The sequence below is a fragment of the Agrobacterium sp. T29 genome (assembly GCF_006970545.1).
GTDB classification, from domain to species: domain Bacteria; phylum Pseudomonadota; class Alphaproteobacteria; order Rhizobiales; family Rhizobiaceae; genus Agrobacterium; species Agrobacterium leguminum.
Genome location: NZ_CP040640.1, coordinates 2,638,004 through 2,694,903, shown reverse-complemented (window position 1 = coordinate 2,694,903; position 56,900 = coordinate 2,638,004). Strand labels below are relative to the sequence as shown.

General features: G+C 58.8%; 55 protein-coding genes and 1 riboswitch (2 of these 56 running past the window's edge). Of the genes, 32 read left to right on the top strand and 23 right to left on the bottom strand.

All coding sequences use genetic code 11. The annotated features are described in order from the left end of the window. From accD to FGF54_RS13435, 7 genes are all read right to left on the bottom strand, one after another. On the bottom strand, window positions 1–14 hold the start of the coding sequence (gene accD, locus FGF54_RS13465) for an acetyl-CoA carboxylase, carboxyltransferase subunit beta (RefSeq protein WP_142779929.1). It extends 883 nt beyond the left edge of the window; the window shows 14 of its 897 coding nt (coding positions 1–14); the start codon lies at window positions 12–14; its stop codon lies off the left edge, out of view. A gap of 27 nt (window positions 15–41) precedes the next feature. Beyond that, window positions 42–881 (bottom strand): tryptophan synthase subunit alpha, encoded by an 840-nt coding sequence (gene trpA / locus FGF54_RS13460; protein ID WP_080853285.1) that lies wholly within the window; start codon window positions 879–881, stop codon window positions 42–44. A gap of 4 nt (window positions 882–885) precedes the next feature. Continuing rightward, entirely contained in the window at window positions 886–2,106 is a 1,221-nt protein-coding gene (gene trpB, locus FGF54_RS13455) for a tryptophan synthase subunit beta (RefSeq protein WP_003521170.1), read from the bottom strand. A gap of 1 nt (window position 2,107) precedes the next feature. Beyond that, window positions 2,108–2,770 carry a phosphoribosylanthranilate isomerase gene (locus FGF54_RS13450; protein WP_003492823.1) on the bottom strand — a complete coding sequence of 221 codons (663 nt, stop codon included), beginning with the start codon at window positions 2,768–2,770 and terminating at the stop codon, window positions 2,108–2,110. 101 nt (window positions 2,771–2,871) lie between these two features. Beyond that, window positions 2,872–3,639, bottom strand: coding sequence for a M48 family metallopeptidase (locus FGF54_RS13445; RefSeq protein WP_142779928.1), 768 nt, complete (start codon window positions 3,637–3,639; stop codon window positions 2,872–2,874). A gap of 68 nt (window positions 3,640–3,707) precedes the next feature. Then, window positions 3,708–4,940: a polyhydroxyalkanoate depolymerase gene (locus FGF54_RS13440; protein WP_142779927.1), complete on the bottom strand. Its 1,233-nt coding sequence runs from the start codon at window positions 4,938–4,940 to the stop codon at window positions 3,708–3,710. 123 nt (window positions 4,941–5,063) lie between these two features. Next, window positions 5,064–5,906 (bottom strand): fumarylacetoacetate hydrolase family protein, encoded by an 843-nt coding sequence (locus tag FGF54_RS13435; protein ID WP_003521165.1) that lies wholly within the window; start codon window positions 5,904–5,906, stop codon window positions 5,064–5,066. Between the two features lie 128 nt (window positions 5,907–6,034). On the opposite strand from FGF54_RS13435, the gene FGF54_RS13430 reads away from it, so the two are divergent. Then, window positions 6,035–6,637: a nitroreductase family protein gene (locus tag FGF54_RS13430; protein ID WP_142779926.1), complete on the top strand. Its 603-nt coding sequence runs from the start codon at window positions 6,035–6,037 to the stop codon at window positions 6,635–6,637. Window positions 6,638–6,735: 98 nt separating this feature from the next. Here FGF54_RS13430 and gyrB read toward each other — a convergent pair whose 3' ends face one another. The 5 genes from gyrB to FGF54_RS13405 all read right to left on the bottom strand — a co-directional run bounded on the left by gyrB (window position 6,736) and on the right by FGF54_RS13405 (window position 12,063). Further along, window positions 6,736–9,171: a DNA topoisomerase (ATP-hydrolyzing) subunit B gene (gene gyrB / locus FGF54_RS13425; protein WP_080815419.1), complete on the bottom strand. Its 2,436-nt coding sequence runs from the start codon at window positions 9,169–9,171 to the stop codon at window positions 6,736–6,738. A 156-nt stretch (window positions 9,172–9,327) separates the two neighbouring features. Then, the gene (locus FGF54_RS13420) at window positions 9,328–9,693 is read right to left on the bottom strand and encodes a helix-turn-helix domain-containing protein (protein ID WP_003521160.1); all 366 of its coding nucleotides are present in this window, start codon (window positions 9,691–9,693) and stop codon (window positions 9,328–9,330) included. Then, window positions 9,690–10,259, bottom strand: a complete 570-nt coding sequence (locus FGF54_RS13415; protein ID WP_142779925.1) for a Smr/MutS family protein — start codon at window positions 10,257–10,259, stop codon at window positions 9,690–9,692. Before FGF54_RS13415 ends, FGF54_RS13420 begins: the two co-directional genes overlap by 4 nt. Beyond that, the gene (locus FGF54_RS13410) at window positions 10,256–11,368 is read right to left on the bottom strand and encodes a murein transglycosylase A (protein WP_142779924.1); all 1,113 of its coding nucleotides are present in this window, start codon (window positions 11,366–11,368) and stop codon (window positions 10,256–10,258) included. The genes FGF54_RS13415 and FGF54_RS13410 overlap by 4 nt, the downstream gene beginning before the upstream one ends. After that, window positions 11,365–12,063, bottom strand: coding sequence for a Tim44/TimA family putative adaptor protein (locus tag FGF54_RS13405; RefSeq protein ID WP_003521156.1), 699 nt, complete (start codon window positions 12,061–12,063; stop codon window positions 11,365–11,367). Before FGF54_RS13405 ends, FGF54_RS13410 begins: the two co-directional genes overlap by 4 nt. 140 nt (window positions 12,064–12,203) lie before the next feature. Here FGF54_RS13405 and FGF54_RS13400 point away from each other — a divergent pair, with 140 nt between their 5' ends. Next, window positions 12,204–12,752 carry an FxsA family protein gene (locus FGF54_RS13400; protein ID WP_020809862.1) on the top strand — a complete coding sequence of 183 codons (549 nt, stop codon included), beginning with the start codon at window positions 12,204–12,206 and terminating at the stop codon, window positions 12,750–12,752. 102 nt (window positions 12,753–12,854) lie between these two features. After that, window positions 12,855–13,337 (top strand): protein-export chaperone SecB, encoded by a 483-nt coding sequence (gene secB, locus FGF54_RS13395; RefSeq protein WP_003521154.1) that lies wholly within the window; start codon window positions 12,855–12,857, stop codon window positions 13,335–13,337. A gap of 102 nt (window positions 13,338–13,439) precedes the next feature. Here the strand turns inward: secB and dnaQ are convergent, their stop codons facing one another. The 5 genes from dnaQ to FGF54_RS13370 are packed head-to-tail and all read right to left on the bottom strand — an operon-like array spanning window position 13,440 to window position 17,044. Next, entirely contained in the window at window positions 13,440–14,138 is a 699-nt protein-coding gene (gene dnaQ, locus FGF54_RS13390; RefSeq protein ID WP_020809861.1) for a DNA polymerase III subunit epsilon, read from the bottom strand. Continuing rightward, the gene (gene coaE / locus FGF54_RS13385; RefSeq protein WP_142779923.1) at window positions 14,131–14,739 is read right to left on the bottom strand and encodes a dephospho-CoA kinase; all 609 of its coding nucleotides are present in this window, start codon (window positions 14,737–14,739) and stop codon (window positions 14,131–14,133) included. Before coaE ends, dnaQ begins: the two co-directional genes overlap by 8 nt. After that, window positions 14,739–15,599: a shikimate dehydrogenase gene (locus tag FGF54_RS13380; protein WP_142779922.1), complete on the bottom strand. Its 861-nt coding sequence runs from the start codon at window positions 15,597–15,599 to the stop codon at window positions 14,739–14,741. Before FGF54_RS13380 ends, coaE begins: the two co-directional genes overlap by 1 nt. Further along, on the bottom strand, window positions 15,592–16,191 hold the full coding sequence (locus FGF54_RS13375) for a Maf-like protein (protein WP_142779921.1): 600 nt from the start codon (window positions 16,189–16,191) through the stop codon (window positions 15,592–15,594). Before FGF54_RS13375 ends, FGF54_RS13380 begins: the two co-directional genes overlap by 8 nt. 31 nt (window positions 16,192–16,222) lie before the next feature. Next, window positions 16,223–17,044 (bottom strand): pyruvate, water dikinase regulatory protein, encoded by an 822-nt coding sequence (locus FGF54_RS13370; RefSeq protein WP_003521149.1) that lies wholly within the window; start codon window positions 17,042–17,044, stop codon window positions 16,223–16,225. 408 nt (window positions 17,045–17,452) lie between these two features. Between FGF54_RS13370 and hemE the strand changes: the two genes are divergently transcribed. The 8 genes from hemE to FGF54_RS13330 all read left to right on the top strand — a co-directional run bounded on the left by hemE (window position 17,453) and on the right by FGF54_RS13330 (window position 26,201). Then, window positions 17,453–18,487, top strand: a complete 1,035-nt coding sequence (hemE, locus tag FGF54_RS13365) for a uroporphyrinogen decarboxylase (RefSeq protein ID WP_142779920.1) — start codon at window positions 17,453–17,455, stop codon at window positions 18,485–18,487. Further along, the gene (gene hemJ / locus FGF54_RS13360) at window positions 18,484–19,029 is read left to right on the top strand and encodes a protoporphyrinogen oxidase HemJ (RefSeq protein WP_168208098.1); all 546 of its coding nucleotides are present in this window, start codon (window positions 18,484–18,486) and stop codon (window positions 19,027–19,029) included. Before hemE ends, hemJ begins: the two co-directional genes overlap by 4 nt. Before the next feature lie 186 nt (window positions 19,030–19,215). Next, window positions 19,216–20,481 carry a transcription termination factor Rho gene (rho, locus tag FGF54_RS13355; protein WP_004444236.1) on the top strand — a complete coding sequence of 422 codons (1,266 nt, stop codon included), beginning with the start codon at window positions 19,216–19,218 and terminating at the stop codon, window positions 20,479–20,481. An 86-nt stretch (window positions 20,482–20,567) separates the two neighbouring features. Beyond that, complete coding sequence (mnmE, locus tag FGF54_RS13350) at window positions 20,568–21,899, top strand: tRNA uridine-5-carboxymethylaminomethyl(34) synthesis GTPase MnmE (protein WP_168208097.1); 1,332 nt, start codon at window positions 20,568–20,570, stop codon at window positions 21,897–21,899. A gap of 63 nt (window positions 21,900–21,962) precedes the next feature. Then, a complete protein-coding gene (gene mnmG, locus FGF54_RS13345; RefSeq protein WP_142779919.1) occupies window positions 21,963–23,846 on the top strand; it encodes a tRNA uridine-5-carboxymethylaminomethyl(34) synthesis enzyme MnmG in 1,884 nt (627 codons plus the stop codon). An 11-nt stretch (window positions 23,847–23,857) separates the two neighbouring features. Further along, window positions 23,858–24,475 (top strand): 16S rRNA (guanine(527)-N(7))-methyltransferase RsmG, encoded by a 618-nt coding sequence (gene rsmG / locus FGF54_RS13340; RefSeq protein WP_142779918.1) that lies wholly within the window; start codon window positions 23,858–23,860, stop codon window positions 24,473–24,475. Window positions 24,476–24,494: 19 nt separating this feature from the next. Then, window positions 24,495–25,289 (top strand): ParA family protein, encoded by a 795-nt coding sequence (locus FGF54_RS13335; protein WP_003521142.1) that lies wholly within the window; start codon window positions 24,495–24,497, stop codon window positions 25,287–25,289. 30 nt (window positions 25,290–25,319) lie between these two features. Further along, window positions 25,320–26,201: a ParB/RepB/Spo0J family partition protein gene (locus FGF54_RS13330; protein ID WP_003505321.1), complete on the top strand. Its 882-nt coding sequence runs from the start codon at window positions 25,320–25,322 to the stop codon at window positions 26,199–26,201. 61 nt (window positions 26,202–26,262) lie between these two features. Here the strand turns inward: FGF54_RS13330 and FGF54_RS13325 are convergent, their stop codons facing one another. Further along, window positions 26,263–26,475, bottom strand: a complete 213-nt coding sequence (locus FGF54_RS13325; protein WP_142779917.1) for a DUF1674 domain-containing protein — start codon at window positions 26,473–26,475, stop codon at window positions 26,263–26,265. Window positions 26,476–26,591: 116 nt separating this feature from the next. Between FGF54_RS13325 and htpX the strand changes: the two genes are divergently transcribed. From htpX to purH, 4 genes are all read left to right on the top strand, one after another. Then, window positions 26,592–27,557 (top strand): zinc metalloprotease HtpX, encoded by a 966-nt coding sequence (gene htpX, locus FGF54_RS13320; protein ID WP_142779916.1) that lies wholly within the window; start codon window positions 26,592–26,594, stop codon window positions 27,555–27,557. After that, a complete protein-coding gene (locus tag FGF54_RS13315; RefSeq protein WP_142779915.1) occupies window positions 27,554–28,939 on the top strand; it encodes an RsmB/NOP family class I SAM-dependent RNA methyltransferase in 1,386 nt (461 codons plus the stop codon). The genes htpX and FGF54_RS13315 overlap by 4 nt, the downstream gene beginning before the upstream one ends. 125 nt (window positions 28,940–29,064) lie before the next feature. Then, window positions 29,065–30,732, top strand: coding sequence for a heparinase II/III family protein (locus FGF54_RS13310; protein WP_168208137.1), 1,668 nt, complete (start codon window positions 29,065–29,067; stop codon window positions 30,730–30,732). 152 nt (window positions 30,733–30,884) lie between these two features. Next, on the top strand, window positions 30,885–32,501 hold the full coding sequence (gene purH / locus FGF54_RS13305) for a bifunctional phosphoribosylaminoimidazolecarboxamide formyltransferase/IMP cyclohydrolase (protein WP_142779914.1): 1,617 nt from the start codon (window positions 30,885–30,887) through the stop codon (window positions 32,499–32,501). Window positions 32,502–32,587: 86 nt separating this feature from the next. Here the strand turns inward: purH and FGF54_RS13300 are convergent, their stop codons facing one another. Both FGF54_RS13300 and FGF54_RS13295 read right to left on the bottom strand, forming a co-directional pair. Next, entirely contained in the window at window positions 32,588–34,120 is a 1,533-nt protein-coding gene (locus FGF54_RS13300; protein WP_003520218.1) for a UxaA family hydrolase, read from the bottom strand. Window positions 34,121–34,162: 42 nt separating this feature from the next. Further along, window positions 34,163–34,855 (bottom strand): FadR/GntR family transcriptional regulator, encoded by a 693-nt coding sequence (locus tag FGF54_RS13295; protein ID WP_020809848.1) that lies wholly within the window; start codon window positions 34,853–34,855, stop codon window positions 34,163–34,165. Window positions 34,856–35,109: 254 nt separating this feature from the next. Here FGF54_RS13295 and FGF54_RS13290 point away from each other — a divergent pair, with 254 nt between their 5' ends. From FGF54_RS13290 to FGF54_RS13250, 9 genes are all read left to right on the top strand, one after another. Beyond that, complete coding sequence (locus tag FGF54_RS13290) at window positions 35,110–36,675, top strand: sugar ABC transporter ATP-binding protein (protein WP_168208096.1); 1,566 nt, start codon at window positions 35,110–35,112, stop codon at window positions 36,673–36,675. Between the two features lie 8 nt (window positions 36,676–36,683). Further along, window positions 36,684–37,706: an ABC transporter permease gene (locus tag FGF54_RS13285; protein ID WP_003520221.1), complete on the top strand. Its 1,023-nt coding sequence runs from the start codon at window positions 36,684–36,686 to the stop codon at window positions 37,704–37,706. Between the two features lie 76 nt (window positions 37,707–37,782). Continuing rightward, a complete protein-coding gene (locus FGF54_RS13280) occupies window positions 37,783–38,724 on the top strand; it encodes an ABC transporter substrate-binding protein (RefSeq protein WP_003520222.1) in 942 nt (313 codons plus the stop codon). A 65-nt stretch (window positions 38,725–38,789) separates the two neighbouring features. After that, the gene (locus FGF54_RS13275) at window positions 38,790–39,803 is read left to right on the top strand and encodes an aldo/keto reductase (protein ID WP_125146792.1); all 1,014 of its coding nucleotides are present in this window, start codon (window positions 38,790–38,792) and stop codon (window positions 39,801–39,803) included. A gap of 4 nt (window positions 39,804–39,807) precedes the next feature. Next, entirely contained in the window at window positions 39,808–40,629 is an 822-nt protein-coding gene (locus FGF54_RS13270; RefSeq protein WP_142779913.1) for an amidohydrolase, read from the top strand. Between the two features lie 3 nt (window positions 40,630–40,632). Further along, window positions 40,633–41,643, top strand: a complete 1,011-nt coding sequence (locus tag FGF54_RS13265) for a zinc-binding alcohol dehydrogenase family protein (protein WP_142779912.1) — start codon at window positions 40,633–40,635, stop codon at window positions 41,641–41,643. Then, complete coding sequence (locus tag FGF54_RS13260) at window positions 41,640–42,773, top strand: mannitol dehydrogenase family protein (protein WP_142779911.1); 1,134 nt, start codon at window positions 41,640–41,642, stop codon at window positions 42,771–42,773. The genes FGF54_RS13265 and FGF54_RS13260 overlap by 4 nt, the downstream gene beginning before the upstream one ends. An 11-nt stretch (window positions 42,774–42,784) precedes the next feature. Further along, complete coding sequence (locus FGF54_RS13255; RefSeq protein ID WP_080856896.1) at window positions 42,785–43,114, top strand: L-rhamnose mutarotase; 330 nt, start codon at window positions 42,785–42,787, stop codon at window positions 43,112–43,114. Between the two features lie 36 nt (window positions 43,115–43,150). Further along, the gene (locus FGF54_RS13250; protein ID WP_142779910.1) at window positions 43,151–44,428 is read left to right on the top strand and encodes an L-fuconate dehydratase; all 1,278 of its coding nucleotides are present in this window, start codon (window positions 43,151–43,153) and stop codon (window positions 44,426–44,428) included. Here the strand turns inward: FGF54_RS13250 and cobD are convergent. Further along, window positions 44,410–45,456 (bottom strand): threonine-phosphate decarboxylase CobD, encoded by a 1,047-nt coding sequence (gene cobD, locus FGF54_RS13245; protein ID WP_142779909.1) that lies wholly within the window; start codon window positions 45,454–45,456, stop codon window positions 44,410–44,412. The genes FGF54_RS13250 and cobD overlap by 19 nt on opposite strands. Between cobD and cbiB the strand changes: the two genes are divergently transcribed. Then, window positions 45,455–46,420 carry an adenosylcobinamide-phosphate synthase CbiB gene (gene cbiB / locus FGF54_RS13240; RefSeq protein ID WP_142779908.1) on the top strand — a complete coding sequence of 322 codons (966 nt, stop codon included), beginning with the start codon at window positions 45,455–45,457 and terminating at the stop codon, window positions 46,418–46,420. The two genes, cobD and cbiB, sit on opposite strands and share 2 nt — an antisense overlap. On the opposite strand, the gene FGF54_RS13235 is transcribed toward cbiB, so the two are convergent. Further along, window positions 46,407–47,864 (bottom strand): cobyric acid synthase, encoded by a 1,458-nt coding sequence (locus FGF54_RS13235; protein WP_142779907.1) that lies wholly within the window; start codon window positions 47,862–47,864, stop codon window positions 46,407–46,409. The genes cbiB and FGF54_RS13235 overlap by 14 nt on opposite strands. Window position 47,865: 1 nt before the next feature. Continuing rightward, window positions 47,866–48,483 (bottom strand): cob(I)yrinic acid a,c-diamide adenosyltransferase, encoded by a 618-nt coding sequence (gene cobO, locus FGF54_RS13230; RefSeq protein ID WP_127756463.1) that lies wholly within the window; start codon window positions 48,481–48,483, stop codon window positions 47,866–47,868. A 134-nt stretch (window positions 48,484–48,617) separates the two neighbouring features. Continuing rightward, window positions 48,618–48,833, top strand: a riboswitch (cobalamin riboswitch). A 119-nt stretch (window positions 48,834–48,952) separates the two neighbouring features. Between cobO and FGF54_RS13225 the strand changes: the two genes are divergently transcribed. The 7 genes in view from FGF54_RS13225 to FGF54_RS13195 are tightly spaced (at most 2 nt apart) and all read left to right on the top strand, a layout consistent with a single transcriptional unit that may run on beyond the window. Next, the gene (locus FGF54_RS13225; protein ID WP_142779906.1) at window positions 48,953–49,378 is read left to right on the top strand and encodes a DUF1636 family protein; all 426 of its coding nucleotides are present in this window, start codon (window positions 48,953–48,955) and stop codon (window positions 49,376–49,378) included. Beyond that, window positions 49,375–50,412, top strand: coding sequence for a cobalamin biosynthesis protein CobW (cobW, locus tag FGF54_RS13220; RefSeq protein WP_059759744.1), 1,038 nt, complete (start codon window positions 49,375–49,377; stop codon window positions 50,410–50,412). The genes FGF54_RS13225 and cobW overlap by 4 nt, the downstream gene beginning before the upstream one ends. Before the next feature lie 2 nt (window positions 50,413–50,414). Further along, a complete protein-coding gene (cobN, locus tag FGF54_RS13215; protein WP_142779905.1) occupies window positions 50,415–53,765 on the top strand; it encodes a cobaltochelatase subunit CobN in 3,351 nt (1,116 codons plus the stop codon). Then, window positions 53,765–55,120 (top strand): precorrin-3B synthase, encoded by a 1,356-nt coding sequence (gene cobG, locus FGF54_RS13210; protein WP_142779904.1) that lies wholly within the window; start codon window positions 53,765–53,767, stop codon window positions 55,118–55,120. Before cobN ends, cobG begins: the two co-directional genes overlap by 1 nt. Further along, entirely contained in the window at window positions 55,117–55,749 is a 633-nt protein-coding gene (locus tag FGF54_RS13205) for a precorrin-8X methylmutase (RefSeq protein WP_142779903.1), read from the top strand. Before cobG ends, FGF54_RS13205 begins: the two co-directional genes overlap by 4 nt. Further along, on the top strand, window positions 55,746–56,513 hold the full coding sequence (locus FGF54_RS13200) for a precorrin-2 C(20)-methyltransferase (RefSeq protein ID WP_142779902.1): 768 nt from the start codon (window positions 55,746–55,748) through the stop codon (window positions 56,511–56,513). The genes FGF54_RS13205 and FGF54_RS13200 overlap by 4 nt, the downstream gene beginning before the upstream one ends. Next, window positions 56,510–56,900, top strand: the 5' portion of a protein-coding gene (locus FGF54_RS13195) for a precorrin-3B C(17)-methyltransferase (protein ID WP_142779901.1). The gene runs 371 nt beyond the window's last position; only the first 391 of its 762 coding nucleotides appear in the window; it begins with the start codon at window positions 56,510–56,512; its stop codon lies off the right edge, out of view. The genes FGF54_RS13200 and FGF54_RS13195 overlap by 4 nt, the downstream gene beginning before the upstream one ends.

The window sequence follows — 56,900 nt, the reverse complement described above, 5'->3', positions numbered from 1 at the left end:
GTGATCCAGTTCAACTGTCTACTCCTGACTGGGCCGCGCGCTTATTCCGCAGCGGCAAGGCGCGATGCACGCACGCCCGTTGAAAGTCCTTTTACCAGCGTCGTAACGGCCGGCACGGTATCGGCGGTCGCCTGCCCGTCCTTGGTCAGGCTGCCCGCAATCTGGTTGACGATGGCCGAACCGACCACAACGCCATCCGCAACGGCACCGATCGCTTTTGCATGATCCGCCGTTTTAACACCGAAACCGACACAGACCGGCAGTTCCGTATGCGCCTTGATACGACCGACAGCGCCCGAGATCAACGAGGGATCGGGAAGTGCTGAACCGGTGATACCGTTCATCGAGACGTAGTAGACGAAACCTGAGGTATTTTTAAGGACGGCAGGCAGGCGCTTGCCATCCGTCGTCGGCGTCGCCAGACGGATGAAGTTGATGCCGCGCGCGAGTGCCGGGATGCAGAGTTCATCGTCCATTTCCGGCGGCAGATCGACAACGATCAGGCCATCGATGCCGGCCGCGATTGCGTCGTCCAGAAATTTTTCGACGCCGTAGATATAGATAGGATTGTAATAACCCATCATCACGATCGGCGTCGCGTCATCTCCCTTGCGGAACTCGCGCGCAAGATCGAGCGTGGTTTTCAGCGTCTGGCCACCTTTCAGCGCGCGCTGGCCGGCCAGCTGAATGGCCGGGCCATCCGCCATCGGGTCGGAAAAGGGCATGCCGAGTTCGATGACATCGGCGCCGGCTTCCGGCAGGGCCTTCATGATACCGAGTGAGGTTTCGAAATCCGGGTCGCCGCCCATGAAATAGGTAATCAGGGCCGGGCGATTTTCAGCGCGCAGATCGGCAAAGCGCTTGTCCATACGTGCAGTCATGATCTTATACATCCATTCCAAGGAACTTGCTGACGGTGTGGACATCCTTGTCGCCTCGACCGGAGAGGTTCATCAGGATGATTTCATCCTTGCCCATCTTCGGCGCGCGCTTGATGACCTCGGCCAGGGCGTGGCTCGGCTCCAGAGCCGGAATGATGCCTTCAAGGCGGGTCAGCATCTGGAAGGCGTCCAGCGCCTCATGGTCCATGATCGGCACATATTCCACGCGGCCGATATCGTTCAGCCAGGAATGTTCAGGGCCGATGCCGGGATAATCGAGGCCCGCGGATATGGAATGGCCTTCCTTGATCTGGCCGTCCTCATCCTGCAGCAGATAAGTGCGGTTGCCATGCAGCACGCCCGGCGAACCGGCAGTGATGGAAGCGCAATGCTCATCACCCGAAAGACCCTTGCCGCCGGCTTCGACGCCGACGATACGGACATTCTTGTCATCGAGGAAAGGATGGAAGATGCCGATAGCGTTCGAACCACCGCCGACAGCCGCGACGACCAGATCCGGCAGGCGGCCTTCCGCCTCCAGCATCTGCGCCTTGGCTTCCTCGCCGATAACGGCCTGGAAATCGCGGACCATTTCCGGATAGGGATGCGGGCCGGCCGCGGTGCCGATCAGATAATAGGTATCCTCGACATTGGTAACCCAGTCGCGCAGGGCCTCGTTCATGGCGTCCTTCAGGGTGCCGTGGCCGGCCGTCACCGGCTTCACTTCGGCGCCAAGGAGCTTCATGCGGAACACATTCGGCGCCTGACGGGCAACGTCCGTCGCGCCCATATAAACGACGCAGGGCAGACCGAAGCGCGCGGCCACAGTAGCAGAGGCAACGCCGTGCTGGCCGGCACCGGTTTCGGCGATGATGCGGGTCTTCCCCATGCGCTTGGCAAGCAGGATCTGGCCGAGGCAATTGTTGATCTTGTGCGAGCCGGTATGGTTCAGCTCTTCGCGCTTGAAATAGATCTTCGCGCCGCCAAGTTCCGCCGTCAGGCGTTCCGCAAAATAAAGCGGGCTCGGACGACCGGTATAGTGTGCGCCGAGATGCTTGAGTTCCGCCTGAAACGCGGGGTCAGTCTTGGCCTTGTCCCATTCCGCCTGCAAATCCAGAATGAGCGGCATCAGCGTTTCGGCAACGAAGCGACCTCCGTAAATGCCGAAACGGCCGTCCTCATCGGGACCAGCGCGAAAAGAATTGGGTGTTGGCGCGTCGTTCACTTCAAGCTCCCTTTGGGCCTTTCGACCAATCATTCACCACATCGAAAAATGCGTCGATCATGGACAGATCCTTGACGCCCGGCGCGCTTTCCACACCGGACGATAAATCTAGTCCGCTTGCCCTGGTCTCCGCCAGCGCCTCGGCGACATTGTCCTTGTTCAATCCCCCGGAAAGCATGTAATCCACACTTCCGTCAAGTGATCGCAGGATGGTCCAGTCGAAGGAGACTCCGTTACCACCCGGCAGCTCGGAACCGGCGGGCGCCTTGGCATCCAGCAAAAAACGGTCGGCTATTCCAATATAAGGGTCGATTTTGGCAAGATCAGCGGCATCGCGAATGGAAATCGCCTTCATGACAGGCAGGCCATATAGCGCCTTGATGTTCAGCAGCCGTTCCGGGCTTTCATTGCCATGCAGCTGGAGGATGTCCGGTTTGACGAGATCGACGATTTCATCGAGATAATCATTGTCGGCATTGACGGTGACGGCAACTACCTTGGCGGCGCCACGGGCACCTTCCGCCAGCCTTCCGGCAATATCGGGCTCGATGTTGCGCGGGCTCTTTTCAAAGAAAATAAAACCGACATGGGACGCACCACGCCTGACGGCGCGCTCCAGCGCTTCCGGTGTCTTCAATCCGCAAATCTTGATATCCGGTTTCATACCCGCGACCTGACATGAAATGCGACAAGAGTCGAGCCAAATCGCATCCATTCCCGATGGAATGTTTCACGTGAATCCAGATGGCGATCCGCGCCACAGGTTCAATCGAAATCGATAGCGTGAAGTTTGGAACCGTGGCGTTTCAGCCAGTCCTTGGCTTCTTCCGTGTGCGGGCAGAGCTTTTCGCATAGTGCCCAGAATTTCGGGCCGTGGTTCATTTCGCTCAGATGCGCGACCTCATGGGCGGCGAGATAGTCGATAACCTTTTCGGGGGCCATGACGATGCGCCATGAGAAGCTCAAGTTTCCATCATGGGAACAGGAGCCCCAGCGGCTGCGCGTATCCTTCATGCTGATGGAGCGCACCGGCCGGCCGGCGGTGCGTGCATGAACAGCCACAAGCCGTTCCAGATCCGCCTTCGCTTCCTTTTTCAGGAATGTCGCTATCCGTCTTCTCAGATGTTCCGGCGCGCCGCTGACCTTCAGAACGGCCACCCCATCGGCGTCTTTCGCGACATGTGTCAACCCTCGCAGGCTGCCACTATGGTCAATGCGGTGGGCTACGCCGCGAATGTCGATGGTCGCACCCGGACGCAAACCGTCGTCGGCGCTGAATTTCACAAGCTTGCCTTCCAGCCAGCCCTGATGCCTCTCCAGAAAATCATCCACCTGGCGGTGATGCAGGCCCATGGGGATCGTCAGCTTCAACGCCCGGCCACCCGGTTCGATGCGCAACGTAATGCGCGTAGCGCGCGGATTTTCCCTGACCGTAATCGGCACCTGCCTGCCCGCCACCGCAACGGTGCGCTGGCTGGGCAGCGCCTTCTTTGGGGCCGGTGATTTCAGGGATTTTCTGAGGAGCGAAAACATGAACTCTTCATAACCGATTCGTCCGTCGCTTGGCCATGCAAATGCGCGGCATGGCCCGCCGTCTACCCTTAAGCTGTCTGGTGTTTACGGATGAAGTCCAGCATGCGCGGCACGATTTCCTTGCGGAAGCGCGAACCGTTGAAGACGCCGTAGTGCCCGACATCCGGCTGCATGTAATGGGCGCGTTTGTCTTCAGGGATGTTCCGGCAGAGATCATGGGCCGCCTTTGTCTGGCCAACGCCGGAAATATCGTCGTTCTCACCTTCCACCGTAAACAATGCGACTTTGCGAATGGCGGCGGGATCGACCGCCCTGCCCCGGTGCAGCATGTTCCCCTTCGGAAGCGCATGGTCGATAAAAACCGTTTCCACCGTCTGCAGATAGAACTCCGCCGTCAGATCCATGACGGCCAGATATTCATCGTAGAATTCGCGGTGCTTTTCAGCGGAATCGCCATCATTCTTGACGAGGTTGAGGTAAAAATCCTTATGCGCTGTCATGTGCTTATCGAGGTTCATCGACATGAAGCCGGAGAGTTGCAGGAAGCCGGGATAGACATTGCGGCCAAAAGCGGGCTGCGGCCATGGCACCTGCATGACGACATTGTCGCGGAACCATTCAATGGGTTTCGCCTTGGCAAGATCATTGACGGCCGTCGGATTGATGCGGGTGTCGATCGGACCGCCCATCAGCGTCATGGATGCCGGCGCGAATTTATCCCCATCAGCCTCCATCAGGGAAACGGCGGCCAGCACCGGCACGGATGGCTGACAGACGGCGACCACATGCGCCCCTGGTCCGATCGCGCGCAGCATCTCGATGACATAGCTGATGTAATCGTCGAGATCGAAGGTGCCCTCACTCACCGGCACGGTGCGGGCGTCGGCCCAATCGGTGATGTAGATATCCGCCGAAGGCAGCAGGGCCTCGACCGTCCCCCGCAACAGGGTGGCGTAATGGCCGGACATCGGCGCCACCAGCAGCACCTTCGGATCGGACTGGCGGGCTGGATCAAGTTCTTTCTTGAAATGAACGAGATTGCAGAACGGACGCGACCAGACGGTCTCTTCGACAACATTGACGGTCTCGCCATCAACAATCGTACTGCAAAGAGCGAATTCCGGTTTTGCGTAACGGCGCGTCATGCGCTCAAAGACCTCAAAACCGGCATCGAGACTTCTCCCGAAAGCCGTGCTGGAAAGCGGGTTGAGCGGATTGTTGCATGCCTGGCGCATCATGTCGGCACCGGCGCGCAGCGGCGCCATGGCCGCATGGTTCATTTCATAGAGGTGGTAGAACACTGATGACGCCTCCCTCGCGATCACGCTCTTTTTTCAACCATAGCAGCTTTTCGCAGGTGCACAAAATCGAAGGCGCCGGCGGTTTCCCGCCAGCGCCTCACTTTCCGTTGAACGCCGTTGCGATCAGATGTCAGCGACGAAAGTCTGCTTCTGGGAACCGAGGCCCTCGATACCGAGTTCCACGACATCACCAGCCTTCAGGTAACGCGGCGGCTTCAGGCCCATGCCGACGCCGGGAGGGGTGCCGGTGGAAATGACATCGCCGGGATGCAGCGACATGAACTGGCTGAGATAGGAGACAACGTGGGCGACGCCATAAACCATGGTCTTGCTGGAACCATCCTGCATGGTCTGGCCGTTCACCTTCAGCCACATGCCGAGATTCTGCGGATCGGCGATTTCATCCTTCGTCACCAGCCAGGGGCCGATGGGGCCAAAGGTGTCGCAGGACTTGCCCTTGGTCCACTGCCCGGCACGCTCCGTCTGAAACGCGCGTTCGGACACATCGTGCGAAACGCAATAACCGGCGACATAGTCGAGAGCATCGGCTTCCGAGACATATTTGGCGGTCTTGCCGATGACGACGCCGAGCTCGACTTCCCAGTCGGTCTTCTCAGAACCGCGCGGAATGGTGACGTTGTCATTCGGACCGACGATGGCCGAGGTCGCCTTCATGAAAATGACCGGTTCCGGCGGTACGGTGGCACCCGTTTCGGCGGCGTGGTCGGAGAAGTTGAGGCCGATGCAGATGAATTTTCCCGTTCCGGCAACGCAGGCGCCGATGCGCTCTTCGTTCAGTACCGGAAGTGTGCCGAGGTCGATCGCGGCGATCTTCTTGAGGCCCTCGGGAGAAATGGCTTCGCCGCCAATGTCTTTGACATGGGCGGACAGATCGCGGACTTTTCCTTCCGCATCGAGGATTGCAGGTTTTTCCTGGCCGGGCTGGCCGACACGCATCAATTTCATGGAACTCTCTCCCGGTTGTCAGACAAGGTGATGCATATATGAACGATGCATTCATACTTGTCACCCCTTGACTGCGCCAAGTTTCGAAAAATACCTTTTCCTTCCCGTCAATCAAAAGGACATGGCCCGTGACGAACAGCAATTCCCGGCAATCCGAATATCCCGTCGATCCCCTCTTCCTCGATCGCTGGTCTCCGCGCGCCTTCGATGGCCACGCCATGCCGCAAGAGCATCTGATGACAATTCTGGATGCCGCGCATTGGGCGCCATCTGCCTCCAATTATCAGCCATGGCGGTTTGTCTATGCCCACAAGGATAGCGAAGACTGGACGCTCTTCGTGGAACTGCTGATGGAGGGAAACCAGCGCTGGGCAAAAAACGCCTCCGTGCTGCTGTTTGTCATTTCCCGCGACTACAACATCTCGCGCGACGGTGAGAAAAAACCATCCGCGACCCATTCCTTCGATGCCGGCGCTGCCTGGTTTTCGCTTGCCATGCAGGCTCACCTGCTCGGTTACCACGCCCATGGCATGGCTGGCATATTGAAGGACAAGATCGTTGAAAAACTAAACATCCCGGAAGGCTACAAGGTGGAGGCCGGGGTCGCCATCGGCACGCTGACCGACAAGTCCGTTCTCCCTGATGATCTGGCGGAACGGGAAGTGCCGAGCAAGCGCCTGGCCCTTTCGGATGTGGCCTTCGAAGGACGTTTCACCGGCAAGGTTGATTGATGTTCTCCGAATGACAAAAGGCCCGGCGGAAATTGACCGTCGGGCCTTTTTTTAAATTTTCGTTTCACGTGAATCGTTACGCGAAACACCCCACAGGATTAAATGTCGAGGTTGGCGACACTCAGCGCATTTTCCTGAATGAAGTCGCGGCGCGGTTCCACCTCGTCGCCCATCAGGCGAGCGAACAGGCCGTCGGCATCCGTCGCGTCGCTCACCCTTACCTGCAGCAGGGAGCGAACATTGGCGTCGAGCGTGGTTTCCCACAGCTGCTCGGCATTCATTTCGCCGAGGCCCTTATAGCGCTGCATGGAAAGACCCTTGCGGCCGGCGGCGAAAATCGCATCCAGAAGCGCGCGTGGACCGGCCAGTTCCATGGTGCCATCCTTGCGTTGCAGGACCGGCGGCGTGGCGTAGATATCGCGCGTGCGGGCTGCGAGCTGATCGATATGGCGGGCATCGGCCGAACCGAGCAGGCCCATATCCAGCGTCGAGACTTCCTTGACGCCGCGCACCATGCGCTCGAAGCGCAAGCCGCCATCCTGCAGCACCGTGCCTGACCAGCCACGTTCGGTTTCTTCCGCGATCATGTCGAGACGCCGCGCCACTTCGGCAACGGTTTCCTCGGCGCGGGCAGCATCGGCAGAAAGCTCGGGGTTCAGCGCGCCGGCAATGGCGGCCTGTTCCACGATCGAGCGGCTGTAACGCGAATGCAGCCCATCGATCAGCGAGCGCATGCGCACCGCATCCAGAATGACTTCGCGAAGATCGGCCCCGATACGCACTTCGCCAGAACCGAGCGTCAGCGACGCTTCCTCGATACCCATGGAGATCAGGTACTCTTCCAGCGCCTTTTCATCCTTGAGGTACTGCACGGATTTGCCACGCGTGACCTTATAAAGCGGCGGCTGAGCGATATAGAGATGGCCGCGCTCGATCAGTTCCGGCATCTGGCGGAAGAAGAAGGTCAGGAGCAGGGTACGGATATGGGCGCCGTCGACGTCAGCATCCGTCATGATGATAATCTTGTGGTAACGCAGCTTGTCGGCGTTGAACTCGTCCTTGCCGATGGAGGTGCCAAGTGCCGTAATCAGCGTGCCGATTTCCTGGCTGGACAACATCTTGTCGAAACGGGCACGTTCGACATTGAGGATCTTGCCACGCAGCGGCAGGATCGCCTGGGTTTCGCGCGAGCGGCCCTGCTTGGCCGAACCGCCGGCTGAGTCACCCTCAACGAGGAAGAGTTCGGATTTCGCCGGATCGCGCTCGGAGCAATCGGCAAGCTTGCCGGGCAGAGACGCTATATCGAGCGCGCCCTTACGGCGTGTCAGTTCGCGCGCCTTGCGGGCGGCTTCGCGGGCGACCGCCGCTTCCACCACCTTGCCGACGAGGATTCTCGCGTCGGAAGGATGTTCTTCCAGCCAGGTGGAGAGCGCTTCGTTGACAAGGCTTTCCACGACCGGACGCACTTCGGACGAAACGAGCTTGTCTTTCGTCTGCGAAGAAAACTTGGGGTCGGGAACCTTGACGGAGAGAATGGCCGTCAGACCTTCACGGCAGTCCTCACCCTGCAGGCTCACCTTTTCCTTTTTCAGGATGCCCGACGTTTCGGCATAGGAGGTCACCTGACGGGTCAGCGCCGCGCGGAAACCAGCCATATGGGTGCCGCCGTCGCGCTGGGGAATGTTATTGGTAAAGCACAGCACGTTCTCATGGTAGCTATCGTTCCACCAGAGCGCGACCTCAACCGTAATGCCGTCCTTTTCGCCCTTGATGGCGACTGGCTTGTCCACCAGCGGCTTCTTGGCACGGTCGAGATAACGAACGAAGGCTTCGAGACCGCCATCATACAGCAGCTCTTCCTGCTTGATGTCCGAATGGCGCTTGTCGGTGAGCAGGATGCGCACGCCGGAATTCAGGAATGCGAGTTCGCGCAGGCGATGCTCCAGCGTTCCATAGTCATAGTCCGTCATGGTGAAGGTCTGCGGGCTCGCCAGGAAGGTCACTTCCGTGCCAGAGCGGCCTTCATATTCGCCAATGACGGAAAGCGGTGCATCGGCGACACCATGGGTGAAGCCGATTTCATGTAGCTTGCCGTTACGGCGGATCCTGAGCTTCAGCCAGACGGAAAGCGCATTGACCACGGAGACGCCGACGCCATGCAGGCCGCCCGAGACCTTATAGGAGTTCTGGTCGAATTTGCCGCCCGCATGCAGCTGGGTCATGATGACTTCGGCCGCGGAAACGCCTTCGGAAGAATGGATGTCGGTCGGAATGCCGCGTCCGTTATCCGTCACCGTCACCGAGCCGTCGGCATTCAGGGTCACCGTCACCAGATCGGCATGACCGGCAAGCGCTTCGTCGATGGCGTTGTCGACGACCTCATAGACCATGTGGTGCAGGCCGGAACCGTCATCGGTATCGCCGATATACATGCCGGGCCGTTTGCGCACGGCATCAAGGCCCTTGAGGACCTTGATCGAATCGGCTCCATATTCTGCGTTCGCGCCGACTTCGCTTGACGATGTTTCGGTCATAAATACTCTTTCCAAAGTTTTCTCGGGCCAGGTTCCAGTGAGAGGGCCTGAAGCCAGCGAATCACTCAAATCCGACATACGACTATAGAAATTCTACACCCAATCCCAAAGGCCGCATGCTTCAGGATGCTGCATAAAGCAGGGGATAGAGGGGTTTCAATCGCAAGAACGGCTTTTTTGCAGCACGGCTGACAGTTCCTCTACCACACTCGGCGGCAGCTTGCGAATATCCCGTGCCAGCCGGTTGGCGAAAGCCGTATATTGCGGCGGCAGACCGATGGTGTCGATCACCACTTTCGGGTCGGATGAGCCGGCCAGAAAGAACAATTCCTCCGCCTCGTCCCAGATGATGTTGAAATATCCGGCGATGCGCTGGAGGAGATCGAAACTCGGCTTGCCGCGCTTGCCATGCTCCAGCGCCGAAAGATAGGCCGGCGATACGCCGATTGCGGCGGCCATTTCCTTCTGCGTCACGCCCTTGCGCTCACGAAGCTGCCGCACGGCCTCCGCAAAGGGCGTCATGATTTTTCACCCCGCCGACGCGCCAACCGCACATAAAGCGCACCGTCGCCGCCATGATTGGCGGATGCATCCTCATAGGATGAAATCAGGTGGCGATATTCCGGCTTGGAAAACCACATGGGCACCGCCCTTTTCAACGCGCCGTCGCTGCCGATGGAACGGCCCTTGCCCGTTATGACGAGTACATGCCTTAGACCGCGTTCATGCGCGCGCAACAGAAAATCAAGCAGCACCGCATGGGCTTCGCTCTGGAACATGCCATGCAGATCGATCCGCCCTTCCAGCGGCAACCGGCCACGGGTGAGCTTGCGTTTGACCGGTTTTTCCATCGGCTGATGAATTTTCGGCTTTTTGTCCGGGGTGGGCGGCGACGGCTCGGCCGGCTCCAAAAGCATTCGCGGAAAAGCACCTTTGCCGGTCTGCGGAACATCGGGTTCCACCGGAGGTTCCTCTATGTCATCGAAGGCCAGCAGGTCTTCCAGCCTGCCGGAGATCGGCCGCGTGGTTTTTGCGACCTTTCCCCACAGAATGCGCTCTTCCTTGCCGAGCTTGCGACTGCTCTTCATCGCCGATACCTCTGCGCAGCCACCTGCGGTATCAGTATATAAAAATCGGCCTCATTACGCACCGTACCGGCCAGCTCTCCCGCTTCGAAACCGGAGCCGGTGAAAATATCGCCACGCGCTGGGCCAACGATGGCCGAGCCGGTATCGAGCGCCAGCATCAGCCGCGCAAAAGGTTTTCCGTCATCGAGATGGGTAAGCGACGGCGCATGGATGAAGAAGGGAAGCCCGAAAGTGTGGAGGAGCCTGTCCACCGCAAGCGCTCGCCCCGCGACCAACGGAACCTTCGCAGCTGCAATCGGCCCCATATCCTGATCGGCGACATCCGCCTCCCGGAAAAAAATATAGGACCTGTTATGCCATAGCACCCCATCCACCTCGTCTGGATGGTCAGCGAGCCATTTGCGGATCGTCTGCATCGACACGGTTTTCGGATCGAGTTCCCCGCGATCGAGCAGCAGACGGCCAATCGGTGAAAAAGCGTGCCCGGCCTTGGCCGCATAGGTGATGCGCTTTACCGCGCCATCGCGAAACACCAGACGCGCCGCACCCTGCACATGAACGAAAAACAGGTCGACCTTCGATCTTGCCCAGGCAATCTCAAGGCCCCTGCCCTCCAGATACCCTTCATCGATCTCCCTGCGGTCGGGAAAATAGGAAATACCGTTTTCATCCTCCCTGCCGAAAGCATAGGACGTATCGAAACCGGCAGGCCGATTGGCATCGTCGATATCCACCAGCTCCGACGGCCGGCGATAAATCGGATAACGCCAGATGTCGTCGGGCTCGGATGACACTTCCAGTTCGGGTTCGTAAAAGGCGGTCACGAAACCGCTTTTTCCCTGAGCCGGAGAAATCCTGAAAGGCACGCAATTGGTTTCAAAAAACCGGCGCGCCTGTTCCGGGCTGCTTATCTGGTTTTTCTCTGCGCTTTCCAGAAGCGAGACCAGTTCCGCCGCCGTGACCCCGAGCGAGCCGGTCCTGTAGGGTTTTGCATTCCGAAGATGCGACAGGATTGTCGCCATCGCTGGAAAAAGCTTGCCCGGATCGTCTTGCCGCCATCCGGGCAGGTCGCTGAAAGAAACTTCTTCGATCGAAAAGGGCGCGGTCATTGCTCGGATTCGGTGGCGATCAGCTTCCAGTTCGGATCGCGTGAGCGGATATCGCGCGAGAAGGTCCAGATGTCGTCCACCTCCGCAACCGCATCCGGATCGCCATCCACCAGCTTGCCATCCTTGTCATAGGTCGCCGAAATCAGCTGGCTGACGATCCTCAGCGTGATCTGCACTTCGGAATCGCGCACACTGGCCTGGGTGATATCTGCTTTCTCGATACCCACGAAGGTGGACTTCACCACCTCACCACGACCTTCCCTCTCGGAAATGGCCGCCTCGAAACCGTCGAAAACCTCCTTCGACAGAAGGTTCTTGAGCGTCTTGCGATCACCATCGGCAAAGCCCATGACAATCATTTCATAGGCCATGCGGGCGCCGTTCAGGAATTCCTTCGGCCCGAAGGAAGGGTCCCTGGTCATCACCTCACGCAACGACGCATTGAGCGGCGTATCGACGGGCGCAAGCGCATCCGCCTCGGCAAAACGGTTTTCGTCGTCACCCTCGCTGCGCCGCGGCAGGGTCACGACCTTGTTATCGTCTGCAACAGGACCCTTCGCCACATCTCGCGGGCTATAGGGGTCGAATGGCGGCTTCTCATTGCCCGTGCGGCGACCGAGGACACTGCGCAGCTGAAAGAAGATCAGCACCGCTGCAACGAGAAAAAACAATGTGATAAAGTCGCTAAAGCCCATCTTTTACCAAAACCGCCATTTAAATTCGAAAACCACACCATCATATAGTCTGCATCTTATCATCATTCAAATGTGCAGATTCAATCATCGGTGTCCCGGGAACCGGCAATCTGCCAGAGATGCACACGCAAGGCTAGAAGATGCGTTTTTCCTTTCTCCCCATCGTCATCCTGATGATGCCCATCCTCGAAATTGCCGGTTTCATCATCGTCGGCAAGGCAATCGGTTTGTGGCTGACATTGGCGCTTGTCCTGTTCACCTCGTTTCTGGGGTTGCTCATCCTGCGGCTGGGCGGCATCGGCATGGTGAGAAACCTTCAGGATGCGGGCCGCACCGGTGCGCAGCCGGCGGATGAGCTGGTGAATGGCGCCATGCGCGTCGTTGCCGGGATCCTGCTTTTCATTCCCGGTTTCATTACCGACATTCTCGGCCTTCTGCTTCTGTCGCCAACCGTGCGGCGCTTCTTCTGGAAAGCCTTCGGGCCGCGCGTCGTCGTTGCGGGTTCTTTTCGGCAATCCGGCCAGCAATCCGGTCCTCAGCCCGGTGATTTTTCCGGCTTTCGGAATGATCCGGGACATGCGCGCAATTCGAAGGTAGTGGATCTCGACGAGGAAGAGTTTCATCGCGAAGAGCCAAAGGGTTCCCCATGGTCGCGCAAACCGGACGATCGCGATCTGCCCAAACCCTGATCCCTAGCGGAATGGATCGCTATGACCCGATCACGAAGGGTTGTAAGCCCCCGGTCGAAATGATAGACCGCCTTCCACGAATTCACGCCGTGAGGAAATGTAATGACCGCTGAAAATGGTGCACAGGGCGCAGTAAGTCCTTCCCTCAACATTCTTGCCCAGTACATCAAGGATCTTTCCTTCGAAAATCCGGGTGCTCCTCGCTCGCTTCAGGCCCGTGACAATGCGCCGTCGATCAACATCAATGTCAACGTCAATGCAAACCCGATCTCGGGTTCGGATTTCGATGTTGTCCTGACGCTGAACGCGGAAGCCAAGGATGGCGACAAAGTGCTGTTCGCGGCCGAGCTGGTTTATGGTGGCGTGTTCCGCATCGCCGGTTTCCCGCAGGAACATATGCTGCCGGTGCTGTTCATCGAATGCCCGCGCCTGCTGTTCCCCTTCGCGCGCCAGATCATTGCGGACGTTACCCGCAACGGCGGTTTCCCGCCGCTGATGATCGATCCGATCGACTTCGCGCAGATGTTCGCCCAGCGCGTTGCCGAGGAACAGGCAAAGGCCAAGGTTCAGGCCGTACCGAACTAAGTGACGCGGCTTTGCGCTGCAGAATTCAGACAAAACAAAACCCGGGTTCATGCCCGGGTTTTTCTTTGACGGCATTCACCGTTTCCGGTGCCTGGACAGGCATCAATTCTGGTAACGGTTCCAGATCGCCTTGTCGCCCATGCCGAGAACGAGTTTGCCATGGGCCGCGACTGTTTCCGTATCCAGCCTCGAGGGCAAAGCCCGCGGCCTTTGCAGCGGCTCAAGCGGAACGTCTTCCTCGACGATGATGGTTTCCTGCTTGGCGGCAGAACCGAAACCGAGCGCCGTCTGGCGCCCACCGATCATTTCAATATAAACTTCGGCGAGCAGTTCGGAGTCGAGAAGAGCGCCGTGCTTGGTACGGTGGGAATTGTCGATGCCGTAACGCCGGCAAAGCGCGTCCAGCGAGTTCGGTCCCATAGGGTGCTTGCGACGGGCGAGCGAAAGCGTATCCGTCACCAGATCGGCGGCGACCGGTTCAATACCGAGACGGGCGAATTCCGCGTTGATGAAGCCCATGTCGAATGTGGCGTTATGCGCCACCCAGCGCGCGCCCTCGAAGAAGTCGCGAATCTGGTCGACGACCTCGGCGAATTTGGGTTTATCCTTCAGAAACTCGTCGGTAATCCCGTGAACGGCAAGTGCGTCGGGGTGAACCTTGCGATCTTCCGGGCTGATGTAGAGATGCAGCGTACGGCCGGTGGGAAAGTGGTTGATCAGCTCGATGCCGCCGATTTCAATCACGCGGTCCAGCTTCGATTCAAGGCCCGTGGTTTCCGTATCGAAAATGATCTCACGCATTCATCTCTCCGCGGCGCGACTCAGCGGCCAGTTTCTGCAGAATCTCTCTTACCTGATCCCGTGCCGCTTCGACACCATTTCCGGAATCGACGATAAAATCGGCGCGCCGGCGCTTTTCCGCGTCGGGCATCTGCCGGGCGAGGATCATTTCGAATTTCTCTTCCGTCATTCCGGGTCGGGACAAAACCCGCTCTCGCTGAATCTCCGGCGCGCAGCTGACGACAACGACTTTGTCGACCCGGCTTTCCGCCCCGGTTTCGAACAGCAGGGGAATATCGAGGAGGGCGAATTGCTGATCCTCTTTCCTTGCCTGGGCCAGAAAAGCCTCCTGCCTTCCGCGCACCAGCGGATGCACGATCTCTTCCAGTCTACTGAAATTAGCCGGATTCTGCCGCAAGATCTCACCGAGTTTCTGCCTGTCCACCGCACCGGAAATGGTAGTGCCCGGAAAGGCCGCTTCGATCAGCGGGGCGGCTTCCGCCCGGTAAAGCCCGTGCACGACCTCATCCGAATCGAGAACCGGAACCCCCTCCCCGGCAAACAACTTCGCCGTCGTCGTTTTTCCCATTCCAATCGAGCCGGTGAGACCGATGACGATCATCAATGTTTCTCCATATCCTCGATGATGAGAGAACGCAGGGCCTCATCGACCTCCGGCGTTTTGCCGAACCATCGCTTGAAACCGGGTTTTGCCTGATGAAGCAGCATGCCGAGCCCGTCGACGGTTGCGATGCCCTGCTCTTCCGCCATTTTCAGGATCGGGGTTTTCAAGGGCACATAGACGATATCGGTTACAACGGCCTGATCTGCCAGCGGCGAAAAATCAAGATGCGGCGCTTCCGTTCCATCCATGCCGAGCGACGTCGTATTCACGAAAAGCCCGGCACCCTGCATGACCTCATGAAGCGCTGCCTGGGGATGGGAAAAAACCCGCGGCCCAAAACGGTCGGCCAGTTCGCGCGCCCGTTCGACGGTACGGTTGAGGACGTGGATTTCGGCAATGCCGCGATCACGCAGCGACTGAATGACCGCCCGACTCGCGCCGCCGGCACCCAGAACCACTGCCCGCTTTGTCCTGTCCCAGCCCGGATGCCGCTCATCGAGATTGGAGACGAAACCATAACCATCCGTATTGGTGGCGTGAAGCTCACCTTCCTCCATCCAGACAGTGTTGGCGGCGCCGAGTTCTTCCGCCAGAGCATCGGGTCTGTCTGCCAGCCGGTAAGCCGCTTCCTTATGGGGAATGGTGACATTGCCGCCGACGGCCGTGCCCGGCTTGCCCTGCTTCAGCGTTGCAATGAAATTCGCGAAATCGTCCGGAGAGACTTCCACCGCCTTATACGAACCGGCAATGCCGAATTTCCTCAGCCAATAGGAATGGATAATAGGCGATCGCGAATGCTTGATCGGATAGCCGACAACGAAGGCGTTTATGGTTAATGTTTCACGTGAATCAGCCATCGATGACATCCATGTCGCGCAGTTTCGATAAAAGCGGCAGAAGCGGCAGGCCGAGAATCGTGAAATAATCGCCTTCGATCGAGGTGAATAGCTGGATTCCCTCTCCTTCGAGCTGATACGCGCCGACGCTGCTCAGGGCCTTTTCTCCCACCCTCTGCAGGTGGCGGGAGACAAATTCGGCGCTCAAAGTCCGAACGGTCAGCTCGGCGCTGGAAACGATTTGCCACACCACCTCGCCATGTCGGACGAGAACAGCAGCGCTGTTCAGGCGATGGACCTTGCCGGACAATGACAGCAGATGCGCTTCGGCCTCCGCCATGGTTTTCGGCTTGTGATAAACGCGGGCGCCGAGCGCCATGGTCTGGTCGCAGCCGAGAACCAGTGCTTTCGGATAAAGCGCGCTGACTGCAAGAGCCTTGGCCCTGGCGAGTTCCAGCGCAACCTCTTCCGGACTGGCGCCGTCTCGTTCCAGCTGTTCATCGAGCGCACGCTCGTCAATATCCGCCGGGATGGCCGAAAATGTCAGCCCCGCATTGCGCATCAGCATCTGGCGGGATGCGCTGGACGAGGCGAGGATCAATTCTTGTTGCATCGACTGTCTGCTCCGAATGGTGCGATTCGGATTATCGTGTCCTCGAACGAAGGGCAAGGATGGCCGCCGCCGTTTCCTCGATGGAACGGCGCGTGACATCGATCAGCGGCCAATTGTTGCGGGCGCAGAGCGCTCGTGCATATTTCAGCTCTTCCATGATGGTGGCGCGATCCGTGTATCGACCACTGTCAAATCCGCCCGTCGCGCCGAGTTCCCGGTTTTCGCGCACCTGCGATATCCGGTCCGATGTCGCGACCAGCCCGACGATCAACGGCCGCGTGGCCGCATAGAGGCTGTCGGGCAAAGGCACATTGGGAACGACCGGTATATTGGCGGTCTTTATCCCCCTGTTGGCGAGATAGATGCTGGTCGGTGTTTTTGAGGTGCGGCTGATGCCGATGATGACGATATCGGCCTCGTCATAGGTTTCTGGCATTTGCCCATCATCATGATCCATGGCGAAATTGAGCGCCTCGATCCTTGCGAAATAATCCGCATTCAAGGCATGTTGCGCGCCTACCCGCCGTCTGGACGGCGCACCTAAATAGGTCTGGAAGATGCCGATGATGGGTTCAAGGACATTTACGCAGGGCACCCCGATCGCATGGCACCGCAGATCCAGAAACTCGGCCAGCTGCTGGTCGACGATCGTATAGAGAACAATGCCCGGTTCCTTGTCGATGAGATCGACGACCTGCGCGAGCTGCTTCTGGTTTCGAATCATCGGATAGACATGTTCCACCGGCATGGAGGCGTGGAACTGGGCCGAAACGGCTCGACCGGCCGACATCAGAGTCTCTCCCGTTGAGTCCGAAATCAGGTGCAGATGGAAGAAGCTTTTTTTGTTCTCCACGCTGTTTTTCTCCCGCTGTTGATAAACAGGGACAAATCTCCGAATTGTCCTGCGGGTCGAACCGCGACGTGAATAAGGTGGTGTTTTTCCACAATCCGCAAGTGGCTTCAATCGTCTTCGACGTGCTTGTGAATTGTTGGAAGAATGTGAAACTGTTCAAAATTTTCCCCAGATTATCCACAATCGCCCTGTTTTTCTGGGTCGTCATAAATAACTGAAATTATTTATAAAATTTCTATTTTCCGGATTATTCGAAAACAATTGGGCCGATAACATCCGCAGGCACGCTTGAAACTTTGCGGCTGCGGCATTTCGACTGGAATGATTTTAATCCTTGCTACCCACAGACTCTAAGAAATAGAAAATCTTTTAAATCTCTTTGATTTTATTTTTTAGAAGCTGGGTGCCATGAGCGAACGCAAGGTTATGACGGTGTTGAACGGGCAGACGGTCACACCGCCGCCCATATGGCTGATGCGACAGGCTGGGCGTTATCTTCCCGAGTACAGGGAAACGCGAAAGAGCGCCGGTAGTTTCCTCGATCTCTGTTATAATCCCGAACTGGCGACGGAGGTCACTCTCCAACCCATTCGCCGGTTCGGGCTCGATGCCGCCATTCTCTTTTCCGATATTCTGGTGATACCCGACGCGCTTCACCGCAACGTGTCTTTCAGCGAAGGAAAAGGTCCGGCCATGGACCCGATCGATGTCAGCGGTATCGAGAAGCTGGATGCCGCAAATGTCATGGCGCATCTTTCTCCCGTTTTTGAAACCGTTTCCCGTCTGCGCGCCTCTTTGCCCCATGAAACGACGCTTCTTGGTTTCTGCGGCGCGCCGTGGACGGTTGCGACTTATATGATTGCGGGACACGGAACGCCGGATCAGGCCCCGGCGCGGCTGTTCGGTTATCAGGAACCGGTGGCCATGGAAAAGCTGCTGGCTTTTCTCGCCGACGTTTCCGCCGATTATCTGGTCGCGCAGATCGATGCAGGTGCGGATGCAGTTCAAATCTTCGATTCCTGGGCCGGCGTGCTCGGTGAGAAGGAATTTGAGGATTATGCGATAAAACCCGTTGCCCGCATTATCGCATCGGTGCGCGCCCGTCGGCCTTCGGCAAAAATCATCGCCTTCGCCAAGGGGGCTGGTTATCTTCTCAAGGATTATCGTCGTAAGACGGGCGCCGACGCCATTGGGCTCGACTGGTCGGTGCCGCTGAGCTTTGCAAAGGATTTGCAGAAGGAAGGGCCCGTGCAGGGCAATCTCGACCCCATGTTGATGGTGGCGGGCGGCAAGGCGCTGCAGGATGGTATAGATGCTGTGCTGCAGGCTCTTGCACAGGGGCCGCTGATCTTCAATCTCGGCCATGGCATCACCCCGCAGGCTGACCCGGAAAACGTCACCCGGCTGGTGCAGCGGGTGCGTGCCGGCGGAGCCGGAGCATGAGCGGCGAAAAACAGACCTCTGCCCGTTCCGGAAACCGGGCGGCTTTGCGCGCCGGCATCGCGCTCTGTGTCTTTGCTGCTTTCGTCGCCCTGTTATTTTATGCCGATCCGGCCGATCTCTATCTCTGGATCAAGGCGCTGCATATCATCGCCGTTATTTCCTGGATGGCGGCGATTTTTTACCTGCCACGGCTCTTCATCTACCACACCGATGCACCCGCCGGTTCGCAGCAGTCCGAAACCTTCAAGGTGATGGAGCAGCGGTTGATCAAGGTGATCATGAACCCGGCGATGATGATATCCTGGATATTGGGACTTTATCTCGCCTGGTCGGTTTATGGTTTTTCCGGCGGCTGGCTGCATGCCAAGATCGCGCTGGTGGTGCTTCTGACTGCGGCCCATGTTTATTTCACACGCAGTGCAAAACGTTTTGCGCGGGATGAAAATACGCGGCCTGCCCGTCACTGGCGGTTGATGAACGAGGTTCCGACGGTGCTGATGATCCTCATCGTCTTACTTGTGGTTGTGAAACCCTTCGGTTAAGACGGTGCGACGATAAATTTCGCGGAATTCGTGCTTTCCTCTTGCAGCGGCCGTGTTCAATCGCTATTTTCGGGCCACTCATCTTCGTGGCATGTGAATTATTCAGTCATCTGCGGTATCTCCCACAGCATCTGATTCGCGAACACGCCCTCCCCCGACATTACATTATCAAACGGTCTTCTCTTCATGGCTGAAATGAAGCTTCAGGAACTTAAGAGCAAATCGCCTACCGACTTGCTGACTTTTGCCGAATCCCTGGAAGTTGAAAATGCGAGCACCATGCGCAAGCAGGAGCTCATGTTCGCAATCCTCAAGGTTCTCGCGAGCCAGGACATCGAAATCATCGGCGAGGGCGTCGTTGAAGTCCTGCAGGACGGTTTCGGGTTCCTGCGATCCGCAAATGCAAACTATCTGCCCGGTCCGGACGATATCTATATCTCGCCCTCGCAGATCCGCCGCTTCTCGTTGAAGACCGGCGATACAGTCGAAGGCCCGATCCGCGGCCCCAAGGAAGGCGAACGTTATTTCGCGCTTCTCAAGGTCAATACGATCAATTTCGACGATCCGGAAAAGATCCGCCACAAGGTTCACTTCGACAATTTGACGCCGCTTTATCCGAATGAGCGCTTCAAGATGGAACTGGATGTTCCGACCTCGAAGGATTTGTCGTCGCGTGTGATCGATCTCGTCGCGCCACTCGGCAAGGGTCAACGCGGATTGATCGTCGCGCCACCGCGCACCGGTAAGACCGTTCTGTTGCAGAACATCGCCCATTCCATCACGGCAAATCATCCGGAATGCTACCTGATCGTTCTCCTGATCGATGAGCGTCCTGAAGAAGTGACCGACATGCAGCGTTCCGTGAAGGGCGAGGTTGTGTCTTCCACCTTCGACGAACCGGCCGTTCGTCACGTGCAGGTCGCCGAAATGGTGATCGAAAAGGCGAAGCGCCTGGTCGAACATGGTCGTGACGTCGTCATCCTGCTCGATTCCATCACGCGCCTCGGCCGTGCCTACAACACGGTTGTTCCCTCCTCCGGCAAGGTTCTGACGGGTGGTGTGGATGCCAACGCGCTGCAGCGCCCGAAGCGTTTCTTCGGTGCTGCTCGTAATATCGAAGAAGGCGGTTCGCTCACTATTATCGCGACCGCGCTGATCGATACCGGCAGCCGTATGGATGAAGTCATCTTCGAAGAATTCAAGGGTACCGGTAACTCGGAAATCGTGCTCGACCGCAAGGTCGCCGACAAGCGCATCTTCCCGGCACTGGATATTCTGAAATCCGGTACGCGTAAGGAAGACCTGCTGGTGCCGCGTCAGGATCTGCAGAAGATTTTCGTTCTTCGCCGTATTCTCGCGCCGATGGGTACGATGGACGCCATCGAGTTCCTGATCGACAAGCTGAAGCAGACCAAGAACAATTCGGATTTCTTCGAATCGATGAATACCTGATCCGAACTTTAGCCGGATTCATCATAAGAGCTTTAAAGCCGTATCCGTTTATTCGGATGCGGCTTGACTGTTTTAGACCGAGGTGAATGATGCCAGCTTCCGCCGATACGATCTATGCGCTTTCCAGCGGTGCCCTGCCGGCGGGTGTGGCTGTTCTCAGGATCAGCGGCCCGAGGGCTTTCTATGCCCTGGAGATGTTGACGGGCCTGGAACTTCCTTCACCACGAAAGGCGACGCTTTGCTCGATTCGGAATCGAAACGACGAGATCATCGACCAGGCGCTGGTAATCGCCTTTCCAGCTCCAAACTCTTTCACGGGTGAGCATTGTGTTGAAATTCATAGCCATGGCAGTCGCGCAGTCCTGGCTTCGATTTTTGCCGAACTGGAAAATCTTGAGGGACTTCGGCCCGCCGATGCCGGTGAATTCTCTCGTAGAGCCTTCGAGAATGGGAAGATGGATCTCCTTGAGGTCGAAGGTCTCGCCGATTTGTTGCAGGCTGAAACGGAAATGCAGCGGCGGTTGGCGGTGGAACAGAGTACTGGCAAATTGTCGGCACTCTATGACGGCTGGGCCAGCCAGCTGACACGCGCTCGCGCTCTCATCGAAGCGGAACTGGATTTTGCCGACGAGGAGGATGTTCCGGATTCCGTGGCGGCTCAGGTTTGGGAAGCCATGGCGCTTCTCAAAAAGGAAATCGGCGATCATCTCCAGGGTGGCGAAAGCGGAGAAATCATTCGCGACGGGTTCAAGGTCGCCCTCGTCGGTGAACCGAATGCAGGCAAATCCACTCTTTTGAACGCCCTTAGCGGCCGCGATGTTGCTATCGTTACCGATATTGCCGGCACCACGAGAGATGTCTTGAGCGTTGACATCAATCTGGAAGGATATCTCGTCCGGATATTCGATACGGCAGGAATACGGGAAACACAGGATGTTGTGGAGCTTGAAGGTGTAAGGCGCGCGGTTCTGACAGCAGAAACAGCAGATCTCATTCTGCTGCTGCAGGATAAGGATTCGTCTCCGAAACAATCTCTCGAATCATTCAAGAACCAGAGCTATTTGCGAGTTAGAACGAAAACAGCGCTTCATTCCCCTATCTTGGATGATGGATTTGATTTGTCTATCTCAGCCAAAGAAGGGATAGGTTTGAACGAACTGCGTTCGATGCTGAAGCGGGAGATAGAAAAACGCGTCGGCGCCGGCCAGACTTTGGTTCCCGCGCGCGCCAGGCATAAAAAACGACTTGAAGAGACGCTGAACTATGTTAGTGATGCGCTCGATTCCGAGACCCTGGACCTTGCGATAAGGTCAGAATATTTAAGACTCGCGGCGACATCGCTCGGACGGATCACCGGCCGCGTTGATGTGGAAGATTTGCTAGGCGTGATCTTCTCGGAATTCTGCATAGGAAAATGATTCACGTGAAACATCGGCGGCCGAGGCGGTGATGTTGATGCTGAGAGAACAGGGCGCAAGGATATGCACCAGTCATTCGATGTCGTTGTTATTGGTGGTGGTCACGCGGGCAGTGAAGCCGCGGCCGCTTCTGCAAGGCATGGTGCAAAAACCGCCCTTGTTACCCACAAACGTGAGACGATTGGCGTCATGTCCTGCAATCCCGCCATTGGCGGTCTGGGAAAGGGACACCTCGTTCGGGAAATCGATGCGCTGGATGGTTTGATGGGTCGGGTTGCCGATGCAGCGGGCATCCAATTCCGCATGCTCAACCGTAAAAAGGGGCCAGCCGTCCGTGGTCCCCGCACACAAGCCGACCGGCGGCTTTACCGCGAAGCCATGCAGCGTGAGATTGATGCGATTGAAAACCTGACCATTATTGAAGGCGATGCTTTCGATATTGAGATGGCCGACGATCGCGTCGCAGCCGTTATCATGAAGAACGGTAGCCGGATTCCTTGTGGCGCGATCGTGCTGACGAGCGGCACCTTCCTGCGTGGTCTCATTCATATCGGTTCCGAAAAGATTCCGGCGGGGCGTGTGGGAGAAATGCCGTCTGTTGGCCTGTCGGACACGCTCTCGCGGCTGGGTCTCGTTATGGGTCGCCTGAAAACGGGCACCCCTGCCCGACTGGACGGACGCACGATTGACTGGAATGCGGTGGATAGACAGGCTGCCGATGAGGATCCTGTCCCTTTTTCCTTCATGACGGATCGTATTCTCAATCCGCAAATAGAATGTGGTGTAACTCGTACCACTCCGGCTGGGCATAAGATCATTCAGGACAATATTCATCTGTCGGCGATGTATTCGGGACAGATCGAAGGGGTCGGTCCGCGTTATTGCCCGTCGATTGAGGATAAGATCACCCGTTTTGGTGAACGGGATGGTCATCAGATATTTCTCGAGCCGGAAGGTCTCGACGATCACACCATTTACCCAAACGGCATATCGACGTCCCTTCCCGCTTCCGTTCAGGAGCAATTTATCCGGACGATACCGGGCCTTGAACAGGTGACGATCCTGCAGCCGGGTTACGCGATCGAATATGACTATGTCGATCCGCGCGAGCTGAAGCCATCGCTGGAATGCCGCAAGATTCCGGGATTGTTTCTGGCCGGCCAGATTAATGGCACGACGGGTTATGAAGAAGCTGGCGCTCAGGGTCTCGTTGCCGGCTTGAATGCATCGCTTTATGCGGGCGATGCTGATCCGGTCTATTTTAGCCGAACCGAGTCTTATATCGGCGTCATGATTGATGACTTGACATCGAAAGGTGTCAGCGAGCCCTATCGCATGTTTACGTCCAGAGCGGAATATCGTCTTTCGCTGCGCGTGGACAATGCGGATCTGCGGCTTACACCAGTTGGCCAGATGGCTGGCATTGTCGGCCGCGAGCGGCAGGAACGCTTCGCAAATTTCATTTCCGATCTGGATCGCGGTCGAGAACTGATGAAGGCTATTTCCATCAGCCCTTCCCAGGCGGCGAAGCAGGGGTTGAAACTTAATCAGGACGGTCAACGCCGGTCCGTTTATGAATTGCTGGCCTATCCGGATATGACTCTCGAAGTCCTTACCGAACATTGGCCGGAATTGGGTACTCTTGACGGAAAAGTTGCAGAGGTCTTGCAGATCGAGGCGAGTTATGCGGTCTATATGCAGAGACAGAGCGCTGATATCGTCGATATCAAGCGGGACGAAGACAGAAAGATCCCGGATGATTTTGATTTTAAGAGTCTGTCCGGCCTTTCCAATGAGCTTAAACAAAAGCTGGAAAAAGCCCGTCCTGAGAATATTGCCCAGGCTGCTCGTGTTGACGGCATGACGCCGGCTGCGATATCGCTGCTGCTCGCACTTCTGCGGAAGGATTCCGTAACGCGAAGTGAAAAATTACGCATGCACCAATAGCGAGTCGGATTATGAAGATAAACGGCCAGAGTGTTTCACGTGAAACACAGGAAAGGCTCGAACATTTTGTCGAGCTTTTTAAGAAGTGGAACAGAACCACAAATCTGGTAGCGCCGTCCACTCTCGCCGAGCTCTGGAACCGGCATGTGGCCGACAGTGCGCAAATATTCCAGCTCTCCCCTCAGCCAAAAAAGTGGATTGATCTTGGAAGCGGTGGCGGATTCCCCGGTGTCGTCACCGCGATTTTTCTAGCGGAGCTTGGCGACGGTTGGATTGATCTGGTCGAAAGCAATAATAAAAAAGCGGCATTCTTGCGAATTGCACTGAAGGAAACCGGTGCAAGAGGTGCAGTCCACCCCGTCAGGATCGAAACAGCACCGGAAATCATCAAAAATTGCGACGCTGTTTCAGCGCGAGCACTCGCCGAACTGGATCTGCTTTTCGATTATATCCATCCTTGGGCGCAGAATAACCCGAATCTCAAGGCCTATTTTAATAAAGGCCGGGATTATGATTCTGAAGTGCAGAAAGCACATGGTCGCTGGGAGTTTGATCTGGTAAAACATCAGAGTGCCATTGAGGCAGATTCTGTTGTTCTTGAAATCAGCAACCTCGCTTTGAGGTGCTGATGAGCTGGCCAGGTGCGGCATGACTTTGGAAAAAAACCGGATTATCGCAGTTGCAAACCAGAAAGGCGGCGTTGGTAAAACAACAACCGCCATCAATCTGGCTACCGCGCTGGCGGCTATTGGTGAGCGCGTGCTGATCGTGGATCTGGACCCGCAGGGTAATGCGAGTACCGGACTTGGAATCGACCGCAAGGAGCGCAAGCTTTCGTCCTATGATCTTCTGGTAGGAGATCATGGGGTTGCGGAAGTTGCTGTTCCCACCGCCGTTCCCAATCTCGACATCGTACCCTCCACGATGGATTTGCTGGGTTTCGAAATGCAGGTCGCGAATGTTTCCAACCGCGTTTTCCTGTTGCGTGCGGCTATGGAGACGCAGGAAGCCAGAGGCTATTCCTATATTCTCGTCGACTGCCCCCCCTCTTTTAATCTTTTGACCATGAATGCCATGACGGCCGCACATTCCGTGCTCGTGCCGCTGCAATGCGAGTTCTTTGCACTGGAGGGCCTTAGCCAGTTGCTGGATACGGTCAGTCAGATTCGTGGATCGGTGAACCCACAGCTTGATATACAGGGCATTGTTCTTACAATGTTCGATGCGCGAAATAATCTTGCACAGCAGGTTGTTTCGGATGTGCGCACGCATCTGGGCGAAAAGGTTTACCACACGCTCATTCCACGCAATGTGCGTGTTTCCGAAGCGCCGTCCTATGGTAAACCGGCAATTCTCTATGATCTGAAATGTGCCGGCAGCCAGGCCTATCTGCAACTGGCGTCCGAAGTAATTCAGAGAGAGCGTCTGCGTAAAGCCGCCTGACGTTTGCCGGAATGTATGGAGTAATATCTTATGAGTGATGATCTTTCCAAGCGTCGGCTGGGGCGCGGTCTTGCCGCATTGATCGGAGAAATGGACCAGCCTGTGCCGGTGGGTGAGCCTCAGCGCGCTGTTAACGCCGATCGTACCATTCCCATCGAATTCATCGCTCGCAGCCAGAGAAACCCGCGGCGTCATTTCGATGAGAATGAGCTGCAGGATCTTGCCGCCTCCATTCGTCAGCATGGAATAGTTCAGCCTGTGGTCGTAAGAACGGTTGGAGTCAACCGATACGAGATTATTGCGGGTGAAAGACGCTGGCGTGCGGCGCAGCTGGCGGGCTTCACCGATGTTCCCGTCATCGTTCGCGATGTGGATGACCGCACGGCGCTGGAACTGGCGATTGTCGAAAACGTACAGCGTTCCGACCTCAATCCGCTCGAAGAAGCGATGGGGTATGAGCAGCTGATCGCCGAACACGGCTATACGCAGAATGATCTCGGCGAAATCATCGGCAAGAGCCGAAGCCACGTTGCCAACAGCCTGCGGCTTTTGAAGCTTCCCGATCCGGTACGGGATATGCTGGCGGATGGTTCGCTCTCCGCAGGTCATGCCCGCGCGCTTGTTTCCACTTCCGATCCGGCGACGCTCGCGAAAACAATCGTATCCAAGGGACTTTCGGTGCGTGATGCCGAGCGCCTGGCGCAGAATGATATCAAATCGCAGGGCGATGTTGCGGAGAAGCGACCTGCGGCGGAAAAGGATTCTGATACGATCGCGCTCGAACGCAGCTTGTCCGATGCTCTCGGGCTGGATGTGAAGATCAGCCACAAGGGCGGATCGGGGCAAATCCGTATCGGTTATCGGACATTGGAACAGCTTGAAGCGGTATGCCGGCTTCTGGAGCAGAAATAAGTAACTATTTGTTTTAAAATATAAAATACCCGCCTTTGGCGGGTATTTTTATTTACGGCGTTCAAAAGTCGATGGCCCGGCCCTTTATTTCGTAATCGCCGAAACGCACGGGTTCCGCGCCGCCGCGGCCGCCGGTTTCCGGCGGCAACTGGAGATCGGCCTGTTGCTTGCGCCGTTCTTCCGCTTCTTTCAACGCTCGCTGCGCCGCCGGCGAAAGTCGCTTTACACTTTCCTCGCCACTGTCTGTGGAGTTGTCATTATCCGCATTCTGCATGAAATCCTCCCTATGACGGGATATTGAAATACGTTTGCCGCTTACCAGATTATATAATCCGAGGGGCTTTATAAACCCCGGAATATTCCCGGTGAGTGACAAGGAGAGTTTAACGGATGAACATGATGCGCACGGCAATGCTTCTGGCCTTCATGACCGCATTGTTCATGGGTGTCGGTTTTCTGATCGGCGGCAAGGGCGGCATGATGATCGCCCTGGTCATCGCAGCCGGTATGAATATTTTTTCCTACTGGAACTCTGACAAGATGGTTCTCTCCGCCTATCATGCGCGGGAGATCGATGAGGCGAATGCGCCCGAATTTTTTCACATGATCCGCGACCTGTCGCAAAATGCCGGTCTGCCAATGCCGAAGGTCTATATTTACGATAGCCCGCAACCCAATGCCTTCGCGACCGGGCGGAATCCTCAGAACGCTGCTGTTGCCGCTTCGACAGGCCTGCTGGAGCGTCTGACGCCCGAGGAAGTGGCCGGTGTCATGGCGCATGAGCTTGCGCATGTGCAGAACCGGGATACGCTGACCATGACAATCACCGCCACGCTGGCGGGCGCCATCTCCATGCTCGGCAACTTTGCCTTCTTCTTCGGCGGTAACCGGGAGAACAACAATAACCCGCTCGGCTTTATCGGCGTGCTGGTCGCGATGATCGTGGCGCCGCTGGCAGCGATGCTGGTGCAGATGGCGATCAGCCGCACACGGGAATATTCCGCCGACCGGCGCGGTGCGGAAATCTGCGGCAACCCGCTCTGGCTTGCTTCCGCCTTGCAGAAGATTTCGGGCATGGCGCAGCGCATTCACAATGACGATGCCGAGCGCAACCCGGCAACGGCGCATATGTTCATCATCAATCCGCTTTCTGGCGAGCGCATGGACAATCTCTTCTCCACGCACCCGAATACGGAAAACCGCGTGGCCGCGCTGCATGCGATGGCGCAGGAGTTTTCCCCGCAAGGATCGACGCCGCCGCCATCGGGTGATAGACCTCTGCGCAAATCAGGCTCCGTTCCCAAAACAGGCTGGGGACGAGGCAATGAAAACGAGCGCAAGGGGCCGTGGTCTTGACATCCGATATTCAGAATAAGCCGGCGCGGTCCAGAAAACCGAGACCGGCAAATGGGAGGGGCCGTGAAGACGGCCCTTCGTCTTTCCAGGACAAGCCGGGTCTCGCCGCGCGCATTGCCGCCACCCGCATTCTGGCGGCCGTTCTGGAAAAGAAGACCTCGCTGGATGGGATGCTCGATAGCGAAAACGGCAATCCCGTCTATCGAGCCCTGTCGCTTGCGGACCGGGCGCTGGTGAGAGCCATCGTCAATAGCGCGCTTCGCCACCTCCCCCGGATTGAAACGGCATTGTCGATGCTGCTTGATGGGCCGTTGCCGCAGGGCGCGAGATCGTTGCATCACGTTCTTGTCGTCGGTGCGGCGCAGATGCTTTACCTCGATGTGCCGGATCATTCCGCTGTCGATCTCGCCGTGGAGCAGGCTCACCGGGATCCGCGCAACCGGCGTTTCGTCAAGCTGGTGAACGCCGTTCTCCGACGGCTCGGGCGTGAAAAAGCGGATATCGAGAAGGCTGTCGCCGGCGTTCCGGTATTGCCGGACTGGTTCCATGCGCGGCTTGTTTCCGCTTACGGCAATGAGGTTGCGCAAAGGATTTCGGAGGCGCAGCTGACACCCTCCTCGATTGATCTGACGATCAAGGTTGATCCCGCTCTCTGGGCGGAAAAACTGGGCGGTACGCTCATGCCGAATGGCAGCGTGCGTCTGGGTGAATTCGAGGGGCAGATCCCATCGCTCGAAGGCTTCGCTGAAGGTGCGTGGTGGGTGCAGGATCTCGCTGCCAGCATGCCGGTTCGGCTTATGGGTAACATCGCGGGCAAACGTGTCGCAGATCTCTGTGCTGCTCCGGGCGGCAAGACCGCGCAGCTTGCACTGGCGGGCGCCAATGTGACGGCGCTGGATCAGTCCGGTAACCGTCTTCGTCGTCTCAGGGAAAATCTCGACCGGCTAGGCCTCCGTGCCGAAACGGTGGAGGCCAATATGCTGAAGTACCAGCCGGAACAGCTCTTTGACGCGGTCCTCCTCGATGCCCCCTGTTCTTCCACCGGGACACTTCGCAAACATCCCGATGTCTGCTGGACCAAGGATGAGAACGATATTGCCAAACTCGCTGCCCTCCAGGGCCAGATGCTGCGGCATGCGCTGACCCTTGTTGGCCCAGGCGGCCTCGTGGTGTTCTCCAATTGCTCGCTCGATCCTTCCGAAGGAGAAGCGATGATTGCCGAGGTTCTGGCGGAAAATCCCGGCGTGGAACGTGTTGCCGTCCGCCGCGAGGATTGGCCCGGAATGGAAGCGGCCATCAGTCCCAATGGCGATCTTCGCACGACACCGGACATGTTCGGCGGCGTCGATGGGTTTTTTAGCAGTGTCTTGCGTAAGAAGTAGAAAAAAGCCAAGCTTTCGCGAATCATTAGATATTTATCGAAAACGTTCCGGTCGTCGCGGTTCACTGATAAAAACAAAACATGTGAAACGGGAAACACAGCTTGTTAGGGTCCTTTGCAGGCAGCATGAATGCCGCCGGTCTTCTGTCGCGGATGGCGTATCGTCGTCTGTGTGTCGGCCTCACCCCTTTGCGCCTGCATATGTCGCGATTTGCCACTCGTGCGCCAGACGGTCTGGTGGCGGCGCCGACCGATCTCAGAGCCATCGATCCCTATTTCGCCGAGGAACTGTTGCGGGGCCGCATCGCACTGGCGGGGCGTGTCGTCGAAACCGGCGGAGCTTCGCCATTCCAGGTGGAATATCCCTCAGCGGTTTTTGAAGAACGGCTGCATGCATTCAGTTGGCTACGGCATATTCGCTCCGATAAATCGAGCGAGGCCTGCAAACGGGCGCGCCGCATCGTTGCGGAATGGATGGTGCTTCATGGCAAGCGGCTTGCAGGCACTGCCTGGTCGCCGGAAATCGCCGCACAAAGGCTGATTGCCTGGCTTTCGCACTCTCCCGTGGTTTTATACGAGGCCGATGCCGGCTTTTATCGCCGGTTCCTGAAAAGCCTCGCCTTTCATGTCCGTTATCTCGAAAGAATCGTCAGACACGCGCCCGATGGCGAAGCGCGGCTGAGGATCAGGATTGCCTTGGCCATGGCTTCCATCGCCATGCCAACGCGCCTTTCGCGGATCACGCGGAATGGAATGAAGCTGGCTCAGGAAATGGAACGCCAGATTCTGCCCGATGGCGGGCATGTTTCCCGTAATCCACGCGTCATGCTGGACCTGCTGCTTGATCTCCTGCCGCTTCGGCAAAGTTATATCAATCTCGGCCATGATCTGCCCTCCGGTCTGGTGCCGGCGATAGACCGCATGTTCCCGGCGATCCGGTTCTTCCGGCATCAGGGTGGCGATCTCGCGCTGTTCAACGGCGCCACGGCGACGCTCGCCAATGAGCTTGTTTCCGTGCTGCGTTATGACGAAACGGCCGGCCGGCCCTCCAAGGTCCTGCCGGACGTGAACTATCACCGGCTTGCGACGGACGATACGGTCATCATCGTCGATACAGGGTATCCCGGCTCGGCGGAGCTTTCGCGCAATGCCCATTCGGGTTGCCTGTCTTTCGAAATGTCCTGCGGCAAGAACCGCTTCATCGTCAATTCGGGCTTTCCGCGCAACGCCGCGCCGGAATATCAGCGGGCCAGCCGTTCCACGGCGGCGCATTCCACCGTCACGCTTGCGGATACATCATCCTGTAGACTGTCGCGCTCGCGGCTGCTTGGTCCGATCATGGTGTCAGGCGTCAGCCACGTCGACAGCCGGCGTGGAACGGATGCAAGCGGCAATGACATCCTGTGGGCGTCTCATGACGGCTATTTGCAGAATTTCGGCTGCTACCATGAGCGGGAAATAGAATTGAATGCAGCCGGCACCAAGATAAAGGGTAGGGATCTACTTCGAGCCGATGCGAGTGCGGTAAAAACGCAATTGCAGTCGGTCACGGCGGTTTCACGTTTCCATATTCATCCCCACATTCAGATACACCAGCGGGATGAGGAGTCGGTCTATCTGGAGGCAGCGGATGGAACCGTATGGCTGTTTTCCGCACCCGGGCTGGAGCTTTTCGTCACCGAGGATGTCTTCATGGCTGATGCATCCGGTATGCGCCCGTCGCAGCAGATCGAGCTCCCCTTCAATCTCGCAAATACGCGGGAAATCCGCTGGCTCATCGAACGCCAGGCCTAGACAATTTCCGGCGGTGCCGATCAAAAACCACCATAGTTTTCACCGTTCGGCCTCCCCGCTGTTTATTAATCCGGTAAGCTGTGTTAACGCGGCGGCAATTGCTGGATCAATCCCATTCCAGCCTGTCCTCCCCGTTAAACGGAGTATGCCTGATGGCCGTCGTGTCCAAGAAAATCCCCGCCCCCGATAAGGTCAAAATCCGCACGGCGCTTCTTTCCGTGTCCGACAAGACTGATATTATCGAGCTGGCGACGGTTCTGTCGAAGCTTGGCGTCAAGCTTCTGTCGACCGGTGGAACGGCGAAAGCCATTGCCGAAGCAGGCCTGCCTGTGACGGATGTCTCCGACGTAACGAATTTTCCCGAGATCATGGACGGCCGCGTCAAGACACTGCATCCCAATGTCCATGGCGGGCTCCTTGCCATCCGGGACGATGCGGAGCATGTCGAGGCGATGAAGGCGCATGGCATCGAGGCGATCGATCTCTCGGTCATCAATCTCTATCCCTTCGAGGAAGTTCGCTCCAAGGGCGGCGATTATCCGACGACGGTGGAAAACATCGATATTGGTGGTCCGGCGATGATCCGCGCGTCCGCCAAGAACCATGCCTATGTCACGGTGGTTACCGATCCGTCTGACTACCCCGATCTGGTTGAGGCCCTGCAGGCTGATGACGGCCAGACGTCCTATGCCCTGCGCCAGCGTTTTGCCGCCAAGGCCTATGCTCGCACCGCCGCCTATGATGCGGTGATTTCCAACTGGTTTGCCGAGGCGCTTGCGATCGAAACGCCGGATTACCGCGCTATCGGCGGCGCGCTGAAGGAAAAGATGCGGTATGGCGAAAACCCGCACCAGAGCGCTGGTTTTTACCTCACCGGCGAAAAGCGCCCTGGCGTTGCAACGGCGACGCTTCTTCAGGGCAAGCAGCTTTCCTATAACAACATCAATGACACCGATGCAGCTTACGAGCTCGTGGCGGAATTCCTGCCGGAAAACGCGCCGGCAGTCGCTATCATCAAACACGCCAATCCCTGCGGCGTGGCGACGGGTCCGACACTTGCCGAAGCTTACCGGCGGGCGCTGGCATGCGATTCCGTTTCCGCTTTTGGTGGCGTGATTGCCCTGAACCGCACGCTCGATGCGGAAACGGCGGAAGAAATCGTCAAGCTCTTCACCGAAGTCATCATCGCGCCTGATGTCACGGAAGAAGCCAAGTCCATCATCGCCCGCAAGCCGAACCTGCGCCTTCTGGCCGCTGGCGGCCTGCCTGATCCACGCGCGGCCGGTATTACCGCGAAGACCGTCTCGGGCGGCCTGCTGGTGCAGAGCCGCGACAATGGCATGGTCGAGGATCTGGACCTCAAGGTCGTCACCAAGCGTGCGCCGACGTCGCAGGAACTTGAAGACATGAAGTTTGCCTTCAAGATCGCCAAGCATGTGAAGTCCAATGCCGTCATTTACGCCAAGGACGGGCAGACTGCGGGTATCGGCGCCGGCCAGATGAGCCGTGTGGATTCCGCGCGTATCGCTGCCCAGAAGGCGGAAGATGCCGCCAAGGCCCTTGGCCTTGCCGAACCGTTGACGCGCGGCTCCGCCGTCGCTTCGGAAGCATTTTATCCCTTTGCCGACGGCTTGCTCGCCGCGATTGCCGCAGGCGCCACTGCTGTCATCCAGCCGGGCGGCTCCATGCGCGATCAGGAAGTGATTGACGCCGCGAATGAGCATAATGTGGCAATGGTCTTTACCGGCATGCGCCACTTCCGCCACTAAGCGCGGAAACAACCAGGAATAACGAAGGCCCGGAAATTACTTTCCGGGCCTTTTGTTTCACGTGGGACAGTCTTGGTGCCGCAGGTTCAGGTCACGGCCCCAACCTGCCACGGCACAAATTCATTGTCGCCGTAGTCGTAGATCTCGCTGACGGTCTTGTCGCCGGAAGCGACGGCTAGAATATGCTCGAAAATTCGTTTGCCGGATTCTTCGATGGTTTCAGCACCGGTGACGATCTCGCCGCAATTGATATCCATGTCTTCCTTCATGTGTTCATACATTTCGGAATTGGTGGCGATCTTGATGCAGGGTGACGGCTTGAAGCCCGAAACCGAGCCGCGGCCGGTGGTGAAACAGATGACGTTGCAGCCGCCGGCGACCTGGCCGGTGACGGCAACGGGGTCATAGCCGGGCGTATCCATGAATACGAAACCCTGTTCCGTCACGGTTTCGGCGAACTCATAAACCGCCTTCAGCGGCATGGACCCGCCCTTGGCGACCGCGCCCAGCGATTTTTCCAGAATGGTGGTCAGGCCGCCAAGCTTGTTGCCGTGGGAAGGGTTGTTATTGAGTTCGTCGCCATTGCGGGCGGTATAATCGCGCCACCAGTCGATACGCTGTAGCAGCTTTTCGGCGACGGCAGGGGTGACGGCGCGCTTCGTTAACAGATGCTCGGCGCCGTAAATCTCCGGCGTCTCCGAGAGGACCGTGGTTCCACCGTTGCGGACGATGAGGTCGGAGGCATAACCCAGAGCCGGGTTGGCGGAAATGCCGGAATAACCATCCGAACCGCCGCATTCCAGCGCCACCTTCAGCTTGGAAAGCGGTTGCTCCGTGCGGCGGGCGGCATTGACCATCGGCAGCATGGCCTTGATCTCGGCAATTGCCGCATCGATCGTCTTGCGGGTGCCGCCATGCTGCTGGATCGTCATGGTGCGCAGCCGCTCACCCTCTTCCATCTTGTAATGTTCGAGAATGGGCGCGATCTGGTTGGTCTCGCAACCGAGGCCGATCAGCAGAATGCCGCCGAAATTTGGATGGCGGGCATAGCCCTGAATAGTGCGGATCAGCAGGCGGTAACCTTCCGATTTCGTATTCAGCGCACAGCCGCCGCCATGGGTCAGCGCAACGACGCCATCGACATTGTCGAAACCATCAAGGCCGCCCTGCTTGTTGAAATAATCCGCGATGTAACGCGAAACCGTGGCGGAACAGTTCACCGAAGCGATCACGCCGATATAGTTTCTCGTTCCGACACCACCGAGGCCGCGGTCATAACCCTTGAACGTCCGGCGTTCAGCTTCCGGCACCATGCCCTTTTCTTCGATATCAACGCTGAACTGATGCGCGTGTTCGGAAGGCACCATGGCGAGATTGTGCAGGTGCACGTGCCGGCCGGGTTCGATATCCTGGGTGGCGATACCGATGACCTGTCCGTATTTCAGCACCTCATCGCCCGATTTGATGAATTTGAGGGCCACCTTGTGCCCGCGCCCGATCAGTTCGAGCGCTGCCAGATCGCCCCTGCCCGTCGCGCCGCCGGCCGGAATGGACCGACGCGCCACCGCGACATTGTCGTTGGCGTTCAGCAAAATGGTTGCCTCGGAATTCTCACTCACGGGTTTTCCTCCTCCCGGTATATTGCCTGCTATGTTTCTAGATCAGTTTTCGACCCAGCGTCTCTTCGAACCTTCCAGATGGGTATGCATGGCGGCCTGCGCCAGCAGCGGGTCTTTCAGTTCAAGCGCCGCCAGAATGGCCTCGTGTTCCTGAAGCGCATGGGTCCAGGTATCGCGGTCTTCGAATTTCACGCGAAGCTGGGCCGAAATGGGGCTGTGGCGCTCATCGAAGAGGTTCGCCACCATTCGGGCCAAAACGCTGTTACCGGATTGCTCGGCGATGGTGACGTGAAACAGTCGATCCTGATCTAGAGGCTTGCGGCCGGCCTCGATTTCCCGCTGCATGGTATTGAGTATCTGGCGGAGGGTCGCGATTGTCTCATCGGTCATCCGGCTTGCCGCCAGCACAATGGTCGCCCCCTCCAGCGCGGCGCGCGCCTGCATCAGTTCGGAGGGGCTGTCACCCAGCGATTTGGTATGGTGGGTCGTCTGCAACGCTTCCGCCGACACATAAACCCCAGAACCCATGCGAATTTCGACGGTGTTGTCGATTTCAAGCGCAATCAGCGCCTCGCGCAAGGAAGGCCTCGATACACCGAGCTTCTGTGCCAGTTCCCGCTCAGCGGGAAGCCGCGTGCCGGGCAGGAATTCACCCATATCGATGAGTTCGCGTATCTGATCCGCAATCTGCTGATAAAGCCTGCGCGGTTCCGCTATTTTGGCCTGACCACTCATGTGTTTTTTGACGAGTCCTGTCTGCAATTCATATTTGGCCTTACCGTAACGCCAAGCGTTTCAATACGCAAGGAATTACTTAAATATATGAAATTACGTATTTATTATCGGTTATCGTTTCATGTATTGCTTCTGTTTTGGATATGGCTTCGCAAATTTTGACCTAATTGGCTTGACCATTCTGAAAAACCGGCCTAACCATTTGGCCTGTTCATGACCCCGGTGGAGCGGGGATACGGGTGGGAGGTTTCCAGATGTCGCACGGCGCATCGACAATTCGGGGCGATTTTTCGCCTGAACAGATGGCGCATGGACAACGTGCGGTGCTCCTGCGCCTCGATAACATCAGCAAGGAATTTCCCGGCGTAAAAGCACTGTCGAACGTGCATTTCGATCTGCGCGCCGGCGAGGTACATGCCGTCTGCGGTGAGAATGGCGCGGGAAAATCGACGCTGATGAAGATCGTCAGCGGCGTCTATCAGCCGAGCGACGGCACCATCCTTCATAGAGGTGTGAAGGTGCAATATGCATCGCCGCTGGAATCCGAAGCCGCCGGCATCGCCATCATCCACCAGGAACTCAACCTCGTTCCGCATCTTTCCGTTGCCGAAAACATCTATCTTGCGCGCGAACCGCGTCGCGGTTTCCTCGTCGACCGCAAGAAGCTGCGTCTCGATGCCAAGCGCTGTCTCGACCGGCTGGGTGTCGATATCGACCCCGACCAGATCGTCCGCGGTCTTTCGGTCGCCCAATGTCAGATGGTGGAAATCGCCAAGGCGCTTTCTCTTGACGCTGAAGTGCTCATCATGGATGAGCCGACCTCCTCGCTGACCGAGCAGGAGACGCGGCTCCTGTTCAAGGTCATCCGCGATCTCAAGGCATCCGGTGTCGGGATCGTTTATATTTCCCACCGTCTCGATGAAATGGCCGAAATCGTCGACCGTGTGACGGTTCTGCGTGACGGACGTTATATTTCGACCGACGATTTCGCTTCGATCACCGTTGACGACATCGTCACGCGCATGGTCGGGCGTTCGCTGGAAGACAAATTCCCCGAGCGTACATCGCGCCCCACGGAAGATGTTATTTTTTCCGTCGAGGGCCTGACGCGCAGCGGCGTGTTCCACGACGTCGGTTTTTCGCTGCGACGTGGTGAAATCCTCGGTTTTGCCGGGCTGATGGGTGCTGGCCGCACCGAAGTCGCCCGGGCCATCTTCGGCGCAGATCCGCTTGATGCGGGCAGGATCGTTTTCAACGGGCGGGAGCTTTCGATCAGCTCGCCGCAGGACGCCATCGAAGAAGGCATCGCCTATCTCTCGGAAGACCGCAAAAGCGATGGCCTCGCCATCAAGATGTCGGTGGCGGCCAATACGACGCTTGCCAATCTCGGCGAGGTTTCCAACCGTTTCGGCCTGATCGATTTCAAGAAACATGACGATGTGGCAAAGCGCTACGTCGATCTCCTGAATATCCGTACTCCCTCGATCGGGCAGACGGTGCGGCTGCTTTCCGGCGGCAATCAGCAGAAAATCATCATCGGCAAATGGTTGTTCCGGCAATCTCGCGTGCTGTTCTTCGACGAGCCGACACGCGGCATCGATGTCGGCGCGAAATTCGCGATCTACAAGATCATGGACGAGCTCGCCGCGCAGGGCATCGGCGTCATTCTCATCAGTTCGGAACTGCCGGAAATTCTGGGCCTGACGGATCGTATCGCCGTTTTCCACCAGGGCCGGATTACGGGCGTGCTCGAAACCGCCAAGACCAATCAGGAAGAAATCATGCGGTATGCGTCCGGTTACGGCCGGACCGCGCAGTGAGGAACGACATGGCCAATATTGCAGAAACCAAGAAGAGCTTCGCAGTCAGCGACCGCCAGAAGGATATTATCCAGAAGTTTGCCGCACTTGGCAGCCTCTTTGCGCTTGTCGCGGTCTTTTCCGCCACCAGCAGCGCCTTCTTCACCGTCAATAACGGCATGACGATTGCGTTGCAGGTCACGTCCATCGCGCTGCTCGGCATCGGGGCCACCTGTGTCATCATCACCGGCGGCATCGATCTTTCCGTCGGTTCGGTGCTTGCGCTCGCCGGTGTCGTCGCCGCCCTTGCGGTGAAGGAACTCGGCATGCCGGTGCCGGTCGGCATGTTGCTCGGCATTCTGACGGGGTCGCTCTGCGGTCTCATCAACGGTCTTCTGGTCACCCGTTTCAAGCTGCCGCCCTTCATCGCCACCCTCGGCATGATGTTGATCGCCCGCGGCGTGGCGCTGCAGATTACCGGTGCGCGCGCCGTCTCCGGCCTTGGCGAATCTTTCGGCGAACTCGGCAATGGCGCCCTCTTCCGCATCGTTACTATCGGTGACGACGGCTTTCCGAATGTGGTGTTTCCCGGCATCCCCTACCCCGTCATCCTGATGGTGGTGATTGCGCTTGCGGTTTCCTTCATGCTCAACCGCTCGATCCTCGGCCGTCACATTTACGCTGTCGGTTCCAACGCCGAAGCCGCGCGCCTTTCCGGCGTCAATGTCGCCCGCGTCACCAATTTCACCTACATCCTGTCCGGCACGCTCGCCGGGCTGACGGGCTGCGTACTGATGTCTCGCCTCGTCACCGCTCAGCCGAATGAAGGCGTGATGTATGAGCTGGATGCCATCGCCAGCGCCGTTATCGGCGGCACATCGCTGATCGGCGGCGTCGGCACGATTTCCGGCACAGCCATCGGCGCCTTCGTCATCGGCATCCTGCGCAACGGTCTCAATATGAATGGCGTGTCCGCCTTCACGCAACAGATCATCATCGGCCTCGTCATTCTGGTCACCGTCTGGATCGACCAGTTGCGCAATCGCCGCTGATCAAGGGCCTGCGGACCCTTTCCGCAAAAAAGATCGGCAAGGGGAGGCCCGGTATGCCGACATCACGGAGGAAGAAATGAAGAAAATTGCGACTGCCCTTCTGACATCCGCAATCGCGCTGTGGAGCGTTTCCACCGTGCAGGCCGGCGAAATCGCTGTCATCGTCAAGACCGTCAACTCCACCTTCTGGCAGAACGTCCAGAAGGGCGCTGATGCGGCGATGAAGAACTCTTCCGGCAATACCATGACCTTCCAGGGTCCGGCTGCCGAGTCCGCCATTGCCGACCAGGTCAACATGGTCGAAAACGCCATCAACCGTAAGGTCGCGGGCATTGTTCTTGCACCTTCCGACCCGGACGCGCTGGTGCCTGCCGTCAAGAAGGCCTGGGAAGCCCGTATTCCGGTGGTTCTGATCGACTCGCAGCTCGCAAAGGGCTCGGAGCAATATTACCAGTCGTTCCTGGCGACCGATAACAAGAAAGCCGGCGAACTGGCAGCGCAGGCGCTGATCGACAAGGTGGGCAAAGAAGGAAAGATCGCCGTCATGTCCTATGTCGCCGGTGCCGGTTCGGAAATCGGCCGTGTCGGCGGTTTCACCGATTACATCCAGATGAATTCCAACCTGAAGATCGTCGGCCCGTTCTATTCGCAGTCGCAGATGGCGACCGCGCTGAACCAGACGACCGACGTTCTGGCCGCCAATTCCGATCTCAAGGGCATTTTCGGCGCCAATGAGCCGACAGCAATCGGCGTCGGCCGCGCGCTCGCCCAGAGCGGCAAAGCCGGTAAGGTCGTCGCCATCGGCTTCGACGGCAACCAGGACCTTCAGGGCTTCGTCAAGGATGGCACGCTGGCCGGTATCGTGGTTCAGGGTTCCTATCAGATGGGTGAAAAGGGCGTAGAGACCATTTCCAAGCTCATCGGCAAGGAAAAGGTCGAGAAGTTCGTCGACACCGGTGTCGTTGTTGTCACCAAGGACAATATCGAAAAGCCCGAAGCCAAGAACGTTCTTTATTGATTGCGTGATGACGCGCCGCTGTGCGGCGGCGCGTCTTTCCAAAGACAAGCTGGAAAGTCCCTGCGATGAAAGTCTCCGATACACGTAAATTGCCGCGCCGCGCCGTCGACGTCACCGTCATGGGCCTCGGTTGCGCCCAGATGGGCAATCTCTACCGCGTCACGCCCTATGAAGAGTCCAAGGGTGCGTTCGACAAGGCATGGGAAAGCGGCATGCGTTATTTCGATACCGCGCCGTTTTACGGCTATACGCGGTCGGAGCGCCGCCTCGGCACTATGGTGACGGAGCATGACCGGAACGAATATACGCTGAGCACCAAGGTCGGCCGTGTGATGGTGCCGGACGAGACCGTCGGTCCAGAGGAGGATGCCTATATAGCGCCCCTGCCGTTCCGCCCGGTCTATGATTATTCCTATGACGGTATCCTGCGCTCCTTCGAGGCAAGCCAGCAACGGCTAGGCGTTCTGAAGCCGGATATTCTTTATGTGCATGATATCGGCTCCTTCACCCATGGCGAAAAGCACCAGCATTATTGGGAGCAGCTGACCACGGGCGGTGGCTTCCGGGCGCTTGGCAAGCTGCGCGAGGAAGGATCGACGGGGGCCGTCGGTCTCGGCGTCAATGAGTGGGAAATCGTCAGCGACGCCATGGATGTCTTCGATATCGACGTTGCCATGCTTGCCGGTCGTTATACGCTGCTGGAGCAGCAGAGCCTTGCTTTCATGAACCGTTGCGCTGAAAGCGGTGTCGCCATCGTTGTCGCCGGTGCATTCAATTCCGGCATTCTGGCCGGCAACCGCAAATTCAATTATGCCGACGCGCCTGCCGATATTCTCACGCGTGTCGATGCGCTGCAGGGTGTTTGCGAGGAACTCGGCGTCTCGCTGCAGGCGGCCGCGCTGCAGTTTCCGCTCGCCCATCCGGCATCGGTCACGGTCGTCTCGGGTGCGCGCAATGCGCAGCAGCTCGCCTCCAATATCGAGTGGTTCGAACAGTCGATCCCGGATGAATTCTGGTCCGAACTGCACAGGCGCGGTCTGATTGCCGAAGGTGCGCCCGTGCCGGGCGGGAAGGCCTGAGGCGATGCTCATCGACGCCCACCAGCATTTCTGGCTGATGAAGGATCGCGCCGGGCAGTGGCCGCCGCCGTCGCTTGCCGCCATCTATCGGGATTTTCTCCCCGCCGACCTGTCGCCTTTGTTGGCCGCTGCCGGCGTTTCCGGCACCGTGCTGGTTCAGACGATGGAGACGGCGGCCGACACGGATTTCATGCTGGCGCTGGCGGAAAAGACCGATTTCATCAAGGGTGTGGTCGGCTGGGTGGATATGAAATCCGCCGATGCAGCGAGTGAAATCGCCCGTCGGGCAAAACATGCGGCGTTTAAGGGTGTCCGCGCGATGTTGCAGGGCATGGAGGATGTCGCCTGGATCGATGATCCGGCACTCGATCCCGCCGTGGCGGCGCTGGTAAAACATGGTCTGGCGTTCGACGCGCTGGTCCTGCCGCCCAATCTGCCGCATCTGCTCGCCTTTGCCCGCCGCCATCCGCAATTGCCTGTCGTCATAGACCATGGCGCGAAGCCGCTGATTGCTACCGGTCACTACAGCGACTGGCGCAAGGATATGGCCGCTCTGGCGGCTCTCCCGAATGTCCATTGCAAACTCTCCGGTCTGCTGACCGAGCGCGGTGAGCAGCGGCCGGAAGCGATACGGCCTTATGCCGAGACCATTCTGGAACTCTTTGGCGGCAACCGCGTGATTTTTGGCAGTGACTGGCCGGTGTTGCGGCTGGCGGGCGACTATCAGGCATGGCTGGATTTCTGCCGAGATATCGTGCCGGCAGAGGACCATGCGGCAGTTTTCGGCGGTAACGCCGTTCGTTTTTATTCCCTTTCCCACAGGTGATGCATGCTGGCGATTTTCTGCGAAACCCCAGGTCAACTCGTCTCCAAGCAACTGCCAAAGCCAGTGCGTGGCGAAGGTGAAGTGCTGGTGCGTATTCGCCGCATCGGGGTTTGCGGCACGGACTTGCACATCTTCACTGGCAACCAGCCTTATCTTTCCTATCCGCGTATCATGGGCCATGAGCTTTCCGGCACGGTGGAAGAGGCGCCGCAAGGCAGCCATCTGTCCGCAGGCGATGTGGTCACCGTCATTCCCTATATCTCGTGCGGCAAATGCAGCGCCTGCCTGAAGGGCAAAAGCAATTGCTGCCGCAATATCGGTGTGCTGGGCGTTCATCGCGATGGTGGCATGGTCGAATATCTGAGCGTGCCGCAGCAATTCGTGCTGAAGGCGGAGGGGTTGAGCCTCGATCAGGCGGCGATGACCGAATTTCTGGCTATCGGTGCGCATGCGGTGCGCCGGGGCGCAGTCGAGAAGGGGCAGAAGGTTCTGATCGTCGGCGCCGGCCCGATTGGCATGGCGGTTGCGGTTTTCGCCGTTCTGGATGGCGGCGAAGTAACCATGATCGACGGGCGCACCGACCGGCTGGATTTCTGCAGGGAGCATCTCGGCGTTGCGCATACGGTGACACTTGGCGAAGGTGACAAAGATCGCCTTTCCGAAATCACCGACGGCGATTTCTTCGATGCGGTCTTCGATGCGACCGGCAATCCGAAAGCCATGGAGCGCGGCTTTTCCTTTGTCGGCTATGGCGGTTCCTATGTGCTGGTCTCCATCGTCGCCAGTGATATCAGCTTCAACGATCCGGAGTTCCACAAGCGGGAAACGACGCTGCTCGGCAGCCGCAATGCCACGCCTCAGGATTTCGAGCGCGTCCTGAAGGCGCTGCGGGAAGGCAAGGTACCGGAAGCACTGATCACCCATCGCATGACGCTTGCCGATGTGCCCTCCAGATTCGCCGGCCTGACCGATCCGAAGGCCGGAGTGATCAAGGGCATGGTGGAGGTCGCATGACGCCCGATACGCCCATCCTGCAATTCGGCACCAGCCGCTTTCTTCTGGCGCATGCGGATCTCTTTGTTTCGCGGGCGCTGGATAAGGGCGAGGCTCTCGGGCGCATCGCGATTGTCCAGACGACCGGCAATGCGGAGAGCCTGAAGCGTGTTGCGGCGCTAAACAGCGGCGCACCCTACCCCGTGCGTATTCGCGGTATCCGTGATGGGCAGGAAGTGGACGAGGAAATTCAGGGCGGGGCTGTCGCGCGGGCATTGACGGCTGCGACCGACTGGGCCGAAGTGCGCCGCCTTGCCTGCGAGGCCGAGGTTATTCTGTCCAATACGGGCGATCGCGGTTATGAGCTGGATTCGGCGGATAATGCCGGGCTTGCTGACGATTTCACGATCGTACCGAAAAGCTTTCCGGCAAAACTCTGCATGCTGCTGCTGGAGCGCTTTCAGCGCAATCCGGAAGCGCCTGTGTCCATCTTCCCCTGTGAGCTCGTGCCGCGCAATGGCGAAAAGCTGAAACAGGTCATTCGCCGGCTTGCCGATGAGTGGCAATTGCCGGCTGGTTTTGCCTTTTATCTGAATGAGAAGTGCCGTTTCGCCAATAGTCTGGTGGATCGCATTGTCTCCGAGCCTATCGACCCGGTGGGTGCGGTGGCGGAACCCTATGCGCTATGGGCTATAGAGAAGCAGGACGGGCTTGTCCTTCCCTGTACGCACCCTGCCGTGGTGCTGACGGACGATCTCGATCACTATGAAAAGCTGAAGCTTTTCCTGCTCAATCTCGGCCATTCCTATCTGGCGGAACGCTGGTTGCAGGATGTGCGTGCGAAGGACGAGACGGTGCGTCAGGCAATGGCCGACGATGCTCTCGTTGCAGATTTGGAGACGCTCTGGCTGGACGAGGTTCTGCCGGTCTTTGCCGCTGAAGGCATGGGGGATGATGCAAAGGCCTATATTGGCGTGCTGCGGGAGCGTTTGCGCAACCCCTTTCTGGCGCATCGGCTCTCCGATATCGCCGGCAACCACGATGAAAAGAAGCGCCGCCGCTTTCTCCCGGTCATTGCGGCGGCAGAACGGCTGGGATTGGACCTGCCGCAGACAAAGCTGCGCGCTGCGCTCGCCACCATCAAGCAATAACGGAGTTTTTCATGCAGCGCATGGGCATGGTCATAGGCGTCAAACCGGAGATGATCGCGGAGTATAAAAGGCTGCATGCGGCTGTGTGGCCTGAAATTCTGGCGCTTATCAGCGACTGCAATATCCGCAACTACACGATCTTCCTGCGCGAGCCGGAAAATCTGCTCTTCGGCTATTGGGAATATCACGGCAGCGATATCAGCGCCGACATGGCGAAGATGGCCGCAAGCCCCAAGAACCAGGAATGGTGGTCATTCACCATTCCCTGCCAGCAACCGCTCGAAAGCCGGAAGGAAGGCGAGTGGTGGGCAATGATGGAAGAAACCTTCCACCACGATTGAACGATTTCCTTTGACACTGACCGCGAGTGAACGGCCATGACCAAAATTACAGATCTGCGTGTTTTCGACCTGCGTTTCCCCACATCCCAGAGCCTTGACGGCTCGGATGCGATGAACCCCGATCCGGATTATTCGGCGGCTTACGTCATTCTCGACACTGACGAGCCGGGGCTCAAAGGCCACGGGCTGACCTTTACCATCGGTCGTGGCAACGACATTTGCTGCATGGCAATCGAGGCGATGCGCCATCTGGTGGTCGGCACCGATCTTGCGACCGTGACCGAAAACCCCGGCAAATATTGGCGGCATCTGACAAGCGACAGCCAGCTGCGCTGGATCGGTCCGGATAAGGGCGCCATGCATCTCGCCACCGGCGCGGTCGTCAATGCTGTCTGGGATCTTCTGGCCAAGAAGGCGGGCAAGCCCGTCTGGCAGCTCGTTGCCGATATGAGCCCGGAAGAAATCGCCGATATCGTTGACTATCGTTATCTGACAGACGTGCTCACCCGCGACGACGCGCTGGCGATCCTGAAAAAAGCCGAAAGCGGCAAGAAGGAGCGGATTGAGACGCTGAAGAACGAAGGCTACGCCTGCTATACGACATCCGCCGGCTGGCTTGGTTATGACGATGCCAAGCTGCGGCGCCTTTGCCAGGAAGCGATCGATGCCGGCTTCAACCATGTGAAGATGAAGGTTGGCCGCGATCTGGAAGACGATATTCGCCGTCTCACCATCGCCCGCGAGGTGATCGGTCCCGACCGTTATCTGATGATCGATGCCAACCAGGTGTGGGAAGTGGATCAGGCGATCGACTGGGTCAAGAAGCTCGCCTTCGCCAAGCCGTTCTTCATCGAAGAGCCGACCAGCCCGGACGATATTGCCGGTCATCGCAAGATCCGTGCGGCCATCGGGTCCGTTAAGGTGGCGACCGGTGAAATGTGCCAGAACCGCATCATGTTCAAGCAGTTCATCGCCGAGGGCGCCATCGATGTGGTGCAGATCGACAGCTGCCGCATGGGTGGTTTGAACGAGGTGCTGGCGGTGCTGCTGATCGCCGCCAAATACAATTTGCCGGTCTGGCCGCATGCCGGTGGCGTCGGCCTTTGTGAATATGTGCAGCATCTGTCGATGATCGACTATCTGGTCGTATCAGGCACGAAGGAAGGCCGCGTGATCGAATATGTCGACCACCTGCACGAGCATTTCATCGAGCCCTGCGATATCAGAAATGCCGCTTACATGCCGCCGAAACTGCCGGGCTTCTCCATCGAAATGAAGCCGGAGTCGATTGAGACCTACACCTTCGAGGAATAGTCAAAGGATGACAGCGCCTCCTTGAGCCGCTGCCACTCCGTTTCGCTACCGGGAAGGCCGAAACGCATGTCGTTCGGCCTTTCATCAAAAATGCGGACCAGAATGCCGTGCCGGCCAAGATGGCTGAACAGGTCTGCGGTGCGGGGATCCCGCACCAGAGTAAACAGCGAGGTGCCGCCGGCAATTGCCAGTCCCGCTTTCTCCAGCATGGCGTTCATGCGCCGGGCGTCTTCGGCAAGGTGCAGACGCATGGATGATTGCCATTCCTCATCCGCCAGAGCCTGCGTCGCGATATGCAGCGCCGGGCCGGAAACAGCCCAGGGGCCGAGCCTTGCCTCCAGTTCAGCAGTAATATCGGGCTGCGCAATCGCGAAACCCAGCCGAACGCCCGCCATGCCGTAAAATTTGCCGAAGGAGCGCAGGACCACCAGCGCATCCTGACCGGCGGAATCTGCGAGGCTTTGGGCACCTCCTGTTTCGATGAAGGCTTCGTCCACGACGAGCAGCCCACCCTTGCGGCGCATGGCGTCGGCCAGCGACAACAATGCCGTGCGATCCGTGATGCGGCCATCGGGATTATTGGGATTGACCACCACGGCATAGTCATGAGCCGACATCGCGTTGATGTTTTCCACCTCGGTCACAGCCAGTCCGGCCATGCGTGCGGTCCGGGCATGTTCCGCATAGGCGGGTGAAAGCACGGCGCCGCTCTTGGCCCTGCGGGCGAGAGCGATCTGAGCCAGCAATGGCATCAGCATCTGGGTGCCGGGAGAAAGCGCCACATGCCGGACGGAAGGCGCATCGAAATGCGCTGCGGCCAGATGTTTCAATTCTTCGGCGGCGTCCGGTTCCGGCAGGCGCGCGAATGCGCTGGCGGGGACCGGCGAATGCGGGTAGGAGTGCGGATTGATCCCGGTCGAAAGGTCGATCCACGGTTCCGGCGCTTCAGGAAACATCAGACGCGCCCCGCCGAGATTGCCGCCGTGACGGATCGCAGCTTTCGCCTTTTCTGGTACTGTCTCGCCCATGTTTTTTGCTCTCGCTTTCCTGTCGCTCGTGATCGAACGCCTGACCGGCTATCCGGACTGGCTGTTCAAACGCATCGGCCATCCCGTCACCTGGATCGGTTCGCTTATCGCGCTGCTGGACAAAAAATGGAACCGGGAGAGCGCGTCATTTTCACAGCGCAAGGGGGCAGGCGTAGCGGCTCTCGTTGTTTTCGTCGGGCTGACGCTGTTTGTCGCATGGTTTGCGCAATCCGCTCTCCTCTTCCTGCCCTTCGGCCTTTTGCTGGTTGCCGTGCTTGGCGCTTCGCTGCCGGCGCAGAAAAGTCTCGAGCAACATGTGGAGGCTGTCGCCACTGCGCTGGAGCGCGAGGGTGTGGAAGGCGGCCGCAAGGCGGTATCGATGATCGTCGGGCGCGATCCGCAAAAGCTGGACGAGGCGGCGATCTGCCGGGCGGCTATCGAAAGTCTGGCCGAGAATTTTTCCGACGGCATCGTCGCGCCCGCCTTCTGGCTCGGTCTCCTGGGCCTGCCGGGCGGCGCGGCTTACAAGGCGATCAATACGGCAGACAGCATGATCGGCCATCGCTCACCCCGCCATGAGGCCTTCGGCTGGGCCTCCGCCCGGCTGGACGATCTGGTCAATCTGCCGGCCTCACGGCTGAGCGGCGGTCTTTTCGTGGTCGCGGCGTTTTTTGTTAAGGGCGCATCACCTAGCGGGGCCATGGCAGCGATACGTCGCGATGCCCATCATCACCGTTCTCCCAATGCCGGCTGGCCGGAGGCGGCGCTGGCCGGCGCTCTCGGCTTTGCGCTCGCGGGGCCGCGCTCCTATGGCGGGCAGATGATCGAGGCGCGTTTCATGGGCGAAGGCGGCAGGGCGGCGCTGGTTGCCGGCGATATTCGCAGGGCGCTGCGGCTTGCGCGGGTTGCCGACCTGTTGTTGATTGGCCTGTTGGGACTTCTGGCGATCCTTATCGCGCTATAGCAAGCAGACGGTCGAGATCAAGGTGCTGTTCCATATGCGCCGCGAGGCGATCAAGAACGGCGTCCACTTGCGCATCGTAGTTCAGTTCCGTGTTCTGTCCGCCAAGCCGCTCAAGCCACGCGCCGCGCTGGCGGTCGTCCGAAAACAGGCCGTGAATATAAGTGCCGAAGATGCGGCCGTCAGGCGACACAGCGCCGTCTTCATGCCCATCAATTTTCGAAAAAGGCAGGCTGTCGGTTCCGCTCGTGGTTTCACCGACATGCATTTCATAGCCGGATAAATAAATTCCGTCGAAACTCTTCCCTGTAACGGAAACCAGCCTTTTGTCGCCCGTCAGAACAGTGTCGACATCCAGCAGGCCGAGCCCGTCGACTGTTGCCGGCGGTCCTTCGATGCCTTCGGGATCGGCAACGGTTTTCCCAAGCATCTGGTAGCCGCCGCAGAGGCCCAGAACATGGCCGCCGCGTCTCACATGCGCCTTGATATCGATGTCGAGCCCTGTATTTTTCAGCACGGCAAGATCGGCGATGGTGGATTTCGAGCCGCAAAGCAGTACCAGCCGGCAATCGGCGGGAATGGTTTCGCCCGGCCGCACGCGAATCAGTTCGACATCCGGTTCCATATCCAGCGGATCGAGATCGTCGAAATTGGAAATATGCGGCAGGATCGGTACGGCAATGCGGATCTTCGCGCCAGGTTTCCGCTCAGCCGCGCCCGAAAGCCCGAGAGCATCTTCAGCCGGCAGCTTCGCGGCATCGGAAAAATGCGGCAGGAGCCCGATAGAGGCCCAGCCGGTTTTTTCCGCAATTATTCGCATGCCGTCCGAAAACAGTGCCGGGTCACCGCGAAACCGATTGACGATAAAACCTTCGATCATCGCCGCGTCTTCAGCTTCGAGCACGGCTTTGGTGCCGACGAGGCTGGCGATGACGCCGCCCCGGTCGATATCGCCGATCAGGATCACAGGCGCGTCCGCAGCTCTCGCAAAACCCATATTGGCGATGTCATTGGCACGCAGGTTGATTTCGGATGCGCTGCCCGCGCCTTCCACCAGCACCAGATCGGCCTGTTGTTTCAGGCGGTCGAAGCTTTCCAGCACACGCGGCATCAGCCCGGCTTTCATGTGCTGATAATCGGCCGCTTTGGCATTGCCGGCGATCTTGCCCTGCACCACCACCTGGGCGCCGGTCTCGCTCTGCGGCTTCAGGAGTACCGGGTTCATGTGCACGGAAAGCGGCACGCCCGCTGCCCGAGCCTGCAGCGCCTGTGCGCGGCCAATCTCACCGCCATCGACGGTGACCGCCGCATTGTTCGACATGTTCTGCGGTTTGAACGGCATGACGGACAGGCCGCGCCTGACGAAGGCGCGGGCAAGGCCGGCCACCATCAGCGATTTGCCGACATCCGAGCCGGTTCCCTGAAACATCAGCACGCGTGCAGCCATATCAGAATTCTATCCCCGCCTGCGCCTTCACGCCCGCCTTGAAGTGATGTTTCACGAGGGTCATTTCCGTCACCATATCCGCCGCGTCGATGAGCGGTTGCTTGGCATTGCGGCCGGTAACGATGACATGCAGATCGGGCCTGCGGCTGGAAAGCGTTTCGACCACCTCCTCCAGCGGCAGGTAATCGTAACGGAGCGCGATGTTCAGCTCATCGAGGATCAGCAGGCCGATGGTCTCATCCGCCATCAGGATCTTGGCTTCTTCCCAGGCCTTTGCCGCCGCCGCGACGTCGCGTTTCAAATCCTGCGTGTCCCAGGTGAACCCCTCGCCCATGGTGCGCCACACGACCCTGTCGCCGAACAAAGTCAGCGCCTGCTGTTCTCCCGTCGACCATGCGCCCTTGATGAATTGAACGACGCCGACTCGCCGCCCGGTGCCGAGCATGCGCAGGGCAAGGCCGAAAGCGGCGGTGGATTTGCCCTTGCCGGGACCGGTATTGATCATCAGCAGACCTTTTTCGATGGTCTTTTCCGCAACTTCGGCATCCTGCACCGTCTTGCGGTTGACCATTTTCTGCCGGTGACGTTCGGCTTCGCTGTCGCTGATGTCGCGTGTCATCGCGTTTTCCTTTTCATCCAGCGGCGCGGGACCCGGTGCCCTCGCCATTCGGAGCGGCGACTATACCCAATTTGCCGCACCCGGCAATGTGCGGGCCACAGGGCCACGGCATTGACCCCCACGCCCGTTCAGCCTAAGGGTAACGGACTGACGGTCTTTTCCCGGCAACGGGAAAAGCTAAGAGGGAACACGGTTCCAGCCCGATTACCGGGTCATTCCGTGGCTGCCCCCGCAACTGTAAGCGGTAAGCCCGCACCGTAAAGCCACTGGACACCTCAACGGGTTCGGGAAGGCGGTGTCAGGGTGTAAAGCCGCGAGCCAGGAGACCTGCCGTTTCAGGAAAACGTCTGCCGGGCGGGGTGCTCCGGTCAGTCGGTTAGATCGAACATCCGGTTTGCGCCTGCCCGCATGCCGTATTCGACATCCGCACCCCCGAGATTTTTTTGCAAGGCGCGGGAAACGATACGGTTTGGATATTTCAGCGACATCTTCATGTGCAGGCGGAAACACGCAGGACGAAAGGGCGTCCGGCGTGACCGTTTTCGTTTGCAGAAGCTGTCGCGATGAAGCCGATCCCAATGCCGAACCGCGCCCCGGCTCACGCCTCGCCGATGCCGTCATCGCAAAGGCGGAGGAAACGGGTGTCACCGTTCGTTCCGTCAACTGCCTCGCCAATTGCAAGCGCGGGCTTAGCGCCGTGCTGCGCAGCGCCAATGGCTGGTCCTATGTCTTCGGCGGGCTGACGACCGGTGATGCGGAAGATTTGCTGACCGGTGCGCGGCTGCTGGCTGCCGCCCCCGACGGCCTGATGCCCTGGCGCGGCCGCCCCGAACCTTTAAAGCGCGGCATGGTGGCGCGCATTCCCCCATTCGATTTTACCGAGGAGAGATCATGAGCACCCTTCTGGACCGCGTTCCCTGCACCATCGTCACCGGCTTTCTGGGGGCTGGCAAAACCACGCTGCTGCGCGGCCTTCTCGAAAAGCTGGACGGCAAGCGGCTGGCGATCATCGTCAACGAATTCGGCGATATCGGCATCGATGGCGAGATTCTCAAAGGTTGCGGTATTGAAAGCTGCCCGGAAGAAAACATCGTCGAACTGGCCAATGGCTGCATCTGCTGCACGGTGGCGGATGATTTCCAGCCCGCCATCGAACAGATTCTGAGCCGCCAGCCGAAGGTGGAGCATATCCTCATCGAAACCTCGGGCCTCGCCCTGCCGAAGCCGCTGGTGCAGGCCTTCCAGTGGCCGGCGATCAAGAGCCGCGTGACGGTGGATGCCGTCGTGGCCGTGGTGGATGGCGCCGCCCTTGCCGAAGGGCAGGTGGCGCACGACATGGAAGCACTCGCGGCCCAACGGGCCAATGACGAGGCGCTCGATCACGATGACCCGGTCGAAGAGGTTTTCGAGGATCAGGTTGCCTGCGCCGATCTTATCGTGCTGACCAAGGCCGATCTTCTTGACGATGCCGGCCTGGACAAGGCCAAGGCGCATGTTCTCGAGCATCTGCCGAAGGCGGCAAAGATCGTCGTGGCCTCCAACGGCGCCATCGACCCCGCCGTGCTGATCGGTCTTGGCCTTGCGGTGGAAGAGGATATCGAAAACCGCCGTACCCACCATGACGGTGAACTCGACCACGAGCATGACGATTTCGACAGCTTCGTTATCGATCTGCCGGCCGTGACCGATCCGGAAGCGCTGGCAGCCCGTATCGCCGAGACGGCGGCTGCGGAAAATGTCCTGCGCATCAAGGGCTTCATCGAGGTTTCCGCAAAGCCGATGCGCCTGCAGGTGCAGGCTGTGGGCAGCCGCGTCAACCATTATTACGACCGGCCCTGGGCTGCGGGTGAGGAACGCCGCAGCCGCCTCGTCGTCATCGGCGAAAAGGGCATCAACCGCGAAAAGATCGAACAGATGCTGGCCGCCTGACGATGCACATTCTCGCCACCACATCCTCGTCTCTGGACGACCTGATCGAGCCGGTTGATCTCAACCAGCCCCGGTCTGATGTGGCGATGCTGTCTTTTTCGGCAAGCGATCTGGCCGGCTTGGAACAGGCCTGGCGGCGAACAGAGGGTGCGCTCCCCTCCCTGTCAGCCGCCAACCTCTCCGAGCTTCGACATCCCATGTCGGTCGATCTCTGGATCGAAAAGACGGCGGAACATGCCAGGGTTATTCTTATCCGGATTCTCGGCGGTGCGGAACGCTGGCGTTACGGCGTCGATCAGCTTTCCATTCTTGCGCGCAGGCGCTGCATCAAGCTTCTGCTTTTGCCGGGTGAGTGCAGCGAAAGGGACGAGAAACTGGAAGCGGCCTCGACCGTCGATCGGCGGATTTTGGCCTCGGTCCTCTCCTTCTTTCGCGAGGGCGGGCAGGAGAATATGGACCGGCTTGCCCTTGGTCTCGCCGCTCTTGCAAGGGGCGAGGCATGGCCGGATATCGAAGCCGAACCGCTGCCGAAAGCCGGTTTTTACCGGCCCGGCAGGGGCGTTGTGGATAGGGCGGAAGCCGGTGCGGGTTTTCCCGCCGGTGCGTCCGTTCTGCCCATCCTCTTTTACCGTTCCATGCTTCTGGCGGCAGATGCCGCACCGGTGGACGCGCTTTTCGAGGCGCTCTCGCAGCGCGGTTTTGCACCCTTGCCGATTTTTGTCAGTGGTCTGAAGGATGGCGAGGCGATCCGTTTCCTCGAAACGGTGCTGCCCGATCTGAAGCCCGCCGCCATCATTGCCGCCACCGCCTTCGCCAGCCAGACGGATGACGACGGCACAACCCTGTTCGACCGTCTCGGCGTGCCGGTGTTTCAGGTGGTGATGGCGACGACGCGGCGGGACGGATGGGCGGAAAATGCGCGCGGTCTCAATCCCTCCGATCTCGCCATGCATGTCGTCCTGCCGGAACTGGATGGCCGGATTCTCGCCGGTGCAATCTCGTTCAAACAGGCGCGCGTGGATGGCAGCGCGAGTTTGCTCAATGTACCCGAGGCTGATCGGGTCGAGCAGGTGGCAAATCGCATTGCCTCTTTCCTGCGGCTGAGGAATGCCCTTCCACGGGATCGCCGCATCGTCATTCTGATGCCGGATTATCCCGGTGCGGCGCCCGGGCGAACCGGTTATGCCGTCGGTCTCGATGTGCCGCAAAGCGTTCTCGAAATGCTGCATGATCTCGCCGGGGCCGGTTATACGGTCAAGGATATTCCTGAGACCGCGCGGGCGCTGCTCGACTGTGTCGAACAGCAGGAAGCGGCAATTGATCTTTCCACCTACGAGGCTTTTTTCTCCGCCTTGCCGTCGGCATCTGCCGGGGCCGTAAACGCGACATGGGGCGTGGCAACCGATGACGATGCACTCGTCGATGGCGCATTCCGGTTCCGCGCCGCCCGTTTTGGCGAAGTGTTCGTGGCGCTAGCGCCGGACAGGGGCCGCAATGAGGATCGCCGGGTGGACTACCACGACCCTGCCCTGCCGCCGCGTCACGCGCTTGTTGCCTTCGGTGCATGGATGCAGCGGATTGCGGGTGCGCATGCCATCGTGCATGTTGGTGCGCACGGCACGCTGGAATGGCTGCCGGGCAAGACGGTGGCGCTTTCCCGCAATTGTTTTCCCGAAATCGTCACCGGCTCGCTGCCTGTAGTCTATCCTTTCATCGTTTCCAATCCGGGCGAGGCGGCCGTCGCCAAGCGACGGATCGCGGCTGTGACCATCGGCCATGTCCCGCCCGTGCTGGTTAATGCGGGGCTTTCGCCGGAACAGTCGGCGCTGGAGCAGCTGGTCGATGAATATGCGCAGGCGGATGGGCTGGATCGCCGCCGGCGTGACCGGCTGGCGAAACTGATCGTCGAAAAGGCGCTGGAGACCGGGCTTGCGGCGGAAGCGGGCGTGGTTGCGAAGGATGATGCCGATGCGGCTCTCTCACGCATCGACGCCTTTCTCTGCGACCTCAAGGATTTCGCCATCAAGGATGGCCAGCATGTTTTTGGTCGCTGCGCAAAAGACGAGACCGATCTTCTGAGGTTCGAAAGCGCCAAATCGGAAAAAGCTGCCCTGCTGGCTGCGCTCGATGGCCGACATATCGTCCCCGGCCCTTCCGGCGCACCTGCGCGCGGGCGGCTCGATGTACTGCCGACGGGCCGCAATCTCTATGCCGCCGATCCGCGCACCATGCCGACGCCGACGGCGTTCGAGCTGGGCCGCATGGCGGGCGAAGAAGTGCTGCGCCATCATCTGCAGTCCCATGGCGACTGGCCGAAACATCTGGTTTTCGATCTGTGGGGCAGCGCCAGCCTGCGCAATGGCGGTGAGGATGTAGCGCAGGCGCTGCATCTGATGGGGGCGAGACCGATCCACGACCCTGCCACCGGCCGGGTCACCGGCATTGAGGTTCTGCCGCCGGCGAGCCTGGGGCGGCCGCGTGTCGACGTCACCTTTCGCATTTCCGGTCTGTTCCGCGACATGTTCCCGGCACTGATCGCGCTTCTCGACGCCGCCGCCAAGGCTGTCGCGCGGCGGGAGGAAGCGCCGGGCGACAATCCGCTTGCGGAAGAGGCCGCCACGCTCGGGCATATTCCGGCGCGTATTTTCGGCTCGGCGCCCGGCACCTATGGTGCCGGTATCGAAGAAAAGCTTGCCAGCGGTAAATGGAACGAACGCGAGGAGCTGGGGCAGGCCTATCTCGATGCGGCGAGCCACGCTTTCGGCGGTGCGGACGGGCTGGGGATTTTCGAAGATACCGGTTTTGTGGAGCTGGTCAGGCGCGCCGATCTTCTGGTTCATACCGGGGACGATCCGGGCCGCGACCTTCTGGACGGTTCTTCGGATGTCGCCTTCATCGGCGGTTTTTCCGCCGCGAAAGCTGTGCTTGGCGGCGTCGCCGATATTGTTGCGCTGGATACGACAGATCCGGCGCGCCCGCGTGCAAGGTCGATGACGCAGGCGCTGACGCGGGTGGTGCGCGCGCGTGCCGTCAATCCCCGCTTCATTGCCGGCCAGATGCGGCACGGTCCGCGCGGGGCGGCGGAATTCCTCGAGACGGTGGATCGGTTGATCGGCTTTGCCGAAACCACCCATGCGGTGTCCTCCTCGTTGATCGAGGCGCTTTACGATGCCTATTTCGGCGATGAGGATGTGCGCGATTTCATCCTGCGGGAAAACCCGAAGGCGGCGCAGGTGATGGCCGAACGGTTCTTATCTGCCCGCCGTCGCGGGCTGTGGCACAGCCGCCGCAACGCGGTGGATGCGGAACTTGAAATGCTGATCCTGCCGCGCTCCCAAAGGGTGGAGGCGTGATGATGGCCGTTGCCGATCCCGTTCAGCCATTCGGCCGCCGTGGCCTCTGCCCGGCCCTGTCCGCTCCCATGCGCACCGGAGACGGTTTTTTGTCGCGGATCGCTTTCGAGGCGGATATCGACCCGCGCGACATGGTGGTGCTTTGTCAGCTTGCCGAGCGGTATGGCAACGGATTGATCGACATTACCGCCCGCGGCAGCCTGCAATTTCGCGGCCTGACGCCGGAAAGCGCCTGCGCTCTGGAAAAAGACGTGCTGGCGCTGGATTTGCCGTTGCGTGCGGGGCTCGCGGTCGAGACGTCGCCTCTTGCCGGGCGGGATAACGCGGAGATTGCTGATGGTGACCCTCTCGCCGAGGAGATTCGAAAAGAGACCGACAGGCTCGCTCTCCATGAAAAGCTTGCCGCTAAAATGTCTGTCGTCATTGATGGCGGCGGGCGCCTCTCCATGGAAGATTTGCTGGCCGATATTCGCTTGAAAGCTGTGTCGCTTGATGGGCGGAGTGTCTGGCGATTGCTCGTGGGTGGGCCGGAAAGCAGGGCGCTGAATGCCGGCTTGGTCGAGACGGACATAGCGGCGGGTGTCGTCCTGTCGCTGCTCGTCCATCTGGCCGGCGAAGGGCCGCTTGCCCGTGGCCGCGATCTGGACCATTCGACGATAAACGCGATCTGCGGTGATCGCCTGCTGGATCGTGTGATTGTTGATGACACCAGGACGGCTTCTGCGTCTCTGGGACTGATGATGACGGGAAAGGATCGCTTCGTCATTGCTGTCGCGCCTGCTTTCGGGCAAATCCGGGCCTACGACTTGTCGCATCTCTGCGAACGGGCCGGTACCCTCGGCATCACGGCCCTGCGGCCGGCACCAAACCATAGCCTGCTATTCTTTGGATCGCCCTCTGCCTGCGGCGCATTGCTTGAGATTGCAAGGGCGTCCGGTTTCATCACGACGGCAGGTGACGCGCGCTCTTCTATTGCCGCCTGTCCCGGCGCGCCGGGCTGCGCTTCGGCTTTTCTTCCCACCCATGAGTTGGCCGCCTTTGCGTCTGAGGAATGCGCCTCGTTGCTGGATGGCTCCTTCACGCTGCATATTTCCGGCTGCGGCAAAGGTTGTGCGCACCCCGCGCCGTCGCTTCTCACTTTTTCCGGCACCGCCGATGGCCTGGCCTTTTCGATTTCGGGTCGCGCCGGTGACCTGCCGGATGGCATTTTACCTTTCCAGCATCAGAGGACGGCGCTTTCGCGGCTTGCCCGTCTTTACGAAAAAGAACATAAGCCCGGTGAAAACGCCGCCACTCTGTTTGCCCGGCTGGGTAAACAGACGATCGGTGCGGCGCTTCGACAGGATGACCGATGACCGACTATGACTATATTCGCGACGGCAATGCGATCTATGAGCGCTCCTTCGCCATCATTCGTGAGGAAGCGGATTTGTCCGCCTTCACCGAAGAGCAGGCGGATATCGCCATTCGCATGATCCACGCCTGCGGGCAGGTGGAGGCGGCCAGCCATTTCCGCTTTTCGCCGGATTTTGTTGCCGCGGCACGTGGTGCTCTACGAGCCGGCAAGCCTGTTCTCTGCGATGCGGAAATGGTTGCCCATGGCGTGACGCGTGCCCGCCTTCCGGCTGACAATGATGTGGTCTGCACCCTTCGCGATCCCCGCACGCCGGAGCTGGCGAAAAAGATCGGCAACACCCGCTCCGCCGCCGCGCTTGACCTGTGGGCAGAGAAGCTGGACGGCGCTCTCGTTGCCATTGGCAATGCGCCAACTGCACTGTTCTACTTGCTTGAGATGCTGGAAAAAGGCGCCCCGCGCCCGGCCGCCATCATCGGCATGCCCGTCGGTTTTGTCGGTGCGGCGGAATCGAAAGACGCGCTGGAGGCAAGTTCGCTTGGCATTCCCTATGCCATCGTCAAGGGACGCATGGGTGGTTCGGCGATGACGGCTGCCGCCATCAATGCGGTTGCGAGGGCAGGTCTGTGAGCGCGGCTCTTTTTGAACATCCGAAGGGTAGGCTCGTTGGTGTCGGCACCGGCCCCGGCGATCCCGAGCTTTTGACGCTAAAGGCTGTCCGCGCCATTGAAAATGCCGATGTGCTTGCCTTCTTCTGCAAGAAAGGCAGTAGCGGCAACGGTCGCGGTATTGTCGAAGCCTTTATCCGGCCCGGCACGCTGGAAATGCCGCTGGTCTATCCGGTAACCGTCGAAAGCGACAAAAACGGTAACGATTACCGTGATGCCATCGCCGCCTTTTTCGATCAATCGGCGAAGGACATCGCTGTGCATCTCGAAGCCGGGCGCAATGTCGCCGTGCTGTCGGAAGGCGATCCGTTGTTTTACGGTTCTTACATGCACCTTCATCTGCGGCTTGCGCCATCTTACCCGGCGGAAGTCGTTGCTGGCATCACGGCCATGTCCGGCTGCTGGTCCATGGCCGGTCTGCCGCTGGTGCAGGGCGATGATATTTTGAGCGTTCTTCCCGGCACGCTCGGCGAAGATGTTCTGACGGAACGTCTGTCCGGCACTGACGGCGCGGTGATCATGAAGGTGGGGCGCAACCTTCCGAAAATTCGCAGGGCGCTGGAAAAGGCCGGGAAGCTTGAAGACGCGCTTTATGTCGAGCGCGGCACCATGGCCAACAGCCATGCGGTGCGGCTCATCGAGCGTGACGCATCCCCTGCACCCTATTTTTCGCTGGTTCTGGTGCCGGGCTGGAAAACCAGACCCGCTGGAGGCGAAACGCCATGACCGGCAGGCTGGTCGTTGTCGGCCTCGGCCCTGGCAGTGCGGCGCAGGTGACGCCGGAGGCGTTTGCCGCCGTCGAGGCTTCGGAGGATTTCTTCGGCTATATTCCTTATCTCGACCGGCTGGCGCTGAGACCCGATCAACGCCGCCATGCTTCGGACAATCGTGAGGAAATCTCCCGCGCCGAACAGGCGCTGCGGCTTGCAGCCGAGGGCGGCAAGGTCTGTGTGGTTTCCGGCGGTGATCCCGGCGTTTTCGCCATGGCGGCGGCGGTTTGCGAGGCGATCGAAAGTGGCCCCGCCGAATGGCGCGATATCGATTTCTCCGTCGTGCCGGGTGTGACTGCCATGCTGGCCGTAGCCGCAAAGGCCGGCGCGCCGCTTGGCCATG

Coding starts and splice junctions, on each gene's coding strand:
- trpA (WP_080853285.1), bottom strand. CDS start 881: ATGACTGCACGTATGGACAAGCGCTTTGCCGATCTGCGCGCTGAAAAT.
- FGF54_RS13450 (WP_003492823.1), bottom strand. CDS start 2,770: ATGAAACCGGATATCAAGATTTGCGGATTGAAGACACCGGAAGCGCTG.
- FGF54_RS13445 (WP_142779928.1), bottom strand. CDS start 3,639: ATGTTTTCGCTCCTCAGAAAATCCCTGAAATCACCGGCCCCAAAGAAG.
- FGF54_RS13435 (WP_003521165.1), bottom strand. CDS start 5,906: ATGAAATTGATGCGTGTCGGCCAGCCCGGCCAGGAAAAACCTGCAATC.
- gyrB (WP_080815419.1), bottom strand. CDS start 9,171: ATGACCGAAACATCGTCAAGCGAAGTCGGCGCGAACGCAGAATATGGA.
- FGF54_RS13420 (WP_003521160.1), bottom strand. CDS start 9,693: ATGACGCCCTTTGCGGAGGCCGTGCGGCAGCTTCGTGAGCGCAAGGGC.
- FGF54_RS13415 (WP_142779925.1), bottom strand. CDS start 10,259: ATGAAGAGCAGTCGCAAGCTCGGCAAGGAAGAGCGCATTCTGTGGGGA.
- FGF54_RS13410 (WP_142779924.1), bottom strand. CDS start 11,368: ATGACCGCGCCCTTTTCGATCGAAGAAGTTTCTTTCAGCGACCTGCCC.
- FGF54_RS13405 (WP_003521156.1), bottom strand. CDS start 12,063: ATGGGCTTTAGCGACTTTATCACATTGTTTTTTCTCGTTGCAGCGGTG.
- FGF54_RS13400 (WP_020809862.1), top strand. CDS start 12,204: ATGCGTTTTTCCTTTCTCCCCATCGTCATCCTGATGATGCCCATCCTC.
- secB (WP_003521154.1), top strand. CDS start 12,855: ATGACCGCTGAAAATGGTGCACAGGGCGCAGTAAGTCCTTCCCTCAAC.
- dnaQ (WP_020809861.1), bottom strand. CDS start 14,138: ATGCGTGAGATCATTTTCGATACGGAAACCACGGGCCTTGAATCGAAG.
- coaE (WP_142779923.1), bottom strand. CDS start 14,739: ATGATCGTCATCGGTCTCACCGGCTCGATTGGAATGGGAAAAACGACG.
- FGF54_RS13380 (WP_142779922.1), bottom strand. CDS start 15,599: ATGGCTGATTCACGTGAAACATTAACCATAAACGCCTTCGTTGTCGGC.
- FGF54_RS13375 (WP_142779921.1), bottom strand. CDS start 16,191: ATGCAACAAGAATTGATCCTCGCCTCGTCCAGCGCATCCCGCCAGATG.
- hemE (WP_142779920.1), top strand. CDS start 17,453: ATGAGCGAACGCAAGGTTATGACGGTGTTGAACGGGCAGACGGTCACA.
- hemJ (WP_168208098.1), top strand. CDS start 18,484: ATGAGCGGCGAAAAACAGACCTCTGCCCGTTCCGGAAACCGGGCGGCT.
- rho (WP_004444236.1), top strand. CDS start 19,216: ATGGCTGAAATGAAGCTTCAGGAACTTAAGAGCAAATCGCCTACCGAC.
- mnmE (WP_168208097.1), top strand. CDS start 20,568: ATGATGCCAGCTTCCGCCGATACGATCTATGCGCTTTCCAGCGGTGCC.
- mnmG (WP_142779919.1), top strand. CDS start 21,963: ATGCACCAGTCATTCGATGTCGTTGTTATTGGTGGTGGTCACGCGGGC.
- rsmG (WP_142779918.1), top strand. CDS start 23,858: ATGAAGATAAACGGCCAGAGTGTTTCACGTGAAACACAGGAAAGGCTC.
- FGF54_RS13335 (WP_003521142.1), top strand. CDS start 24,495: ATGACTTTGGAAAAAAACCGGATTATCGCAGTTGCAAACCAGAAAGGC.
- FGF54_RS13330 (WP_003505321.1), top strand. CDS start 25,320: ATGAGTGATGATCTTTCCAAGCGTCGGCTGGGGCGCGGTCTTGCCGCA.
- FGF54_RS13325 (WP_142779917.1), bottom strand. CDS start 26,475: ATGCAGAATGCGGATAATGACAACTCCACAGACAGTGGCGAGGAAAGT.
- htpX (WP_142779916.1), top strand. CDS start 26,592: ATGAACATGATGCGCACGGCAATGCTTCTGGCCTTCATGACCGCATTG.
- FGF54_RS13310 (WP_168208137.1), top strand. CDS start 29,065: ATGAATGCCGCCGGTCTTCTGTCGCGGATGGCGTATCGTCGTCTGTGT.
- purH (WP_142779914.1), top strand. CDS start 30,885: ATGGCCGTCGTGTCCAAGAAAATCCCCGCCCCCGATAAGGTCAAAATC.
- FGF54_RS13295 (WP_020809848.1), bottom strand. CDS start 34,855: ATGAGTGGTCAGGCCAAAATAGCGGAACCGCGCAGGCTTTATCAGCAG.
- FGF54_RS13290 (WP_168208096.1), top strand. CDS start 35,110: ATGTCGCACGGCGCATCGACAATTCGGGGCGATTTTTCGCCTGAACAG.
- FGF54_RS13285 (WP_003520221.1), top strand. CDS start 36,684: ATGGCCAATATTGCAGAAACCAAGAAGAGCTTCGCAGTCAGCGACCGC.
- FGF54_RS13280 (WP_003520222.1), top strand. CDS start 37,783: ATGAAGAAAATTGCGACTGCCCTTCTGACATCCGCAATCGCGCTGTGG.
- FGF54_RS13275 (WP_125146792.1), top strand. CDS start 38,790: ATGAAAGTCTCCGATACACGTAAATTGCCGCGCCGCGCCGTCGACGTC.
- FGF54_RS13270 (WP_142779913.1), top strand. CDS start 39,808: ATGCTCATCGACGCCCACCAGCATTTCTGGCTGATGAAGGATCGCGCC.
- FGF54_RS13265 (WP_142779912.1), top strand. CDS start 40,633: ATGCTGGCGATTTTCTGCGAAACCCCAGGTCAACTCGTCTCCAAGCAA.
- FGF54_RS13260 (WP_142779911.1), top strand. CDS start 41,640: ATGACGCCCGATACGCCCATCCTGCAATTCGGCACCAGCCGCTTTCTT.
- FGF54_RS13255 (WP_080856896.1), top strand. CDS start 42,785: ATGCAGCGCATGGGCATGGTCATAGGCGTCAAACCGGAGATGATCGCG.
- FGF54_RS13250 (WP_142779910.1), top strand. CDS start 43,151: ATGACCAAAATTACAGATCTGCGTGTTTTCGACCTGCGTTTCCCCACA.
- cbiB (WP_142779908.1), top strand. CDS start 45,455: ATGTTTTTTGCTCTCGCTTTCCTGTCGCTCGTGATCGAACGCCTGACC.
- cobD (WP_142779909.1), bottom strand. CDS start 45,456: ATGGGCGAGACAGTACCAGAAAAGGCGAAAGCTGCGATCCGTCACGGC.
- FGF54_RS13235 (WP_142779907.1), bottom strand. CDS start 47,864: ATGGCTGCACGCGTGCTGATGTTTCAGGGAACCGGCTCGGATGTCGGC.
- cobO (WP_127756463.1), bottom strand. CDS start 48,483: ATGACACGCGACATCAGCGACAGCGAAGCCGAACGTCACCGGCAGAAA.
- cobW (WP_059759744.1), top strand. CDS start 49,375: ATGAGCACCCTTCTGGACCGCGTTCCCTGCACCATCGTCACCGGCTTT.
- cobN (WP_142779905.1), top strand. CDS start 50,415: ATGCACATTCTCGCCACCACATCCTCGTCTCTGGACGACCTGATCGAG.
- cobG (WP_142779904.1), top strand. CDS start 53,765: ATGATGGCCGTTGCCGATCCCGTTCAGCCATTCGGCCGCCGTGGCCTC.
- FGF54_RS13205 (WP_142779903.1), top strand. CDS start 55,117: ATGACCGACTATGACTATATTCGCGACGGCAATGCGATCTATGAGCGC.